55 protein-coding genes, 3 tRNA genes and 2 pseudogenes (1 of these 60 cut by a window edge) are annotated in these 57,671 nt (G+C 35.5%); 28 read left to right on the top strand and 32 right to left on the bottom strand.

Annotated elements, in window-relative coordinates:
- From EKM05_RS06510 to EKM05_RS06405, 22 genes are all read left to right on the top strand, one after another.
- A complete protein-coding gene (locus EKM05_RS06510) occupies positions 1-1,392 on the top strand; it encodes a sigma-54 dependent transcriptional regulator (RefSeq protein ID WP_126554235.1) in 1,392 nt (463 codons plus the stop codon).
- 648 nt (positions 1,393-2,040) lie between these two features.
- Positions 2,041-2,247, top strand: a complete 207-nt coding sequence (gene gvpA / locus EKM05_RS06505; protein WP_126462316.1) for a gas vesicle structural protein GvpA — start codon at positions 2,041-2,043, stop codon at positions 2,245-2,247.
- Between the two features lie 130 nt (positions 2,248-2,377).
- Complete coding sequence (locus EKM05_RS06500) at positions 2,378-3,007, top strand: hypothetical protein (RefSeq protein WP_126462319.1); 630 nt, start codon at positions 2,378-2,380, stop codon at positions 3,005-3,007.
- A gap of 51 nt (positions 3,008-3,058) precedes the next feature.
- Positions 3,059-4,126, top strand: coding sequence for a hypothetical protein (locus EKM05_RS06495; RefSeq protein ID WP_126462322.1), 1,068 nt, complete (start codon positions 3,059-3,061; stop codon positions 4,124-4,126).
- A 75-nt stretch (positions 4,127-4,201) separates the two neighbouring features.
- Complete coding sequence (locus EKM05_RS14380; RefSeq protein ID WP_156063273.1) at positions 4,202-4,519, top strand: hypothetical protein; 318 nt, start codon at positions 4,202-4,204, stop codon at positions 4,517-4,519.
- Between the two features lie 204 nt (positions 4,520-4,723).
- Positions 4,724-5,650, top strand: coding sequence for a gas vesicle protein GvpN (gene gvpN, locus EKM05_RS06485; protein ID WP_233579299.1), 927 nt, complete (start codon positions 4,724-4,726; stop codon positions 5,648-5,650).
- Positions 5,651-5,676: 26 nt separating this feature from the next.
- Positions 5,677-5,991, top strand: coding sequence for a hypothetical protein (locus EKM05_RS06480; protein WP_126554233.1), 315 nt, complete (start codon positions 5,677-5,679; stop codon positions 5,989-5,991).
- Positions 5,992-6,007: 16 nt separating this feature from the next.
- A complete protein-coding gene (locus tag EKM05_RS06475) occupies positions 6,008-6,313 on the top strand; it encodes a gas vesicle protein (RefSeq protein ID WP_126462327.1) in 306 nt (101 codons plus the stop codon).
- Positions 6,314-6,342: 29 nt separating this feature from the next.
- The gene (locus EKM05_RS06470; RefSeq protein ID WP_126462330.1) at positions 6,343-6,861 is read left to right on the top strand and encodes an Hsp20/alpha crystallin family protein; all 519 of its coding nucleotides are present in this window, start codon (positions 6,343-6,345) and stop codon (positions 6,859-6,861) included.
- Positions 6,862-6,865: 4 nt separating this feature from the next.
- The gene (locus EKM05_RS06465) at positions 6,866-7,801 is read left to right on the top strand and encodes an ArsA family ATPase (RefSeq protein ID WP_126462333.1); all 936 of its coding nucleotides are present in this window, start codon (positions 6,866-6,868) and stop codon (positions 7,799-7,801) included.
- Positions 7,802-7,967: 166 nt separating this feature from the next.
- On the top strand, positions 7,968-10,121 hold the full coding sequence (locus tag EKM05_RS06460; protein WP_126554231.1) for a CDC48 family AAA ATPase: 2,154 nt from the start codon (positions 7,968-7,970) through the stop codon (positions 10,119-10,121).
- Positions 10,122-10,242: 121 nt separating this feature from the next.
- Positions 10,243-11,283, top strand: coding sequence for a GvpL/GvpF family gas vesicle protein (locus tag EKM05_RS06455; RefSeq protein ID WP_126554229.1), 1,041 nt, complete (start codon positions 10,243-10,245; stop codon positions 11,281-11,283).
- Position 11,284: 1 nt separating this feature from the next.
- On the top strand, positions 11,285-12,058 hold the full coding sequence (locus EKM05_RS06450) for a GvpL/GvpF family gas vesicle protein (protein ID WP_126462343.1): 774 nt from the start codon (positions 11,285-11,287) through the stop codon (positions 12,056-12,058).
- Positions 12,059-12,125: 67 nt separating this feature from the next.
- Positions 12,126-12,908, top strand: a complete 783-nt coding sequence (locus tag EKM05_RS06445; RefSeq protein WP_126554227.1) for a GvpL/GvpF family gas vesicle protein — start codon at positions 12,126-12,128, stop codon at positions 12,906-12,908.
- A gap of 1 nt (position 12,909) precedes the next feature.
- Positions 12,910-13,137, top strand: coding sequence for a gas vesicle protein GvpG (locus tag EKM05_RS06440; protein WP_126462349.1), 228 nt, complete (start codon positions 12,910-12,912; stop codon positions 13,135-13,137).
- 12 nt (positions 13,138-13,149) lie between these two features.
- The gene (locus tag EKM05_RS06435; RefSeq protein WP_126462352.1) at positions 13,150-13,431 is read left to right on the top strand and encodes a gas vesicle protein GvpO; all 282 of its coding nucleotides are present in this window, start codon (positions 13,150-13,152) and stop codon (positions 13,429-13,431) included.
- A 12-nt stretch (positions 13,432-13,443) separates the two neighbouring features.
- A complete protein-coding gene (locus tag EKM05_RS06430) occupies positions 13,444-14,238 on the top strand; it encodes a GvpL/GvpF family gas vesicle protein (protein WP_126554225.1) in 795 nt (264 codons plus the stop codon).
- The gene (locus tag EKM05_RS06425) at positions 14,238-14,441 is read left to right on the top strand and encodes a gas vesicle protein (RefSeq protein ID WP_126462357.1); all 204 of its coding nucleotides are present in this window, start codon (positions 14,238-14,240) and stop codon (positions 14,439-14,441) included. Before EKM05_RS06430 ends, EKM05_RS06425 begins: the two co-directional genes overlap by 1 nt.
- 2 nt (positions 14,442-14,443) lie before the next feature.
- A complete protein-coding gene (locus EKM05_RS06420; RefSeq protein ID WP_126462360.1) occupies positions 14,444-15,202 on the top strand; it encodes a GvpL/GvpF family gas vesicle protein in 759 nt (252 codons plus the stop codon).
- A 5-nt stretch (positions 15,203-15,207) separates the two neighbouring features.
- Positions 15,208-15,555, top strand: a complete 348-nt coding sequence (locus EKM05_RS06415) for a gas vesicle protein K (RefSeq protein ID WP_231507434.1) — start codon at positions 15,208-15,210, stop codon at positions 15,553-15,555.
- Positions 15,556-15,559: 4 nt separating this feature from the next.
- Positions 15,560-17,365, top strand: a complete 1,806-nt coding sequence (gene dnaK, locus EKM05_RS06410) for a molecular chaperone DnaK (protein WP_126554223.1) — start codon at positions 15,560-15,562, stop codon at positions 17,363-17,365.
- A gap of 12 nt (positions 17,366-17,377) precedes the next feature.
- Positions 17,378-18,070, top strand: coding sequence for a hypothetical protein (locus tag EKM05_RS06405; RefSeq protein ID WP_231507435.1), 693 nt, complete (start codon positions 17,378-17,380; stop codon positions 18,068-18,070).
- Positions 18,071-18,436: 366 nt separating this feature from the next.
- Here EKM05_RS06405 and EKM05_RS06400 read toward each other — a convergent pair whose 3' ends face one another.
- From EKM05_RS06400 to sufB, 16 genes and pseudogenes are all read right to left on the bottom strand, one after another.
- The gene (locus tag EKM05_RS06400; protein WP_126554221.1) at positions 18,437-18,859 is read right to left on the bottom strand and encodes a SufE family protein; all 423 of its coding nucleotides are present in this window, start codon (positions 18,857-18,859) and stop codon (positions 18,437-18,439) included.
- Positions 18,860-18,864: 5 nt separating this feature from the next.
- Positions 18,865-20,121 (bottom strand): aminotransferase class V-fold PLP-dependent enzyme, encoded by a 1,257-nt coding sequence (locus EKM05_RS06395; protein ID WP_126554219.1) that lies wholly within the window; start codon positions 20,119-20,121, stop codon positions 18,865-18,867.
- An 18-nt stretch (positions 20,122-20,139) separates the two neighbouring features.
- Entirely contained in the window at positions 20,140-21,186 is a 1,047-nt protein-coding gene (locus EKM05_RS06390; RefSeq protein WP_126554217.1) for a stage 0 sporulation family protein, read from the bottom strand.
- Between the two features lie 110 nt (positions 21,187-21,296).
- Positions 21,297-21,449 (bottom strand): hypothetical protein, encoded by a 153-nt coding sequence (locus EKM05_RS14490; RefSeq protein WP_197037242.1) that lies wholly within the window; start codon positions 21,447-21,449, stop codon positions 21,297-21,299.
- Positions 21,450-21,470: 21 nt separating this feature from the next.
- Positions 21,471-22,016, bottom strand: a pseudogene (locus EKM05_RS14825) (protein adenylyltransferase SelO family protein).
- Positions 22,017-22,236: 220 nt separating this feature from the next.
- A complete protein-coding gene (locus EKM05_RS06375; RefSeq protein ID WP_126554213.1) occupies positions 22,237-22,458 on the bottom strand; it encodes a CDGSH iron-sulfur domain-containing protein in 222 nt (73 codons plus the stop codon).
- Positions 22,459-22,499: 41 nt separating this feature from the next.
- Complete coding sequence (lipA, locus tag EKM05_RS06370) at positions 22,500-23,369, bottom strand: lipoyl synthase (RefSeq protein ID WP_126554211.1); 870 nt, start codon at positions 23,367-23,369, stop codon at positions 22,500-22,502.
- A gap of 36 nt (positions 23,370-23,405) precedes the next feature.
- The gene (locus EKM05_RS06365) at positions 23,406-24,347 is read right to left on the bottom strand and encodes a WD40 repeat domain-containing protein (RefSeq protein ID WP_126554209.1); all 942 of its coding nucleotides are present in this window, start codon (positions 24,345-24,347) and stop codon (positions 23,406-23,408) included.
- Positions 24,344-24,697, bottom strand: coding sequence for a 4Fe-4S dicluster domain-containing protein (locus tag EKM05_RS06360; RefSeq protein ID WP_126462383.1), 354 nt, complete (start codon positions 24,695-24,697; stop codon positions 24,344-24,346). Before EKM05_RS06360 ends, EKM05_RS06365 begins: the two co-directional genes overlap by 4 nt.
- Positions 24,698-24,735: 38 nt before the next feature.
- Positions 24,736-25,200 (bottom strand): Rrf2 family transcriptional regulator, encoded by a 465-nt coding sequence (locus EKM05_RS06355; protein ID WP_126554207.1) that lies wholly within the window; start codon positions 25,198-25,200, stop codon positions 24,736-24,738.
- Between the two features lie 127 nt (positions 25,201-25,327).
- Positions 25,328-25,879 carry a BrxA/BrxB family bacilliredoxin gene (locus tag EKM05_RS06350; RefSeq protein WP_126554205.1) on the bottom strand — a complete coding sequence of 184 codons (552 nt, stop codon included), beginning with the start codon at positions 25,877-25,879 and terminating at the stop codon, positions 25,328-25,330.
- A gap of 32 nt (positions 25,880-25,911) precedes the next feature.
- A complete protein-coding gene (locus EKM05_RS06345) occupies positions 25,912-26,232 on the bottom strand; it encodes an iron-sulfur cluster assembly protein (protein ID WP_126462392.1) in 321 nt (106 codons plus the stop codon).
- 10 nt (positions 26,233-26,242) lie between these two features.
- Positions 26,243-27,331 carry an Mrp/NBP35 family ATP-binding protein gene (locus EKM05_RS06340; RefSeq protein ID WP_126554203.1) on the bottom strand — a complete coding sequence of 363 codons (1,089 nt, stop codon included), beginning with the start codon at positions 27,329-27,331 and terminating at the stop codon, positions 26,243-26,245.
- 20 nt (positions 27,332-27,351) lie between these two features.
- On the bottom strand, positions 27,352-28,716 hold the full coding sequence (gene sufD / locus EKM05_RS06335) for a Fe-S cluster assembly protein SufD (RefSeq protein WP_126554201.1): 1,365 nt from the start codon (positions 28,714-28,716) through the stop codon (positions 27,352-27,354).
- A gap of 10 nt (positions 28,717-28,726) precedes the next feature.
- Positions 28,727-29,491, bottom strand: coding sequence for a Fe-S cluster assembly ATPase SufC (sufC, locus tag EKM05_RS06330; RefSeq protein WP_126554198.1), 765 nt, complete (start codon positions 29,489-29,491; stop codon positions 28,727-28,729).
- A gap of 26 nt (positions 29,492-29,517) precedes the next feature.
- Positions 29,518-30,969, bottom strand: coding sequence for a Fe-S cluster assembly protein SufB (sufB, locus tag EKM05_RS06325; RefSeq protein ID WP_126554196.1), 1,452 nt, complete (start codon positions 30,967-30,969; stop codon positions 29,518-29,520).
- A gap of 440 nt (positions 30,970-31,409) precedes the next feature.
- Here sufB and EKM05_RS06320 point away from each other — a divergent pair, with 440 nt between their 5' ends.
- Complete coding sequence (locus EKM05_RS06320; RefSeq protein WP_126554194.1) at positions 31,410-32,384, top strand: hypothetical protein; 975 nt, start codon at positions 31,410-31,412, stop codon at positions 32,382-32,384.
- Between the two features lie 147 nt (positions 32,385-32,531).
- Here EKM05_RS06320 and EKM05_RS06315 read toward each other — a convergent pair whose 3' ends face one another.
- The 14 genes and pseudogenes from EKM05_RS06315 to EKM05_RS06255 form a co-directional block, all read right to left on the bottom strand.
- The gene (locus EKM05_RS06315) at positions 32,532-34,943 is read right to left on the bottom strand and encodes an outer membrane beta-barrel protein (RefSeq protein ID WP_126554192.1); all 2,412 of its coding nucleotides are present in this window, start codon (positions 34,941-34,943) and stop codon (positions 32,532-32,534) included.
- Between the two features lie 65 nt (positions 34,944-35,008).
- Entirely contained in the window at positions 35,009-36,277 is a 1,269-nt protein-coding gene (locus EKM05_RS06310; protein ID WP_126554190.1) for a HAMP domain-containing sensor histidine kinase, read from the bottom strand.
- Complete coding sequence (locus EKM05_RS06305; protein WP_126456009.1) at positions 36,270-36,947, bottom strand: response regulator transcription factor; 678 nt, start codon at positions 36,945-36,947, stop codon at positions 36,270-36,272. The genes EKM05_RS06310 and EKM05_RS06305 overlap by 8 nt, the downstream gene beginning before the upstream one ends.
- A 173-nt stretch (positions 36,948-37,120) precedes the next feature.
- The gene (locus EKM05_RS06300; protein ID WP_126554188.1) at positions 37,121-38,248 is read right to left on the bottom strand and encodes an efflux RND transporter periplasmic adaptor subunit; all 1,128 of its coding nucleotides are present in this window, start codon (positions 38,246-38,248) and stop codon (positions 37,121-37,123) included.
- Between the two features lie 182 nt (positions 38,249-38,430).
- The gene (locus EKM05_RS06295) at positions 38,431-42,771 is read right to left on the bottom strand and encodes a CusA/CzcA family heavy metal efflux RND transporter (protein ID WP_126554186.1); all 4,341 of its coding nucleotides are present in this window, start codon (positions 42,769-42,771) and stop codon (positions 38,431-38,433) included.
- 29 nt (positions 42,772-42,800) lie between these two features.
- Positions 42,801-43,424, bottom strand: a complete 624-nt coding sequence (locus EKM05_RS06290; RefSeq protein ID WP_126554183.1) for a hypothetical protein — start codon at positions 43,422-43,424, stop codon at positions 42,801-42,803.
- Positions 43,425-43,434: 10 nt separating this feature from the next.
- On the bottom strand, positions 43,435-44,118 hold the full coding sequence (locus tag EKM05_RS06285) for a HupE/UreJ family protein (protein WP_126554181.1): 684 nt from the start codon (positions 44,116-44,118) through the stop codon (positions 43,435-43,437).
- Between the two features lie 71 nt (positions 44,119-44,189).
- On the bottom strand, positions 44,190-44,405 hold the full coding sequence (locus EKM05_RS06280; protein WP_126554179.1) for a hypothetical protein: 216 nt from the start codon (positions 44,403-44,405) through the stop codon (positions 44,190-44,192).
- A gap of 38 nt (positions 44,406-44,443) precedes the next feature.
- The gene (locus EKM05_RS06275) at positions 44,444-44,872 is read right to left on the bottom strand and encodes a hypothetical protein (protein ID WP_126456021.1); all 429 of its coding nucleotides are present in this window, start codon (positions 44,870-44,872) and stop codon (positions 44,444-44,446) included.
- Between the two features lie 251 nt (positions 44,873-45,123).
- Positions 45,124-45,513 (bottom strand): hypothetical protein, encoded by a 390-nt coding sequence (locus EKM05_RS06270; RefSeq protein WP_126554177.1) that lies wholly within the window; start codon positions 45,511-45,513, stop codon positions 45,124-45,126.
- A gap of 333 nt (positions 45,514-45,846) precedes the next feature.
- Positions 45,847-45,945, bottom strand: a pseudogene (locus tag EKM05_RS14605) (heavy metal-binding domain-containing protein); the annotation flags it as partial.
- A 327-nt stretch (positions 45,946-46,272) separates the two neighbouring features.
- Positions 46,273-46,346: transfer RNA gene (locus EKM05_RS06265), tRNA-Arg, on the bottom strand.
- Positions 46,347-46,367: 21 nt separating this feature from the next.
- Positions 46,368-46,442: transfer RNA gene (locus EKM05_RS06260), tRNA-Pro, on the bottom strand.
- A 14-nt stretch (positions 46,443-46,456) separates the two neighbouring features.
- Positions 46,457-46,540, bottom strand: a tRNA-Ser gene (locus tag EKM05_RS06255).
- A 230-nt stretch (positions 46,541-46,770) separates the two neighbouring features.
- Here EKM05_RS06255 and EKM05_RS06250 point away from each other — a divergent pair.
- On the top strand, positions 46,771-47,949 hold the full coding sequence (locus EKM05_RS06250; RefSeq protein WP_126554175.1) for an acetyl-CoA C-acyltransferase: 1,179 nt from the start codon (positions 46,771-46,773) through the stop codon (positions 47,947-47,949).
- A gap of 71 nt (positions 47,950-48,020) precedes the next feature.
- The gene (locus EKM05_RS06245) at positions 48,021-48,782 is read left to right on the top strand and encodes a C40 family peptidase (protein ID WP_126456224.1); all 762 of its coding nucleotides are present in this window, start codon (positions 48,021-48,023) and stop codon (positions 48,780-48,782) included.
- A gap of 61 nt (positions 48,783-48,843) precedes the next feature.
- Here EKM05_RS06245 and EKM05_RS06240 read toward each other — a convergent pair whose 3' ends face one another.
- Positions 48,844-50,112 (bottom strand): tetratricopeptide repeat protein, encoded by a 1,269-nt coding sequence (locus EKM05_RS06240; RefSeq protein WP_126462443.1) that lies wholly within the window; start codon positions 50,110-50,112, stop codon positions 48,844-48,846.
- 121 nt (positions 50,113-50,233) lie between these two features.
- The gene (gene gyrA / locus EKM05_RS06235; RefSeq protein WP_126462446.1) at positions 50,234-52,855 is read right to left on the bottom strand and encodes a DNA gyrase subunit A; all 2,622 of its coding nucleotides are present in this window, start codon (positions 52,853-52,855) and stop codon (positions 50,234-50,236) included.
- Between the two features lie 256 nt (positions 52,856-53,111).
- On the opposite strand from gyrA, the gene EKM05_RS06230 reads away from it, so the two are divergent.
- From EKM05_RS06230 to EKM05_RS06220, 3 genes are all read left to right on the top strand, one after another.
- Entirely contained in the window at positions 53,112-55,658 is a 2,547-nt protein-coding gene (locus EKM05_RS06230) for an ATP-dependent Clp protease ATP-binding subunit (RefSeq protein WP_126462449.1), read from the top strand.
- A gap of 138 nt (positions 55,659-55,796) precedes the next feature.
- Positions 55,797-57,167: a 30S ribosomal protein S6--L-glutamate ligase gene (rimK, locus tag EKM05_RS06225; protein ID WP_126462452.1), complete on the top strand. Its 1,371-nt coding sequence runs from the start codon at positions 55,797-55,799 to the stop codon at positions 57,165-57,167.
- Between the two features lie 59 nt (positions 57,168-57,226).
- On the top strand, positions 57,227-57,671 hold the 5' portion of the coding sequence (locus tag EKM05_RS06220) for a DUF421 domain-containing protein (protein WP_126462455.1). The gene runs 71 nt beyond the window's last position; only the first 445 of its 516 coding nucleotides appear in the window; its start codon is at positions 57,227-57,229; its stop codon lies off the right edge, out of view.

Here is a 57,671-nt window from a genome sequence, read left to right as displayed (position 1 = left end):
ATGGAAAAAAAAGAGAAAATAAAAATCTTGATCATTGATGATGAGAAGCAATTCACAGAAGAATTGATTGGTTTTTTTCTGGATTCAGACTTTGAATTTTATGAGGCCAACACAGCCGCAGAAGGGAAAAAAGTATTAAAAAATAATAAAATTGATCTTTTAATCCTTGACGTGCGGTTGCCTGGTGTGAATGGGCTTGATATTCTGAAAGAGGTAAAAATCCAATACGCTGAGATGGAAGTCATCGTCATTTCGGCTCATGGCGATATGGATACGGTGATCAAAGCCATGCGATTTGGGGCATTCGATTATTTGCGCAAACCTTTCCGGTTTATTGACATTCAGATTGCGATTGAGCGTACCCGAAAATATCTTCAGATGCAACGAAGGCTGAAGCAGATGGAAGAAAAGAACTCATTAATATCCAAAACCCTCGAAGATAAAATCAACCGACAGTTTATCGGAGTCAGCCCACAGATTTTGAATGTATTTGAACAAGCCATCATCGCCGCAAATTATCCCGATGCTAATGTGCTGATAACCGGCGAAAGTGGAACCGGAAAAGAAAATATTGCCAGAATCATACATTATTCGAGCGAAAAGAAGGATCCTGTTTTTTGTGCCGTTAATAGTAGTGCCATTACAGAATCACTTTTGGAAAGCGAATTTTTTGGCCATAAAAAGGGATCGTTTACCGGTGCCATCTCCGATAAAATGGGTTACTTTGAAGTGTGTAACGGCGGTACCCTATTTCTTGACGAAATCGCAGATATGCCATTAAATCTACAGGCGAAAATTCTGCGTGCCACGGAAGAAAAGGTAATCACCCGGGTGGGGGATACAAACCCGATACATACTGACTTCCGGATTATTTCTGCCACCAATCATGATATTTATAAAAAAGTGGAGCAAAAAAAATTCAGGCTCGATCTGCTTCACCGGCTCAATACACTGCATATACATATTCCGCCCCTTAGGGAAAGGCCAGAAGATATCAAACCTCTGTTGATCCATTATGTTGATGACTATGCAACGAAATTTAAAAAACCAAACATTCATATCTCCAAAGAGGTTTTTGATGCGCTCCTAAAATATGATTTTCCTGGAAATGTCAGAGAATTGAGAAATATGACCGAAAGGGCCCTCATTCTTTGCAAAGGCAACCTGCTCGGGATAAATGACTTCCCTGTAAAATCGCAAAAAACATCCTCATCGGAAGCTCATTCTGATTCAGTCAATCTGAGAACCCACGAAATTAAAATGGTACGTAAAGCTCTACAAAATTGCAAATGCAATCAGACGGCTGCAGCTGATATGCTGGGAATTACCCGTGATGCTCTCTTGCGAAAAATGAAAAAGTACAATATATCTGTTAATAAAAACGAAGAGTAAAAAACGATAACCAACAATTCTTCTGATATAAAAAGTATCGTTCTATTCAGGAGATCTCAGATCAGGTCTGGGAAGGGTCAATGTCATTATCAGATTCGGGAAGGACGGTCAGGTTAGGAATGCTCCTTGACTCAGGAAGTCTCGGACTTACAAATTTACCTATCCGTTTTGTAAGTTGAATTCGTTAACCTTTTTGTGGATAATGTAACTGACGAAGTTAATTGCACTTAACCATTTGTTGAGAGCCTGCCTACCAGATGAAGTTCTCCCATTTCCGCACATGTGTGCGATAATTTCAATTATTATCCATTTTTACTAATCTTTTCGTAAAAAATATATTAATATAATTTATTTTTTTATAAAAAATCACAATTAATTAATGATATTGAAATAATGTCTTGTTTGTTTTTAACTCAACCCCAGTCTTTACTGAAGGTTTGACATTATAATATGCAACAATATATCGTTCCTATTACTTATATAAACACCTATATACCTTAATTACAGCATACTGTACTGTATAATACAATGCAATATTCCTGTTTACTTACTTTTCGGCACACTACTTGTAATACGCTCAGAACAAGAGGTAAGCCGTCTCTCTAATTTGTAAAGCACGGTTTTATTAATAACTTAATTTAATAAAAAATGGCAGTAGAAAAAACAATTGGATCATCTAGCCTCGTAGAGGTTATTGATCGTATCTTGGACAAGGGTGTTGTAGTTGATGCCTGGGTAAGAGTTTCGTTGGTAGGTATTGAGTTACTTGCTATTGAAGCAAGAATCGTTGTTGCCTCAGTTGAAACATACTTAAAGTATGCAGAAGCAATTGGATTAACTGCTAAAGCCGCTTAGGCATTTGTAGTTAAAAAATAGGTGTTCTTGCTAAATCATCCTTACGGATTAATGCTCGGAAGCATGATTTACCAAGAATTTCTATTTCAAACTCATCAATCCCTATTTTTCATCAACCTATTCAACCACAATGAATACTCAACCTGAATTAAATATAGATGGTTTTTTCGACAATATTATAACATCTTATGAAAGCCGGATTCAAAAAATTCAAACTGTCTTTCAATCATCCGAAAATATTACAGAATCATCTTATTCCTTGTTCGGGAATGTCAATAATTCTCTAAACGAACTTACAAAGGAAATAGAGATATTAAATTCCAGACTTAGCGAAACTCTGGCAAAAAATGGCTCCCTGCGAAAAAAAGATTACAATACAATAATGTCGTGTATTTTTGATATAATCGATGAAAAGAGAAGCGAAGCCGAAAGCCAGTTTTTGAATTTTGTTGAAACCCAGAAAGAAACTGCCCAATCGCTTAAGAATGGTCTGTTAGGTCTTAAAGACATTACCTCACCAGATGCGCTGGAAAGAATAAGCATCATCAAAGAGCAGCTTTCTCAAATCCCCAAACTACAGGAAATGAGAAAGGAAAAGGTAATGAAAACATTCTTGAATTTTCAGAAAATACATAACAGTATGATAGAATGCCTTGAAAACTTACTTAAAAAAGGCGATAATATTCTGGTAAAGGATATAAAAAAAGTTAAAGATCAAATAATTAAAGAGAATCAAGGCCTTATGTCAAGTATCCAATAGGGTAAATAACCATAGGGAATTAAATATTCATTAATAATTAAAAAATAAAAAATGAGACTATCATCAGAAATGAAAAATTTAAGCGAAGACATACTTGCTTCATTCAAAAAAAGAAACAAGGAAAATGAAGAGCTTGTAATTGAAGTACAAAAAACCCTTGATGGATTTCAAAAGGATCATCAAGAGATGTCAGTGGCTTTAAATGCCAATGCTGTAGCTTTAAGAGTAAAACTTGAAAAGGACGAACAAAAACGGTTAAAAGATTCAGATATTTCCTTGAAAAAAATTAGTAAAGAAAATAAGAATATGGCAACAGCTCTAAGAGCAGGGTTAAATGAGGGTGAAAAAAATAGAATGAAAGAATTTGTTGCTCTTATGAAAAGTATCAACAATAAGATTTCAGAGATTTTTACTTACACGGATAATTTGCTTGAAACTAACGAAACAGAAAGGCTCAAGGAATTTGCTAGTCTTATGAAAAACATAAATACAGAAGTTTCAGATATTTTTACATATACCCATAGTTTGCTTGAGAAAAGCGAAACGGACAGGCTTGAAGAATTTTCCATCCTTATGAAAGGTATAAATGGAGAGATTTTAAGGATTTTCACATATACTCATAATTTGCTTTCTAACGGCGAAATAGCCAGGCTTAAGGAATTTGATGTAGTAATGAAAGGGATCCAAAATGATGTAAAAAACCTTAAAAAAGCAATTAAAGCGCTACTTGGTGATTATGCGAAAGACAGAGGTGATGCATCAGCATCATGGAAAAAAATGTCGGAAATTCTTACTCAATTACGAAATAAAGTTGTTGCTCAGCCTAAGGAAGTAGCTAAAAAAATTGAAAAAAAAGAAGTTAAAATAGAAACTCCAGTTAAAGAAGTAAAGGTAATTCAGGTTGAAGTTCAGCAAAAAGTGGAAACCAAAGCAGTAATCCCAATAACTTTGGAAGAGAAAGTAACGGATTATATCAACAACCATCCACAAGGTGTAAGAATTTCAGAAATGGAAGAGCCACTGGGAGAAACACGCATGAAGCTTGGGTTTGTAGCTAAAAATTTATTAGATGAGGGGAAAGTTCAAAAAGTTGAAAATATTTACTTCCCGATAAAATAATATCCTGTACTGAGCAAGAGTTGTGGGGCATTTTCTTCAACTCAGCATTTTTAATTTATAATTGATATAAAAACCATGTCAAAAACAATCAGTTGCACCTTTTGTAATGGTCTTGGAAAGGATCCTTATGATTTACTCTCACCAATGTCGGGTTGTCAGGTTTGTAAAGGAACTGGGCAGGTTGAAGTGGAGAATCCTGCAATAGCCTGTGTTTTTTGTTCGGGTACAGGTAAAAATCCGCTGGGAGCCAGAGTCCCTTGTATTGTATGTGGTGGAAAGGGAAGTAATTATTGCCAAAGCAATGCAAAATGTTCGCAATGTAAGGGTACAGGAAAATCAAATGACGGATTGCCTTGTACACGTTGTAAAGGCAAAGGATATGAAGGTAATTAACAATGAACAATACCAGCAACACAATAAGGAAAGGTCTTACGAAAAGATTAGAGGCCATGGCTAAGCATTATGCCCGCAAGGAAGAATTTGTAAAAACAAGGGCAAGAATGATACAAGACATTGAAGAGGCGAGGAACATTTGGAAATTGACTCTGGAACAATTACCTAAACAGGAGTTTTAATCAAATAATAAAGGTGAAAATTATGGAGAATAAAATAATGAACAATGAAACTAACACGGTCCTTGAACCTAAGCCCATGTCGGATTTTGTTGAGACAGCGTACATTAAAGATATTACAGAGCGTAGTCTTACCTACATAAAAGCAGGATTTCCAGTACATTTCAGAGGCCCATCTGGAACTGGAAAAACAACTGTGGCTATGCATTTAGCAAGTAAAATTGGAAGACCAGTAGTCATTATTCATGGCGATGCGGAGTATAAAACATCCGATCTGGTTGGTAGCGAGTCTGGATATAGATTTAAAAAATTAGACGATAGATTTATACATAGTGTTCACAAAGTTGAGGAAGACATGGAAAAAAAATGGGTGAATAATCGTTTAACAATAGCAGTTAAAAATGGTTTCACACTTATTTATGATGAATTTACCCGCTCACGTGCCGAAGCAAATAATATATTACTGCCCATCCTTCAGGAAAAAATGATGAGCACCTCGGCAGGAAAAGAAGAGGATTATTATATGAAAGTACATCCAGAATTTCGTGCCATCTTTACTTCAAATCCTGAAGAATATGCGGGTGTTAACCGGACTCAGGACGCATTGCGCGACAGGATGGTAACCATGGATCTCGATCATTTTGATTACGAAACTGAGTTACAGATTACCAGGGCTAAATCAAACCTTACATTGGACGATGCTGAAAAAATCATAAAGATTGTGAGAGGCTTACGCGAATCTGGGAAAACAGAATTTGACCCAACCGTTCGTGGCTCTATTATGATTGCAAAAACTTTGGCAACCATAAATGCAACTCCTTCTAAAAACAACGAAATGTTTAGATTAATATGTCAGGATATACTTACTTCTGAAACTAGCAGGGTTGGCTCAAAAACCAATCAGGAAAAGGTTAGATTAATTGTTAATGAACTGATCGAAAAAAATTGCTAATTACCCATCAACTAATATAATATATTATGCCAACTTCAAGTGCAGTAAAAGGGATTGGAAGTATCAAAACAATGTACAATACAAAAAAATCAGCCATTTCAAATAATGAAGGTTCTGATTTTTTAAAAATGTATATGCTTGAAAAGGAAAGAACTCGTTTGCGAAGCGAAGAAATATTGATTTCGCGAAGACTTAATATCATTCAAATTAGGCTAAACGAAATTCAAGAGTTTTATAATGGACAATCTATACTGCTCCAAAATCCAGATAGGACAGAAAGCTATCAAACAAACAAAGATGAGGAGAAACCGAATTTTAAAACCATGTCGATAGACTATTAAAAACAATACGCTTATTATGTCACAAACACAACCCACCCATTCAATTAATGCGACTGGCCTTGCTGATATTCTTGAAAGAGTACTCGATAAAGGGATTGTAATAGCAGGTGATATTAAGATACAAATAGCTGATATTGATTTACTTACTATAAAAATCAGACTACTGGTTTGTTCAGTTGACAAGGCCATGGAGATGGGTATCAACTGGTGGCAGGAAGATACTTACCTGTCCACTAAAGCTAGAGAAAAAGAGCTGATGCAACAACATGAAACTTTAGAGGCTCGTCTGGAAAAGCTTGAAGCTATTAGTAAACCATTATAATTTACAGAACCTAATAAATTATCAATAAAATGGAAAACGATAAAAATAAAGGAAAAAGAGACGAAGCTGATTTTGAAATTTTCGGGCTTGGCGGTTTGTTCAAAGGCATCGAAAAATTGGTTGACCTTGCGGGAAAGCTCGAAGAAAAGGCCGGAATAAGTAAGGAAGGGGAGATCAATTTTGATCATATCAAAAAAGGCATGAAAGGCGTTTATGGCTTTACCATCAACACGGCAGGTGGTGGTACCCCAAAAGTGGAAACTTTCGGGAACATAAAAAAAACACCCGAAGGGCCTAAAGTAGATGAAGAGCGGGAACCGATAACAGACATCTTTGATGAAGAGAATGAAATTGTTGTCATTGCCGAAATGCCTGGAATAGAGGAAAATGACCTTATAATCGACTTGAAGGAAGACATTCTTGAAATTTCTGCGATCAGCAAAAGCCGAACATACCGAAAAGAATTACTGCTTCCGGTAAAAGTCATTAAAGAAAATTTAAGTCACAAATTCATCAACGGTATCCTTGAAATCAATATTAAAAAATAAAATCATGGCACTTGAGTGCTTAGAAAACAAGGACTTAAAACTCATTATTTTCGGAGGAAAAGGTGGTGTTGGAAAAAGTGTTTGTGCCATAGCTACTGCCCTGGCATTATCTAAAAATTTTAAAACGCTACTTATATCTACCGATCCGGCTCATTCCGTATCGGATTGTCTCGAACAAGAAATTGGTTTTAAAGTAGTAAATGTTGACGGTACAGCTAACATGTCGGCCCTTGAAGTAGATGCCGACAAAGCACTTTCCAATTTTAAAACAGAACACCGGAATGAGCTGAAAAAACTTTTTGATACCTCTACAAATCTTGACAGCGAGGACATCGATGAAATGCTGGACTTATCAATACCCGGCATTGATGAGATGATGAGTTTTAAAACCATCATTGATTTTATTGAAGAAGGTGGATACGATAAATATGTGGTGGATACAGCACCCACCGGGCATGCATTGCGATTGATTTCATCTCCAAAGTTATTGGATGATTGGATAAAAGTTGCAGCCAGAATGAGATGGAAATACCGCTATATGGTTACCAGTTTTTCGGGGTCCTATCAACAGGATGAGGTGGACGCATTGTTATTCAGCCTGAAAAAAATAGTAAAAAGAATCCAAAACCTGTTGCGGGATAAAACCAAATGTGAATTTATTCCTGTATGTATCCCCGAAGCGATGGCTACCATGGAAACAGACAGACTGCTTGCTGATCTTAGCGCATCCGGAATAATTGCGAGGCAGATTATCGTGAACAATGTAATGGTTTCGGATGATGGTGATTTTTGCAAAAGAGTAAAGGCTAATCAATTACCTTATTTACAAGAGATTAAAAAAACGTTTAGCAATTTAAATATAGTTCAAGTGCCAAAATTTGCTGAAGAAATTAAAGGACTGGAAGCGTTGGATAAATTGAGACAAGTATTGACAAGTTAATAAAGCGGTTGAAGAGTTTATGAAATGTCCCTTTGAAAATTTTGAAGTTTGGAAAACGCCAATGAAACTGGTAAATATCGAGCAAATAAACTTATAAATCAATAAACCTATCAACAAATAAATAACCCAACATATTAACTTTTTCACCAACCTTTTATCAACGAAAATGAAAGACGAAATAATATTACGTGTAAAAGAAGCCCCGGTAAAGGATGTTGGAAGGGCAATTGCTAGGATTGACCCAAAAGACATGAAGTTGATGGGTTTGGAAAGTGGCGATGTGATTGTTATAGAAGGCAAACGTGCCACGCCTGTTAAGATTATGCCTTGTTTTCCAGAAGACAGGGACAAACGTATTATTCAGATTGATGGCATTACCAGAGAAAATGCTCAGGCTGGGATTGATGAAAAAGTGAAGATCATTAAAACTACCTGCCGCCAGGCTTCAAAAATAAAACTCAAACCTGATACAAACTCTGGTTCTTTATTTAAGGCCGATGACGCAAAATATATTGGTTCGCTCATCAATGGTCTTTCGGTAACAAAAGGAGATAAAGTGAGAGCCACCCTTTTTGGTTCCCGTGCGGTTAATTATACCGTAACCGGCACCAACCCTGATGGGGCGGTACTGATACACCCAAATACCACGTTTCAGCTTGAATTGACCAAGCAAGAAGGGGAAAATAAAAGTAAGGTTTCGTACGAAGACATCGGCGGACTTGGAAATCAGGTACAGCGCATTCGGGAGATGATAGAACTGCCCTTGAAGTATCCTGAAATTTTTGAACGTCTTGGTGTTCAGGCTCCCAAAGGTGTATTCCTGTATGGCCCTCCTGGAACAGGGAAAACGCTCATCGTTAGAGCGGTGGCTCATGAAACAGATGCTTATTTTATCAACATCTCCGGTCCGGAGATCATGGGGAAATTTTATGGGGAAAGTGAAGGCCGGATAAGGAAAATTTTTGAAGAGGCTCAGGCACATGCACCATCCATCATTTTTATTGATGAAATTGATGCTATTGCGCCCAAGCGGGAAGATATGGGTGGCGAAAAACAGGTTGAAAAGCGTGTTGTAGCCCAACTATTATCACTTATGGACGGATTGGAATCAAGGGGGAAGGTCATTGTAATTGGCGCAACCAACATTCCTAATTCCATTGATCCGGCATTGAGAAGGCCGGGACGTTTTGATCGCGAAATTTCTATCTCTATTCCCGATAAAATAGGCAGGCTGGAAATTCTTCACATCCATACTAGGGGAATTCCTTTGTCGCTGGATGTAGATATGGAAAAACTAGCAGAAATTACCCATGGTTTTGTGGGTGCTGATTTGGAAGCTTTAGCCAGGGAAGCCGCCATGACTGCTTTGCGGAAAATACTCCCACAAATCGATTTCGAGATGGCCGAAATCCCTTACGAACTTTTGATGTCGCTCGAAGTAACCATGGATAACTTTTTTGACGCGATGAAAGAAGTAGAGCCTTCGGCCATAAGGGAGGTTTTTGTGGAGGTACCCAATGTGAAATGGGATGATGTTGGCGGCCTCGATGAAATAAAAGAGGCTTTAAAGGAAACCGTAGAGTGGCCACTGATATATGACGACCTGTTTAAAAAAGCCGATACCAAACCTCCCAAGGGAATTATCCTTCACGGGAAACCTGGCACAGGTAAAACCTACCTGGCAAAAGCGCTGGCAAGCGAGAGCGGAGTTAATTTTATCTCTGTAAAAGGGCCACAAATTTTAAGCCGCTACATCGGTGAATCGGAAAAAGGGGTAAGAGAATTATTCAGGATGGCAAAACAGGCATCGCCTTGTATCTTGTTTCTGGATGAAATAGATAGCCTAACCCCCAGACGCAGTAGTGACGGTTCAGGTTCCGGGGTAATCGAAAGAGTGATTGGCCAGTTCCTTACCGAAATGGATGGTATTGAAGACCTGAAAGGAGTGATTGTGCTGGCCGCTACCAACAGAATCGATTTAATTGATCCAGCTTTGCTAAGAAGTGGCCGGTTCGATCTGATATTTGAATTGCCGTTCCCAGATGTAAAAACAAGGGAAAAAATATTCGGTATTCATACCCGGAATAAACCACTTGGAAAAAAAGTAAGCCTAAATAAACTGGCCCTGAAAACAGAAAGCCTCACCGGATCAGATATCGAATTTATTTGTCGTAAAGCGGCCATGCTTGCTATTCGCGAATTGATTGATAAAAGCAAAGGAAAATCGAAGGAAGTTACCGGAGAAATCATCATCATGGAGAATCATTTCGAAGAAGCGATCGGGCTGGTATTACAACAAAATTCAACGAAAAAAGGTTGATAGAAAGGTTGATAAGTTAAGGCGTTTATGAAATATTCATTTGAAAATATGGAAGTTTGGCAAACGTCAAGGAAACTAGTTAATATCAACAAATAAACCCATCAACCAATAAACTAATAAAATGACAACAAAAGGAATATACATCTATGGAATAGTGCCGAATTTTTACAGTACGGATATATTTAAATCATTTGAAAATTCAGGGATTTATGCCATCCCCTTCCAAAATATATCTGCCATTGTTTCCGACAGGGAGAGTGCACACATTGATTATTTAGACAGGGAAAGCTTGGGATACTTGCTGGTTCATCATCAAAAAACCATAGAAGAACTCATGGAGAAAGGATTCAACATGCTTATCCCTATGCAGCTCGGTACGATTGTAAACTCAAAGGAAGAGGTTATTAAAATACTTGCAAATGGCCATGATTTAGTTATTGATACCCTAAATAAAATTGAAACCCTGACAGAAATTGACTTAGTGGTTACTTGGGCTGATTTTTCTAATACCCTCATAGAGATTGGAAACCACCCCGAGATCATCGCAATAAGAGATGATATTCTAAAAAAGACAGATACGCTTTCACAAATCGACCAGATAAAAATAGGGATGCTAGTTCAGGAAAAAGTAAAAGAAAAAAACACAAAGGTTGAAACGAATATTTTGGATTCGCTGTCATCAATCAGTCTCGATATAAAATCACATGAGGTGATGAATGACGAAATGGTGGCCAACTCTGCTTTTCTCATTAACAGGAATAAAAAAGAAAAATTTGAACAGATAATTGACCAACTTGATGAAGAATACAAAGGCTTGTTGAACTTCAAATTGGTTGGACCCTTGCCCTGCTATAGTTTTTATACTATTGAAGTTAAAGAATTAGATCAGGAGAATGTGGCACAGGCAAAAATAGAACTTGGCTTAACAATAGAAACTTCTGACTCTGAAATAAAAAGGGCATATCAGGAAAAAGCAAAAGAATTTCATCCCGATGCAAATCAGAATAATCATAATAAGGAAAATTTCAATAGGATTAATAAAGCCTATCATACATTGCTCGAATATTCAGAAGCGGAAAGGCAATCTTCAAAAGAGAGTTTAACCTTTAAGGGAAAACAAAAAGTGAATGAAAATTTGATTTTGATAAAAATAAAGGAATAATATGCAACGTGACGGGAAATATATTTATTGCATCATTGCAACGGATTACGACATCAATCTGGGTCCAATAGGAATAGGCGGACGCGGCGACCTAGTCTCCACTATCAGTTTCGATGGCTTGTGTATGGTGGTGAGTGATCATCCCCTTAACACGGTAGTGGCTAATCCAGAAAACATGCTTGCACACCAAAAGGTTATAGAAGTGGTGATGCAGGAATTTAAGAGCATACTTCCCATTAGGTTTGGCACCATTGCGGCAACTCCTAACGAAATACGAAATCTACTTAACCGGAGATACAACGAATTTATGGAATTGCTCAAACAGTTTGAAAATAAAGTGGAGCTTAATGTGAGAGGAACATGGAAAAACATGCGAATGATATACAAAGAGATCGACAAGGAACACGTTGAGCTACAAAAAATAATGACCGAAATTGAAAAACTACATGATCAGGAAAGGAAGAACATGGAAATTGCAGATGCCGGAAATCTAGTAGCAGATGCACTGATTGAAAAGAAAGTAGAGGAAACTGAAACGATTATCGATGCTTTGCGCAGATCAGCATTCGAGTATAAACATAACAAAACAAATGGTGATGCCATGTTTATGAATACTGCATTCTTGGTGAATAGTGGCAGGGAGATCGAATTTGACCACATAATGGCCGACCTTGGTGCCAGATACGAGGACCGAAGTGATTTTGTATATACAGCTGCCTTACCTATTTATAATTTTATTGACCTGAAAATATTTCCAGAGAAATGGGAATTGTAATAGAAAAACAAAACGCTGATGACGCAGATTAATTAATAAAATAGTAACAACATATCTGAAGGATTTTATGGAAAAAGAAGTTGATATACCGAAAGAAGGAAAATATATTTATGGGATTATCAGGCATTCAGATCCATTAGACTATGGTCCGATTGGTATGGGTAAACGGACGGACCTGGTTTATGGGATAAATTTTAAAGATATTAGTGCTATCGTCAGTAATTCGCCGATCATCGAATACGAAGTCCGAAGAATAAACATGATCACTCACGAAAGAGTACTTGAAGAGGTTATGAAACAATTTACGGTTCTTCCTGTTCGGTTTTCAACTATTTCCGAACATAACGATGACTCTGGTATCCTGAGAATTCTTGAGAAAGATTACAAAAAATTTGATGACTTACTTACTAAAATGGAAGGCAAGAAAGAACTGGGTCTCAAAGTACTGACAAAGGAAGCTGTGATATATGAAAGTATCATTGAAAAATATGACGAAATTAGGTTACTCAGGGGAAAATTGATGAGTCTTCCGGCCGATAAAAGCCATTACCAGCGCATGAAAATAGGCGAAATGGTAGCAGAAGCACTCAAAAAGGAGACGGAAAATTACAAAAATAGCATTCTCGATATTTTAAATCCACTTTCTGTTGATGTAAAAATAAACGATAGCTACGGAGAAATGATGATTATCAATGTTGCCTTTCTTGTTAAAAACTTAGCTGAATCTGCATTTGATAAAGCTGTGAATGATTTAGAGGAGAAATTTGGCCGCTTTATGACCTTCAAATATGTAGGAACATTACCTCTCTATAATTTTGTCACCCTTGTAATAAACACTAAAGGAATATAATATGTTTTTAATCGATAGCATACTGTTAGCACCCCTAAAAGGAGTAGTTTTTATCGCTAATAAAATCAATGAGATTGTTGAGAAGGAAACGTCGGATGAAGGCTCCGTCAAAGAAAAACTGATGCGACTACAGTTGAAATTTGAATTGGATGAAATTGATGAAGAAGAATATGACAGAAGAGAAGATGAATTGTTGAAATTACTGGAAAATATAAGGAAAGATAAATAAGGAGTAAAAAATATGAGCAACATTATTGAAGTTAAAAAAGTAGTGATTAAGTTCCTGAGAGAGAACATCAAAAGTTATGATGTAACGGTCATAAAAATTGAAAAAGTGAAAGAAATCTGGAATGCTGTGGCAGAGGTATATGAAGACGATTCATTTCTAAAATCAATGGATCTTCCGTCAAAAAAAGTGCGGCTTTTCTATGCGGTCAAACTGGATGAAAATCTTGAAATTACATCCTTCGAACGGCATGGTTCCTTGGAAGGAATAGATAGCACTGACGAATATATTAATTAACAAATTTCTGTCATGATAAATGATCTGATATATGTTTATTGCATATCACGTACTCCTCCCCGGCTTATAACGGGCATGGGGTATAGTACAGTGGAATCACTTATGTTCGATGATTTTCACGTGATCGTTAAATATGTTTCCAAAAGTGAATTCTCTGAAGAAAATTTCAAAAAGAATTTATCAGATATTCAGTGGGCGGAATTAAACGCACGGAATCATATCAGGGTAATCAGCATGATTATGGAACAGAGTACTGTGATTCCTTTTAAATTTGGCACCATCTATCATACTAAAGCCAGTTTGGAAACCTTCATTATTGATTATGCTGACTCATTGATTGAAAGCTTCAATCATATCGAGGGAAAGGAAGAATGGTCGATTAAAATTTATTGCGATCGTAAAACACTGTGCGAGCAAATTGACGAATTAAGCGAGGAAGCTGCTGCGCTTGAAAAGCAGATTATGGAAAGTTCGCCTGGGAAAGCCTTTTTGCTGGGAAGAAAAAAAACTGACCTAATCGAAAATGAGATGGACAGGATTTGTAAGAACTACGGACAGAAATATTATGATGAATTTAAAAAACTGAGCGAATCAACCAGCCTCAACAATCTACTCCCGAAAGCGTTTACCGGAAGAGAAGAGACCATGATCCTCAATACCACCTTTCTTGTAAGTAAAAACAAAGTTGCTGATTTTATAAGTACAGTTGAAACATTGAAAAAAAAAGAAGGGGATTCCGGCTTTATTATTGAAGCAACCGGTCCCTGGCCACCATTTAGTTTTATTTCCATTAAAGAAAAACAATAATGCACAATAATGTAATCGACCGGTCTAAAGACATTACCATGCTTGAATTGCTTGACAGAGTATTGAACAAAGGGGTTATCCTCAGTGGGGATATTATAATTTCAGTAGCAGATATCGACCTGGTATATGTAGGAGTGAAATTGCTTCTAAGCTCTGTTGAAACCATGGAGCAGTTAAAGTCTGGAAAGCCAATAATTTTGTAGAAATGAAAAAAATGATTTATTCCATATTATCCGTAAAAAGAAATCCAGAGAAGTTAAATGCTCTGCTGGTTGGGATGAAGGGCATTTCTGGTTCTGACTTATGTGCTGTTTCTTTTGGTGAAATTACTGCTGTAGTAAGCGATGTAAAAAGAGCTGAATTAATTGCAGATAGATCCAATGCTATTGAATATGCAGGTGTGATCGAAAACCTTGCGCAACAATTTACAGTTCTTCCCATGCGATATGGCTCAATAATGGAATCAGCCGAATTAATTAATAAAATGCTCGAAAGAAACTACCATGAATTTCAACAAAATCTCCAGGAAGTTGAAAATAAGTATGAATTTGGGCTAAAGATTTTTTGTGATTCCGAAAAATTAAAATCAGAACTGAAGATAAAATCAGAGGCAGATACCCAAACAACCGAGAATTCTGCGACGGAAATCAAAAATTCAGTTTACAAGGATTATCTGGATAAAAAACTTAAAGAGCACAGGCTTGAGGAATTGATGCTAACTTATGTTAATTCGGTCATTGAAATGATCACTGGATACCTTTTCCGGTTAAACACCGTCAATAAATTCAAAAAAAGGGCAATAACAACAACAGCTATCATTGATGCCGTTTTCTTACTTGATATGGAGCGGAAAGATGGACTAATTCATGTAATTGGGGATTTGCAAAACCAATATCCAAGGCTTAACTTTGTCCTGACTGGACCTTGGCCTCCGTATAATTTTGTTGAAATCGCCATAAAATAATCGGTATGATAAGTGAAAATAAAATACTGTTTAATACCGGATCGCTTGATGAGCTTTCGGAGGAGATCGGGAAACTAACAAACAATGAAGAATCCAGGCTAAAGCTAGGCCCAGACAATGCTGATTCCGGCTTGGCAAAACTGGTACTAACCCTGGTTGAACTCATTCGTAAACTGGTTGAAAAGCAAGCTATGCGCAGAGTTGACGGGGGATCATTGACTGAAGATGAGATTGAACGGCTTGGTGAAACCCTTATGAAACTTGAACTAAAAATGGAAGAGCTGAAAAAGCACTTTAATCTTACCGACAGGGATTTAAACATCAATCTTGGCCCATTAGGCAATTTAATGTAATATAATGAGTAAAATTTTAGGTATAGATTTAGGAACCACAAATTCCTGTATAGCTGTTATGGAAGGTAATGAACCGGTCGTAATCCTTAACAGTGAAGGTAACAGAACAACGCCTTCTGTAGTAGGATTTACTGACAGTGGTGAGCGTAAAGTTGGTGACCCGGCAAAACGTCAGGCCATTATCAATCCAGTAAACACGATTTTTTCCATTAAACGGTTTATTGGTGAATCATACGATCAGGTTGAGAAAGAGATTAGCAGATTGCCATATCAGGTTTCAAAAGGCGAAAATAATACACCCCGTGTAAACATTTCCGGGGAACTGTATTCGGCTCAGGAGATTTCGGCTATGATTCTTCAGAAAATGAAAAAAACAGCTGAAGACTACCTTGGACAAGAGATCAAGGAGGCGGTGATTACCGTTCCTGCCTATTTCAGCGATTCACAGCGGCAGGCAACCAAAGAGGCTGGTGAGATTGCAGGGTTAACAGTCAGACGTATTATTAACGAACCTACAGCGGCAGCTCTTGCCTATGGATTGGATAAAAGGCATACAGATATTAAGGTTGCAGTATATGACCTTGGTGGCGGAACTTTCGATATTTCGATACTCGAACTCGGAAATGGTATTTTTGAAGTGAAATCTACCAACGGGAACACTCACCTTGGTGGCGATGATTTTAATCAGCTGATCATTGACTGGTTGGTTGATGAATTCAGAAAAGACGAAGGTATAGATCTCCTTAGAGATTCTATGGTACTTCTGCGGTTGAAAGAGGCGGCCGAAAACGCAAAGATCGAATTGTCTGGATTGATGGAAACTGAAATTAACCTACCCTATATTATGCTGGTTCAAGGCATACCCAAGCACTTGGTAAAGAAGCTTACCCGTGCCAAATTTGAACAGTTGGTTGATAACCTGTTGCAGTCAACTATTCTATCTTGTCAGCAGGCACTTAAGAATGCCCGATTGAAGGTCTCCGATTTAGATGAAATCATCCTCGTTGGCGGATCAACCAGAATACCTGCTGTTCAAAAAATTGTGCGTGACTTTTTCGAGAAAGAACCTTCCAAAGGTGTTAACCCAGATGAAGTTGTCGCTATTGGCGCTGCCATCCAGGGTGGAGTTCTTGCTGGCGAAGTAAAAGATGTATTGCTACTTGATGTTACACCGCTTTCATTAGGTATCGAAACCCGGGGTGGTGTGATGACACGGCTGATCGAAGCCAATACAACCATTCCTACTCAGCAATCAGAAGTCTTTTCTACGGCTGCTGATAGCCAACCCTCTGTAGAAATACACATATTACAAGGAGAACGGCCAATGGCTAACGATAACAAGAGCATCGGGAGGTTTCATTTTGATGGAATTCCGCCATTCCATAGGGGTATTCCTAAAATCGAAGTTACCTTTGATATTGATGCTAATGGCATTCTTCATGTGACTGCCAAAGATCAGTTAACTGACAAATCGCAGCAGATTCGCATTGAGGCCTCTACCGGACTTTCGCATGAGGATATTCACCGGATGAAGGAGGAAGCCAGGCAACACGCTGTTTCGGATAGAGAGACAAAAGAAAAGGTGGTTCAAAGTAATCAAGCCGACACTCAGATCTTCCAAACGGAAAAACAGTTAAAGGAATTTGGGGATACAATTCCAGGTAACAAAAAGGCTGCTATTGAAAATGCACTTGAAGAGTTGAAATCAGCGATTAAAAACCGAAGTTTTACCGATATTGAACAGGCTATGGAAACTCTGAGTACCGTATGCCAATTGGCTAGTGAAGAGTTGAGTATAGATCAAAGCTAAAAACCTTTCACAATGAAGACACTAATATATGTTCCCATCATTCATACAAGTGCCGACATGGGATCCATGGCAGCCGAGCTAACCCAGAAGGGTATTGATGAATTTGGGAGAGAATTTTGGGAAACACATGTTGATACCGTTAACAAATACTGGGAGATAATAAGCCAATATTGTGATACTATTGGGCTTGGCGGAAAAGTTGTAAAAATATACCAGGATGGAATGGTTGCGGATGGAGAGATCGCAATAAAAATCATGGAAGATAGCATAAAGGCAGGAAGTAAAAACTATGAAATTATTTCAAGACTGGTCAAACGGGGAGCTATTATCGTGCGAACCGAGGATATTTCGATGGTTAAAAAAGAATTGGAAATGCTAAAATTGATACCCTCTTCCGGCCCATTAATCATGAAACTGATCAGGATTATTAGGTTTAAAATTAGCCGATCCAAACTGTTGAATCAACGGGATGAGTATATTGCTGGCAGGATTTCGGCAACACTCGGCCCAAATGAAACGGGTATAATCTTTCTTGGGGCTTATCATAATATTTTAGATAAACTGCCGAAAGATATAAGAATAAATGAACAAAAAGAAATCCATAAAGTAAGGGAATACCAAAAACTCCTTCCGTTCTATGCTATAAAAAAACAACGTTTTGAAGAACTCTCTCAGTACCTCATAAAACCTATAGTGAGCAAGTGACAGCAGGGTATTAACAAAGCCCTTATTTAGTATCTGATGGTGGAGAGAACAAATCAAAATTCTGGGTTTGGCTCTCCACTTTTTTATCAATAGTTATTACATTTATTTGTTATGTTGTATAAATAACCTTTATTTACCCAAGGTTGTTGCACTAAATTGTATGTTGTTCCTGATGTTGGGTTTGAAGCTCCTACCCCATCTTGTCATTCCGTCCACATATTCCAAGTATCTAAAGCTACTCCAACAAAAGGTTATCCTTTTCCCTAAGATGAAAAATATTATACTACACCAATACTTCCTACAAAACTTTTTGTTTCCAATAATTTCAGGATTTAATTCAATTCTTTATTAGGTTAAGAAAGTAGCTCAATCCTTGGCTTTGTAAACCACCGCATCAAGTTTCATTTGCTTTATCATGCTCTCCAATCCTCCGGCACGTTTCATCGAAAGCATGCTTTTAAATCCTATCCTTTCAATAAAATTAAGCGGGGCTTTAATAATTTCATCAGGTGTATGCCCCGAAAGTACATGAATCAACATGGCAACAAGCCCTTTAGCATAATCGGCATTTGCATCTGCATAAAAAATAATTTTACCATCTTTTAATTCACTATATAACCACACATGTGCCTGGCATCCTTTTATCATACGGTTATCCGTTTTCAATGAAACGTCTAATGGTTTTAGATTTTTACCTAAATCAATCAGGTATCCGAATTTATCAAACAGGTCCTCAAACTCCGAGAATTCTTCCACGAGTTCCTGCTCTATATTTTCTATTGTTTTCATCTCTATCATTTTTGGTTTATTCGTTTAATTGATTTCACAATTGCGTTTGCAAAAACATCTATTTCCTCCTTTGTATTATAAAATGAAAAACTTGCACGCACAGTCCCCGGAATTTGATAATGTGCCATTAGTGGTTGCGTACAGTGGTGCCCTGTTCGTACTGCTATTCCCTGCGCATCCAGGAGCATGCCTAAGTCAAGCGGATGGATCCCATCCACAACAAACGAAATTACACTTGCTTTTTCTTTTGCCGTGCCGATAATTCGCAAATTATCAATCGCTGAAAGTTTTTCTGTAGCATACCCAAGCAGTTCGTGTTCATAAGTAGCAATATTTTCAAGACCGAGTACGTTGATGTAGTCCAGTGCCACTGCAAGACCAATTCCTCCTTCTATATTCGGAGTGCCTGCCTCAAATCTTAGCGGAGATTCTGCATATTCTGATTTATCGAATGAAACTGTTTTAATGGTTCCGCCACCTACTTGATAATTCGGGAGTTTATTAAGCCATTCTTCTTTTCCGTAAAGTATTCCTACTCCTGTGGGGGCATAAACTTTGTGCCCGCTAAAACAATAAAAATCAGCATCTAAATCTTGCACATCCACTTTTATATGAGGGATTGATTGGGCTCCATCCACAAGCACAGGAATATTTTTCGAGTGAGCGATAGCAATCATCTCTTTTACGGGATTTACCGTACCAAGTGTGTTTGATACGTGTGTAATGGCGATCAGTTTTGTTTTTGCAGAAAGTAGTTTTTTATATTCGTCCATACACAATTCTCCGCTATCAGTGATTGGGATAACTTTAAGTACTGCATTTTTTTCTTCGCATAGCTGTTGCCATGGGAGAATATTACTGTGATGCTCCATCTCACTCACGACAATCTCGTCGCCAGCATTCACATACTTTTTCCCAAACGCAGTGGCTATAAAGTTGATGCTATCAGTAGTTCCGCTTGTAAAAATTATTTCGTGTTCCTGTTTAGCACCTATATGTTTTTGAACAGTAATTCGGGCATTCTCATATTCATCAGTTACATCCTGACTCATTCGATGAACTCCACGGTGAATGTTAGCGTTCTGCACCGTGTAATATTTTATGAGGGCATCAATCACTTGTTGCGGTTTCTGTGTAGTAGCACCGTTATCAAAATAAATCAATGGCTTATTATTCACCATCCTTGAAAGGATAGGGAAATCTTTTCGGATTTTATGAACATCAAAAAGAATTACTTTTTCAAAGTTTTTTGGCAGTTTCATTTATTCCTTTTTATATGTTTATTTGTTCTTTTTTTTTTCGAATCTTGTTAGACTATCTTGACCTACAACATTTACATAACCCAAGAAGTTATCAATAGCCGGTTCCTCAATTATGATTTCTATCTCTTCCTTTAAATCTTTCAGAATCATGCCTTCTTTAATTAGTGTTTGAATTTCTTTAACCCTTGAGATTTTTATAGGTATTAAATCATCTTCATTCGGGTAACTAAACCACATTATATTTTTTTCAATATCTGTTTTTTGACGGCTGGCGATACCTTTAAGCGTTTTAATTCTATTGAGATCATTATCCTTCAAAGAAGATTTGTTGTTTTCTCGATCTTCTATTAAGCAACATTTGAATTCAGTCCATTGTTTATCTTTATTCCTGCCGTATAATGTAGCCCTAGTATTAAAATCTGTTAACCAGGCAGTATGACAAAACTCTCTTCCACAAGTACCGATACCACCTAAACGGGCGGCTTCCTCGAACAGGCTAATCTGACGCATTACTATTTTGATATGAAACGCTGTAGCCATTACCAGAATTAGTTCCCGGAAATCTACCCGTCCTTCAGCGGTATAATAGAAGGTGGCACTTGACTTATCCCCTTGATAATCAACATCACATATTTTCATCTTCAAGTCCAAATCTTTAGCTAAAATTCGGGCTTTATACATCGTTTCAGATTCCAAACCCTTCGCTGTTTTCCATTTTTCAATATCCGCTGATGTTGCCTTTCTATAGATTTTTTTAATGACTTCTTCCGTCTGGATATTGTGTTTTTTTAATTGCAACCTAACCAGTTCTCCTGTTAATGAAACATGACCTGTATCGTGTCCTCCAATGGTTTCAACAACTACTATATCTGTTTGTTTAAGAGATATATTTTCAGGCTTCAAATAAAAATCTTTACGCCCTCCTTTAAATTTTACTTCAACAATGTTGAATGTTTGTTGATTGGGTGGCAATGGTATATCGGCAAGCCAATCATATATATTTAATTGACTATATCCACTGATTAGGGATGGTACATCATTTTTGTGTTTTGTAGTAGTATCCATAGCTATTGTATAAATTCATATTTGTCAATCTATAATATTTTGTTCCTTTGCTGAACATATTAAACTTTAATTTTTTTATCTAAAAATTAATTCACTCTTACTCAATTACTTTAATAAACCGGCTCAACAATTATCTCTGTTAAAACCGAATTGGCTATAAAACATTCCCGGTGAGCACGGTGGTGCATTGCATTAATTATTGTTTTATCGGGTATATTATCTCCTTTGTTTTTCCAGTTTAAATAAACTTTATGTTCTGACATGTTTTTATGTTTTAAATTATTTTACACTATTTTATTTTTTTGCAAGAACTTAAGATGAACAGGAAACACTATAATTTTCTTTTCTGTAGGCGTTGGTTTTGAATACGATTCATATTCTGGATGTTCGGCAAATGGCGAATACAAAATTTCTAACCATTTTTTTAATTTTTCATTCCCTCCTTTTTCTACCTCCTCAATTATTTCCTGAGCAATATAATTTCTTAATACATACTTTGGATTTACGCGTTTCATTTCCATCTGGCGTTTCATTTCGTCAGATAATTCTCTTTTCAATCTTTGGTCATAAAGTGAAAGCCATAGTATCACTCTTGAGGCAGGAATTCCTAAACCGTACATGGTTTCTGAGCAAAGATATTCTCTGACTGATGAACGAATTACGGCTTTGCCATCTCCCATTCTGGAAAAAGAAGTTTTGCCTGATCCTTTAGTTTGTATTTCCCATCGCTTTCCATCAGAAGTTAAAATTTCGCACTAGGAAATTGCCCTGCCATCGCCTAACTGTCCGGCAAAGCTCCCAAATTGATGACCGGTATAACGGGTAGCAATTCTCTGCTCATTACTAATCTTGATTTAGCCATTTAACCATTTTTGTAAAATGGAATCACTAAGTGAATCAAGACCAAGTTCTTTTTTTAACACCATTACATGAATAAGAGTAGGATCTTTTAATGGGGTAAGCGCAACATGTTCATGCAAAAATGCAGGAAGTTTTTGGAAAGAATTATCAAATTAATAGCAACGTCGAACATGATGTTTGTTTAATATATTATTTTTTTGGAGGCAATCCAAATGCAACAGCCTCATGTTCAAAGTGTCCGTTATGAGCACCATCACAAAAAGGTTTATTTTTAGAAAGACCACAACGGCAAAGTGAAAGCATCTCTCGTCCTGCTAAATCATATACATTCCCATTTTTATCTACAATCTCAAAGTCATTTTCTATTCTCAGGGAACCATTATTGTTTACTGTAATTTTTGTTTTAGTCATAATTATTTTTGTGAGCGTAAATATTAAATCTATTTTATTTATTAAAACAAGTGTCTTTCTGCATGATAAGATGATCTTATTAATGGTCCGCTTTCAACAAAACGAAAACCCTTGTTCATACCTATTTCTTTATACTTTGCAAATATTTCTGGCTTAATAAATTCTATAACGAGTAAATGGTTTTTAGTAGGCTGCATATACTGGCCAATAGTTAATATATCAACACCAACGCTTCTCAAGTCGTCCATAGTTTCATATATTTCTTCTTCTGTTTCACCTAAACCCAACATGATACCTGATTTAGTTTTCATCCCAGCTTCCTTTAATCTTTTGAGAACCTCAAGGCTTCTGTCATACTTTGCCTGTACCCTAACTTCTTTCGTTAATCTGCGTACGGTTTCAAGATTATGTGAAACTATTTCGGGATGCGCATTAATAATTCGTTGGAGATTTTCCCATTTACCCTGAAAATCCCCAATAAGCGTTTCCATGGTAATTCCCGGGCATGCTTTTCTTACTTCATTTACGGTTTCTTCCCATATCATAGAACCACCATCTTTCAAGTCATCTCTATCAACCGAAGTTATTACGGCATGTTTCAACTTCATTAGGCGAATAGATTCGGCCACCATCTTAGGTTCCTCCGGATCAGCAGGCAGAGGTTTACCAGTATTTACATTACAAAATCCGCAGGATCTTGTACAGGTATTCCCCAATATCATAAAGGTAGCCGTTCCATTTCCCCAACATTCACCCATGTTAGGACAACTGCCGCTTTCACATATCGTATGTAGTTTATGTTCGGATACTATTTGTCTTACTTCGGCATATTCTTTTCCTGTGGGTAGTTTTACACGAAGCCAATCTGGCTTTTTAGTATATTTACTTTCTTCTTCAATTATTTCTGACATAATCTAAATTTTAACCAATATTAATTTTTTATTTTATTACATTGGTATTATAATTCCCCATAGCATGATAGTTTTATCATCACCGGTTGAAATCAAATAATTATTAAAATCACTCCATAAAAGTTTATTTACCGAATGGGTATGGCCTCCGTGTTGAGACTTATCTATTCGATAGGGTAGTTCAAAGTTTTCTGCATCCCATATTTTAATTGTTTTATCTCTGCTACCCGTAGCAAAAAACTTTTTATCAGGACTGAAAACGATGCTGTAAATAGCGTAATTATGGGCAGGAATATGATGGATCAACGCATAATCGTTTTCAATATCCCATACATTCAAATAGGCATCTCTAGAACCAGACAAAAGGTATTTCCCGTTTGGATGATAGCGTACTGTATTTACCGAAAAATCATCAAGATGCCCCTTAAGGATTTTCTTTTCTTCATAGGTTTCAAAATCAAAAATTCGAATAGAACCATCACCGCATCCAATAGCTGCTTCTTTCAAAATAATATTAAAATCGATGCTACGGATATTTTTATCACAAAGTTTTAGAGCTGTTATCAATGAGAAATCATTGATTGACCAAACTGAAAGTGTACCGTCACCAGCTAAAACCCAAAAGCATTCTGTTTCTGGTAAATATTGGATATCAAAAATGTATTCCTTATGAAGCTGTAATAGTTTTATTTCCTTATTTTCTTTTAAGTCAATAACATGAATACCTCCTAATGACTGACCGATAAGTAATATATTTCTATCGGGAACATATTTCAATGCCATGGCTTTGGCAGGTAATTTCGCAACAACTTTGTTTTGTTGCTGGTCTTTCATATTCCATTCTACTACAAGGTTATCACTGCTGCCAGAGTAAAAAAGATGAGCTTCATGAGCAAATTCTAATGTGTAAATAGCACCTCCGTGTCCATTAAATTGACCTGTTTTTTCTATTTGTATTTTTGTAAGTGCAGTTATCATATAAGATGCATAAATTCTTTTTTGTGTAGTAATTCTTCTATTGTTTCTCTGTAATCCGGATCATCTACGCAGCAATCTACCGGACAAACTGCGGCACATTGTGGTTCATCATGAAAACCGACACACTCGGTACATTTATCAGTTACGATATAATAAAAATCCATAGAAACAGGCGTATTGGGAGTATCAACATCAACGGTATTACCTGAATTTTGTCCTGTGTAAAAGCCTTTGAGTGCGGTGCCGTCTGCATATCTCCATTCATCACCACCTTCATAAATTGCATTATTGGGGCATTCAGGCTCGCATGCTCCACAATTTATACACTCCTCTGTTATCATTATTGCCATAGTAATGAATTTTAGTAATCAAGATTTAATTTAATAATTTATTTAGCGCTTCCTTCTATAATATTTTGTAACACTCCGGAAACATCTTTTTCATTTTTCATCATGTCTGCCATAGTTACCTTATCTAGTAATTTATCCAGTGTAGCCTGCATCATTGACCATAATGATCGGATGGAGCAGTCTACAGAATTAGTGCATAAGGTCATTATTCCTGAATGACTATCACAGAATTTTTTATCGAACAACTTTCCGCTCAAAGCTTTTAATGTGTCATTTACTGTTATAGCGGCAGCAGGTTTTGCGAGTACATACCCACCCATGTGGCCTCTTGTACTGTTAATTAATCCCTTTATGCGAAGTAGTCGGGTTAATTTAGCAACATAGTTAATAGATAATCCTTCTGCTTCACTTAGCTGACGAATGCTTAGTCCTTTCTCATCTGTGCAACGGGTTATCCTTACCATTATTCTTAATCCATATTCTACCTGAGCTGTTATTTTCATAATTGTATTATTTAATTAGTTTGTGTATTTAATTTACTATTACAGACAAAGTTCGCAAATAAAAAAGTAGCTTACTATTGCAAATTTATTATAAACCATAAACACAAACTAAATAGACACAAACTATTTAGTTTTTATCCTTACCTAAATCAGTATAACAACCGTATTTGCCTTGAGTAATATTTTCAAAATCTTTTGCAGAAATTGACGGCCCTGTATTACTGCATTCGTTGTTAAAAATAGTCACCAATTGGCTGGCAATACTTTCTGCTGTATGTCCGTCAATATCGGAACGTTTAAAAATTGCAACTGGCTCACCATTTCTAAAAAGGGCAATGTGGGGTGAAGAGGTGTGATGATTTGCAAGATATTTATTCCTGTACCAGTCAATTGCATCTTTTTCCATTCCGCCAAACAGCGTGTAAAGCTCATCAGGGATACTACTGTTTTGCAACGCCATCATTACTCCTGGTCGTCCACTACCTGCCGAACAACCGCATACAGAGTTGATTACAACAAGTATCGTTTTGTCATCATTTCTGTCTAATGCCTTATCTACATCTTCAGGGGTTAATAATTCTTTGCAACCTACAGCTGTTAGTTCCTCTCTCATGGGCTGAACATAAACGGCATCATAGCTGGGTTGTTGCGTGATTTTGGTTAAATTAGATTGTTCCATTTTTTTAATGATTAATTTTGTTATTGTTTAATTTACATCATTCCAGTTTCAAATTTAGCCGTCTCGCTCATCATGTCTTTTGACCAAGCGGGATCCCAAGTTACTTCTACATTAGAGCTGCTAACTCCAGGAATATTCCTAATCTTTTCTTCCACTTCTGGAGGAAGTGTTCCCGCTACCGGACATGAAGGGGAGGTTAGTGTCATTATGGTATGCACATTGGCTTCATCATCAATGTTGATTCCATATACCAATCCTAAATCATAAATATTGGTAGGTATTTCTGGGTCGAAACAGGTTGTTAGAACCTCTATGACTTTTATTTCCAATGCTATTTTAGCTGCTATTTCCATTTTTTAATTGTTAGTTGTTAGTCTTTACAGCTTTAATGTCTTTTACGCATTCCATTACTTTTAGGGCTAAGTCTTTAAATATTTTGCTTTCAATCGTATTTTCATTTAATGCTGCTGGCGCTCCAACATCTCCTGCTTCCCGTATTCTTGTTATTAAAGGAATTTGACCCAATAATGGAACATTCATTTCTTCTGATAATTTTTTTGCACCATCCTTTCCAAATATGTACTCTTTTTTATCAGGATTACCTTCCGATATATAGTATGCCATATTTTCAACCAATCCAAGCACCGGAACATTAACCATTGGCATCCTGAACATATCGATACCTTTTCTGGCATCAGCCAAAGCTACTTCTTGTGGTGTACTAACTACAATAGCACCTGTAAGCGGAATTTTATCTACCAGCGTAAGATGAATATCACCTGTGCCTGGCGGAAGATCCACAAGCAGATAATCTAAATTACCCCAATCTGCATCCTGAAATAATTGAATAAGGGCTTTGGAAACCATAGGTCCACGCCATGGAAGTGCCTGCGATGCTTCCGTAAAAAAACCAATAGATAAAACTCCTACTCCATGAGATACAATTGGTTCTATTAGATTTCGACCAGAATCATTTGAAACTTCAGGCTTTCTATTCACTAAGTCAAACATGAGTGGCATTGATGGCCCATAAATATCGGCATCTAATAAGCCCACTTTTGCACCTAATTGGCTTAATCCCACTGCAAGATTGGCGGAAACGGTAGATTTACCTACACCACCTTTCCCGGAGGCAATAGCAATAATATGTTTAACACCAGGCAATATTGTTCTAAGTTCAGGAGCTCTATCCTTAAAACCAGGTAGGGCTTGCATATCTATATCCACCTTAATATCCGTACCTAATGCTTGCAAAAGGCTATCCATACAAGCCTCTTTTACTATCTTTTTACTATTCATAGTAGGGCTGCTAATCTTAACGATAAAGCTGATGATGTTCCCTTCAACATGAATATCATTCACTAATCCTAATTCAACAATACTTCTCTTGAGGTCAGGCTCAACGACGTTAGTCAGTATTTTTAGAATATCCTCTTTAGTTATTTCAGGCATGTCATTTATCAATTTAATAGTTAATTGTTTGTTTCCGTAAATTGCTTAAATTTATCAACAAGAAGCTGTTCTACTTTTCCCCTTACAGGTTCAATTTTAATTAACTCCGTTATTTCTGTTAAAAAAGCTTGTTTTAAAACTGATATAGCTTCTTTTTCAGATAAGCCTCTGGAACGCATATAATATAATGCCTCTTTATTTAATTGTCCAATGGTTGCCCCGTGACTGCATTTAACATCATCCGCAAAAATTTCCAACTGGGGTTTGCTATTCATCGAGGCGGTTTTTGATAATACAAGGCTATGGTTTTTCTGAAAAGCATTTGTTTTTTGAGCATCGGGTCGTACTATTATTTTACCATTAAATACTCCTTTAGCTTTATCTGCAAGAATTCCTTTGTACAATTCGTTGCTGTTACAATTCGGACACGCATGGTCTATAAAAGTTTGGTTGTCTATATGCTGCTTATTTATACCAACATAAAGTCCATAAAAATTAGTCATTGTTCCACTATCCTTTAAAATGGAGCTTAGGTTGTTCCTTACTAATTTTCCGCCCAAATCAACTACATAAGAGCTGTAGGTACTATCACGCATCTGCTCAACTTCTGTATTATTGATAAAAAATGCATTCTCACCTTCATCTTGAATTCTATAATGATCAACAATCGCATTTCTTTTTAGAACCAACTGTGTAACCGTATTCGTGAAATACGTTTGTTGGGAATTAGTGAGATGATGATACGTTTCAATAACCGTTAATTTACTATTTTCTCCGGCTACGATTATTTTTTGCGGACTGATAACTGTTGGCTCTTCTTCTGTATGTGCTATATTTAGTATATGAACAGGGCGATCCAGCACTAATCCATCAGGCACATAAATATAAATTCCATTGTGAGCGAAGGCAGTATTTAATACAACGAAGGAATTCATTTCTTTAATTGCCCATTTCGACAGGTATTCAGAAACCGTTTCTTTTGTAAGCCTATCTTCTCTCAAACTAGAAGGAATATCCTGCACTATGATTTTTTGCGATAATTCATCTTTTGATGAAAGTAATTTATTGTATTTACCGTTCACAAAAACTAGCAGGTATGCATCCAACCCTTCAAAAAGAAAAGGCTTAATATCTTCTGTTGTAATGTCAACCAGTTTTGGCTGCTGGTATGTTGGCTGAAGTAACTCGGCAACATTGGTATATTTCCAATCCTCATTTCTTCTGGTTGGAAAATCTACGTTATTGCCAAATCGTTGAATAGCAACTTTCTGGAGACTATGCATTACATTATTTTTCTGTCCATTTAATGAATTTTCATAAAGACGGAATAGTTCAATAAACTTTCCCCTGTTATCATTTTTATCTGGTGTATTTTGAATTTTCATGCTTATCTTTTTAAGATATTGTTAATGTTGCTACTTCTTCTTTAATCCAGTCGTATCCCTTTTCTTCCAGCTGTAATGCTAAATTTTTGTCGCCCGATTTAACGATTTGTCCATTGTATAACACATGCACAAAATCAGGGATAATGTAATCGAGTAAACGTTGGTAGTGTGTAATTACTATAAAAGCATTGTCCTTTGTTTTTAGTTGATTAACACCATTGGCAACTATTTTAAGCGCATCAATATCAAGCCCTGAATCAGTTTCATCCAACACGGCAAGTCTTGGTTCTAAAACAGCCATTTGTAAAATTTCATTGCGCTTTTTTTCTCCGCCCGAAAATCCCTGATTTAGAGAACGGCTTAAAAAACCATCTTCCATCTCCACCATTTTTGCCTTCTCTTTAATATATTTTAGCATTTCGGTTGCACTCAAATCCGTCTTTTCTTGATGTTTTCTAACAGCATTAATGGTATGTTTAAGAAAGTTTGCAGTGCTTACACCCGGTATTTCTATCGGGTATTGAAATGCCTGAAATATACCTTCCTTGGCACGTTCATCTACTGATAATTCGAGGAGGTCTTTCCCCATATAGGTAATACTACCCTCAGTGATTTCATACCCTTCTCGACCTGCTAAAACGTGTGCCAGCGTACTTTTACCACCACCGTTTGGTCCCATTATAGCGTGTACTTCGCCAGCATTTATTTGAAGGTTAATACCATTCAATATTTTTTTTCCTTCAATTTCTGCGTGTAAATTTTTTATTATTAACATGAGTTCTGTTTTTTTATTTAATTATTTTATCCAACACTACCTTCTAAACTTACAGCAAGCAATTTTTGTGCTTCCACTGCAAATTCCATTGGTAATTCTTTAAACACATCCTTGCAATACCCATTAACAATAAGATTAATGGCATCCTCCATTTTTAATCCTCTTTGCATACAGTAATAAAGTTGATCTTCACCTACTTTAGAAGTTGTGGCTTCGTGTTCAATTTGAGCTGTATCATTGTCAATTTCGAGATAAGGGAAAGTATGCGCACCACATTTATCTCCCATTAATAAGGAATCACATTGTGAAAAATTCTTGGCATTTTCCGCATTTTTTCCTACTTTAACCAAACCTCTGTACGAGTTATTGCTTTGACCTGCTGAGATACCTTTGGAAATAATAGTACTGCTGGTGTTTTTACCAATATGCCACATCTTAGTTCCTGTATCCGCTTGTTGTAAATTATTTGTAACTGCAACAGAATAAAACTCACCCGTTGAATAGTCACCTTTTAAAATGCAACTTGGATATTTCCAAGTAATGGAAGAACCTGCTTCTACTTGTGTCCAACTGATTTTTGACCTTACACCTGCGCACAATCCTCTTTTAGTTACGAAGTTATAAATGCCTCCTTTTCCGTCTTTATCTCCCGGATACCAGTTTTGGATAGTGGAATATTTGATTTGAGCATCGTCAAACGCTATGAGTTCAACCACTGCAGCATGCAATTGATTTTCATCTCTTGTAGGAGCAGTGCATCCTTCCAAATAGCTAACATAACTGCCTGCTTCGGCCACAATTAATGTTCTTTCAAATTGGCCTGATCCCTCGGCATTGATACGGAAGTAAGTTGAAAGTTCCATCGGACACCTAACCCCTTTTGGAATGTAACAAAACGAACCATCTGTGAACACGGCGGAATTAAGTGCAGCATAAAAATTATCAGTAGAAGGAACAACCATTCCTAAATATTTTTTTATTAGTTCAGGATGTTCTTTTACGGCATCACCAAACGAGCAAAAGATAATTCCTAATTTGGATAATTCTTCTTTGAAGGTAGTTATCACAGATACACTGTCAATTACGATATCAACGGCAACACCAGTTAATCGTTTTTGTTCTCCTATTGAAATACCTAATTTCTCAAACGTTTTCAATAATTCAGGATCTGCTTCATCCAAGCTGTTGAGTATTTTTTTTTGTTTTGGAGCAGCATAATAAATGATGTCCTGATAATTTACTGGTGGATATTTCACATTCGGCCATTTGGGTTCTGTCAGGGTCTCCCAATGCCTAAATGCTTCTAAACGCCAGTCAAGTAGCCATTGCGGCTCCTCTTTTTTAAAAGATATTAATCGAATAGTATCTTCATTTAAACCTTTTGGAATAAGTTCAGTATCAATATTACTGGTAAATCCATATTTGTAATCACTCTTGGTGTAATCTTCAAGAGTTTCTGTGGACGCTTCTTTGCTCATGATTTTAGCTATTAAATTTAAATCTTCTCTGCAAAGATAAACGAAGTTATTTATTATGTACTAAAAAGTATAAATTAATTTACACTAAAAAGTATAATAATATTACGTGACTATAAATATGAGTTTATTTGGTTTTTTAGGCAACATAAGAATAGCTACTTTATTTGAATATTCATCCATTTTTTGGTATAAACTATATATATAGAGGAGTGGGATTTGGATTTTAAAATGGATATATTGCAGCCTTACCTATTTTAGGAAAAGCTGGGCTGAAAACTCTGGGTCGTAATAATCAACATTGTTAAAATCTGCATTTAAACGAAGGTTTTACGGTACTGTCCAAAATTTGAGATTTTTCATTCTATATAAATTAGGCAAAGAAAATAATAATTTATGGCTACATTTGGAAAAAAATTAAAACTTAATATTTCTGAATATTGATGACACATACGCTTTTTAATCCTTTTAAGGATTTGAATTTTGACGAACATTTTTGCTTTCTTTCAGGAGCTTTGACAAATGAAAACATGACCGTTTTTCCAGTATGGCTGATGGATCATTTTAAATTAGGTAATGAAAGAATTGAGATGATGGATAAAACCAAATCTTATAATTATTCAGATCTTAAATTACCGTGTTCTTCCGAAGTGAAAACAGCTTTTGAGGAGCTGGATGTAAAAGTTGAGGCTGCGTATAAAAAAGGTTTTGAAAGCATGGCGTCACTCGATCAAGAGTTGCTTTTTCAATGGACAGGCAGAATGGTCTATGGTATGCTATACTACGAAATGCTTTATGAAAGAGACAGGCTGCTAAGGCAAGGTGAAGATTTTGAGATTTCCGTCACTCTCAGGAAACGCTTTGGTTACTTCCATTTAATGCTACAATCCTTAATAGAACCGATTTCCTTCGTTGGAAAAAAACCATGGAGCATCGCCGTATTTCCACTTAAATATTCTGCCGATATTTTTAGCTATCGCAACGATGCAGTTAATTTAATGTTCTCATTTGGAGTCAATGAATTTGGTTTTATTGCATGTTTACAAGATAACGGCGTAATTGGGGAGAAGCAAAAAGAGATTCTCGATAAAATGGAAGGTCATGTTTTACATCCCATCCAGTTTGAAGAGTTGTACGCTAGGTTTCATTATTCAGATTATATATTACAGTACAAACCTGAATACAAAATTGAAAACCAAGACAATGGGATTGCTATAGAAGTTGAAACGGCTGGTAAGCAACCTCATTTCGGATTTTGGGATGAGGATATATATGCCCAATTGCTATCCAATTATTGGCAGGTTTACGGTATTGAAAAAGAGGATATTCTTAAATTTCAAATGCCGCCACTTAGCTTTCTTGAAAATCCGTATACCAAAGATTTTATTAATCCAGAATCTATTGACTTACCATTTTAACGGCTTAACAGCAAAAATTAGTTAGCCAACGCATAACCAATATTTAATGCCATTAAAAGTAAGTTTTCAGCTGTTTCTCTAAAGTAGTTGCACAAATTCTCATTATCTAAAATACAATCGGGATTTCCGGTAATTTTCTTATTTGAGTTAAAATTTATAATTATAACCTAATCGAACTACCTGTGTTTCATTATAGTCAGTGCTGTTATAATTAAAATTCAGACCTTGAATTTGTTTCCTGATTACTAATGTATTTAAAATGTCGGTTGCATTTAGAAAGAATTCTCCTTTGCCATTTTGGACTGATTTTTTAATCCCTAAATCAATTGAAAATCGAGAAGCAATTTTTCCTTGCGGAATAATATCTGGCGCCAAATATATAGCGGTTACTTGAGCATCCACTTTTTTGGATAAGTGCAAGATATTGTTCCATTTAATATTTCCAGAAAAAATGTCTTGCTTCTCTGCCGAAAAAGTATTGGGAATTGGATATTTATTTTCAACAGCAAAAGCATTAATTTGATTGTGATACGCAATTAAGTTGAAGTTAAACGAGTACCATTTTGCAATCTCTTGTGAAAAGATCATTTCAATCCCTGTATTGAAACTTTTATTTGCATTTTGGAAAATAGCATAGATTAAATTGCTATCTGGAACTGTCGATGCTATTCGAGTAATGGTAGCATTTGCAAAACGGTGGTACACTGCCGAATAGAAATATCCTTTTTTTAAGTTCGTTTTATAACCCAGTTCTAACAAATTGGTGAACTGCGGACGAAGTGCAGGATTCCCAACCTTTATTATTTCTGCATCATCGTATTTTGGAAATATTCTAATATCGACTTCATTTGGCCTGTCTACTCTACGATTGTAAAATAATGATATTTTATTGCTGTCATCAATTTTGTATGCCAATCGCACATTTGGAAAAGGTTGGGTATAGTTGTACCCGTCACTTTTATAGGTATTATGATCTGGATTGATATTGTATTGCAAATCGACATATTCTACTCGCAAACCCAGTTCTGCCTCAATTTTATTGTTTTCAAAAATATAATTTCCGTACACGGCCGGAATAATTTCTTTGTAAGTTGCTTGACCGCCAGCACCGCTATCTATGGGAGAATTTGCGCCGGGAAAGAACTGCATATTAGTTGGAATATCCCTTTTTCTGAATTTAAAACCGGTTTCAAATCTTCCGTATTTTAAGGGTTTGATATAATCAATATTAAAGTCGGCTACTTTCTCCTCTGATAACAATTTGAAAGCATCTTTTCCGGTGTAGGTTGGCAAAATATTGTCAAAAAAATATTTTTCATCCTCTCTGTGAAAAGTATAATTTAAACCAATATTTAATAACCGTCCTGCTTCTTTAAACTTGTGCTGGTATGCCGCAGTAGCCATAGCGGTGGTTTTTAATTCATCTTCCAAAAATTGCCAAAGTCGCAATCGTTCCGAATAATTTTCATTAAAAAAGGGCTGATCTCCATTGTCAATGATTTTTTCGGTTCCAAACAGACCAGAAACGGTTAATGAATTTCGGACATTAATATTCCAGTCAATTCCAGTTTTTAAAGTAGTAAAGTGCGTATTCCGATTTCTTTTGGTTTGTTGATTAATAATAGTTCCATCAGTGTAGGTTCGCGTTACAAACTCATTTTTATTGAGTGTTTCTGTATAAAGATAATCACCCTGAAAAAAAGCATTGATTTTGTTTTTACGATAATTAAGTGATAACGTCGGATTAATTTTTGGTGTTAATGAGTATTGCGGACGAATAGTTGGTAAATTTTCTTTTCTTTCCCACAGCGCACCCAATCCAGAGGTAAAACCCACTTTTCCGTTGAATCCCTCTTTTTTGTTTTTCTTGTAAATAATATTGATAATTCCAGCGTTTCCGTTGGCATCGTATTTTGCAGAAGGATTGTTAATGATTTCAATTTTTTCTATCGCAGATGCGGGTATATTATCTAAGCCCGATTGGTTTCCAAACCCTGTTAATGCGGTTTGTTTTCCGTCAATTAAAACGGTGACTTTATCATTGCCTCTAATTTGTACTTTCCCGTCTTGCACGGAAACACCAGGCAAATTTTGCATTGTTTGTAAAACAGAACCACCACTCTGACTGATATTATCTGCCACGGAGAAGGTTTTTTTGTCCATTTTCTGATTAATAAGTTCTTCCTTTGAAACGACCACAACTTCATTTAAAATAGTAGCATTATCTTCCAATTCAATGCTTCCCTCATCTAGAAATTCAGAAAGTGAACCTACATAAATAGGTTGGTTTTTTGTTTTGTATCCATCAAGTGTAAACTCTAGAAAGTAATTTCCAGGAACTACATTCGAAAATGAAAACCTACCCTCTTCATTGGTAACAGTTCCCGTAATCAAAACGTTATCCTTTGTGTTTTTCAAGAGTACATTTACATAAAGCAAAGTCTCTTTTGATGTTTTATCTTTTGTAATTCCGGATAGTGTGACCGCTTTGTTTTGTCCTAATAAATCTGAAATTGATAGTATTAGAAATGATACTAATAATATTGTTTTTATTGGCATATCTTAATTTTTATTCTTTATTTAAACGACAAAATTGCGATTGGAGTTTGAAGAAATATTGAATTTTAGAATTGAATTTCGAAAATGTGTAACTTATCTTTGTAACTATAAATAACTTCCCAATTGTTGTTCTCTACAATTTTATTAATTATTGATAAACCCAAACCGTTCCCTTTCGAGGATGGATTTACTTTAGAAAAACGTTCAAATAATTTATCTGTTTCGAGCGATTTTAATATACCCGTATTGGAAAAAACTAAAGCATTCTTATGCAATACAACATTGATGCTTCCATTAGCAACATTATGATTAATTGCATTCAGAAACAAATTACTGATCAAAACTTCAGATAAAAACAGATTCGTTTTAACAAATGTATTCGATTCTAAAGCAGTATTTATCTTAATATTTTTTGCTAATGCCTGTTCTATAAAAAAATCTAATTGATTTGTGATAACCTCATTCAAAAGAACCTCTTCAGGAATGTTATATTGTTTGTTTTCTATTTTTGATAAAAGCAACAGGTTTTTATTTAATCGGTTTAGCCTTGTTGTTGTATCATTTAATTTATCCAGTATTTCAAATTGTTCTTCCGACACATCGTCTCTTTGCAATAATGTTTCCAATTTTCCTTTAAAAATAGCAATTGGTGTTTGCAATTCGTGTGCCGCGTTCTCAATAAATTCTTTTTGGCTTTTATAAATGCGTGTGTTTTTTTCAATCAATTTATTTATTGCCTGATTGAGTCGATTGAATTCCTCAATAGTATTTACAACTAATTTTGGATGGGAACTTTTATCGATTTCAAATTTCTCAATTTGCTCGAGAGTGTCATAAAATGGTTTCCAAAGCCTAAGAGATAGCCTTTTAGTAATGATAAATAATCCAAATAAAAGAATTAAAATAATGATGGTAAACACCATTAAAATACTGACAATAAAATCCTTATTGTCAACTAGGTTTATTCTGGCAGAAAAAAGGTAGTGTTTATTATTAATTGTAACTGGAGCATTGAGCACCCGATAGGGTTCGTTTTCTTTATCCAAATTATTATAATAACTATTGCTGAATAGTGTGTCTCTAGAAATTATTTTCTGAACTTTCTCTATTTTTATATCCCTATTCCATTTATTCCAAACTGCAACATCCTTGTCTTGTAATTGCGGCGCATACAATAACTCGAATTCCTCTTTTTGAAGTAGCAAGGCTTCATCTGTTTCATGTAGATACAGTAATTGAGTTATATAAAAGAATAATGGCGCTGCTGAAAGCATCACTATTAAAGAAAATAAAACATAATATTTTAGAGTAGTATGTAATAATTTTTTATTCATTGTTCCATTTGTAACCAATTCCGTAAACTGATTTTATGTAATCATTGCTTCCGGCATCGTTTAGCTTTTTTTTCAAATTCTTGATGTGGGCATAAACAAAATCATGATTGTCCAGCATGTCCGCCATATCACCTGAAAGGTGTTCAGCTATGGCACTTTTAGACAAAACCTTGTTTTTATTTCCAATTAAAAACAATAATAAATCAATTTCTTTCTTGGTGCATTCTATTTTCTTCTCTCCAATTTTTACCGATTTTGCTAAAGTATCAATTTCTATTTCATTGAATTCAATTTTATTGTTTCCGTCGTATTTTTTTCTTCTAACCAAGGCCTGAATTCTGACCAACAACTCTGAAAGATGAAAGGGTTTCGTCAAATAATCATCTGCTCCAAGATTGAATCCCTCGATTTTGGTCTCTAACGTTTCTTTAGCCGAAATTATAATAATCCCCTCTGATTTGTTTAGTATTTTCAATTTCTTCAAAATGCTAAATCCATCACCACCCGGAAGCATTAGATCTACTAAAATACAATCATAATCATACATAATAATTTTGTCTAAAGCCGTTTGATACGTGCTTGCGGTTTCGCAATGAATATCATTTGTTTTTAGATAACTTTTTATGCTGTTCGCAATATCGATTTCGTCTTCGATGATTAGAATTTTCATATTGCAAATTAACAATTCAATTTTGAATGAAATTTGAATTTAGGTATTAAATTGTTTTTTCTAAATTTAACTGAGTTATTCACTTATAAAATTCTGACAACTAATGCAGCTACATCAGACAGCGTGGTTGATTTTAAAAATTATTTTCTGTCATTACTGTAAATTTATGTTTTTTATTCTTCTACATTTTTCATTTTCATTAAAAGTGCATAAGCTCCTTTGATAACAATTCTTTCGTCTTTTAAATCGTCTGAAAGAATTTCAGTGAATTCATTTTCTGTAGCTCCTATTGTGACTTCTTTCATTTCAAATTGTTTGTTTTGTTTGGCAACAAAAATATAATTCTTGTTTTCATAATTTACAATAGCATCAGATGGCAGTACATTTGATTGCTGACTTTTTAATTCTATTTCGGCATTCATATACATGCCCGGTAAAAGTGTTTTATCATAATTTATAAAATGGCAGTGTATTTCAGTGCTGTGGTTTTCTGAAAAATCTTTACCTATCAAAATAATTTGGCAAGGATATTTTTTCTCGGGATTGGTATTAGTATAAGCCAATACCGATTGACCAATAGCCAATTTATTGATGTCTTTTTCAAATACGGTTAAGGCCAAATGAATATCCGATGGATTTACAATCTCGAATAAAACATCGCTCGGGTTTACATACTTGCCAATATTTACATTGACCTTAGCTACATAACCACTTATTGGCGAGTATACATTGATGCTTTTTGAAATGTTTTTTGTTGAAACATTATTCGGATTTATCCCTGCAAATTTTAATTTCTCGCCATACGATTGTACCATTACAAATAGTGAGTTGTATTCTGATTGTGCTTGTTGATACACTTTATCGCTGCTGGCTTTGCTTTGGTTGAGTTCTTTTTGCCTTTCAAATTCGGCTTTTGCATACCCAATTTTTGCTTTCGCCAAAAGGTAATCTTCCTGCAGTTGAATGTATTGTTGGTCTTCTACAACGCACAAAACCTGCCCTTTGGTAACATGCATTCCTTCTAACAATTTGGTGTGTTTTAAATAACCGCCCATTGGAACACTAATGGAAACTAAGCTTTGAGGCGGCACATCTATTTTACCATTTAATTTTAAGGTAGATGAAATTTGTTTTTGTGTGATTTTTCCAGTTTCAATACCTGCATTTTTTATTTGTGCATCGGTAAGAGTTGTCGTGTTTTCGATAGTTGGATTAGCTTCGGTTTCGCTTTCCGTTTTCTTGTTTCCACAAGAAGAAAGGAATACTATTGCCAATATTGTAATAATTGTATTTTTAATCATGATAGTATTTTTATTTTGGTATTTGTGAATTTTCGATTCTTTTTCATAATTTAAAATTAAGGTTTTTATTCTTAACTTTTTATGCGGGTAAAGTTAGCAAGTCCAGTCATATGTAATTCGCATATCATCATTGGCGCTTGCGACTCCAATTACGATCATGCTCCTTTCATAATTAAACTATTTTAATTAGTTAAAGCATTGATTTCAATAACAGCGGTGTTTAATTTTTTAACTGCTTCGATGTATCTGCTTTGAATTTCGGTACCTTGATTAATAAGCATTACCCATTCCATATAATTAATGTCACCATTGATAAATTTATCATTAGCAGCTTTAGTTACTAAATCAACATTTTTTAAAGCTTGACTCTCGTAATAGGCGATAGTTTCTTTGTGTTTTTTATATTCCTGGACTAATTCCTGATTCTTGCTTTCCAGTTTTAGTTTTTCATTATTTAAATTATTTTCGGCTATTTGCGTATTTATCTCTAAAGCCTTTTTCCTGTTATTTATTGCTGTATTAAATAATGGAAGCGCCACTCCTAATTGTCCGTAAACACCATTATTACTGTCTTGAAATACAGTATTTGTTTTGAAAGTCTGGTAATAAACACCACCAATTAATTCCGGTAATTTTTTAGATTTTTCAAGTGAAACTTCTGCTTTACTGCTATTCACTTCTTGCTCAAATAATTTCACACTGGGTTGATTGCTAATAGCATTTGTATCTGAATTTTTGATGAAATCCATTTTAAATTTATTTGAAACTGGGACAAAGTCTTTATCCGTATTAAGTAAATACTTGAATTGTGATTGAATTATTTTGTAATCACTTTGTAATTCCAAAAGTTGAATTTTTATTTGTCCAGATTGGTTTTCAGCGGTTGCTTTTTCTAATATATTGCTTTCGCCTTTAACAAAACGAAGTGTTGAGATCCTTAAAAAATCAGAATATATACTATCGCTTTTTAGCAACAGCTTTTCCTTTTCTTTTAAATACAACATTTCGTAAAACACGATTGTTACCTGTCTGGTCAATTGCTTTCTTTGCAAAGCTTCGTTCCATTGTCCTTTTTTGGCTTCTTCTATTAAAAGTTGTTTCTGTCTTTTATAAACGGTTGGGAATTTTATGCTTTGCGAAACACCAATTTTCACATCATTTACAATGCTGTTAAACTGACCATATTCACCTATAATACCCGTGTTGGAAATATCATAACCTGTGTTTTCCATTTTTTGCAAGTACTCTGAATTCAGTTTTTCATTTTTAATTTTGATATTGTTTAAAAGAGCTGTTTCAATCGCGCGCTCTATTGAAATTCTTTCCTGAGCATTGGCACTTTGGAAAGAAAAGAACAATCCCAATACCAGGATAGTCGTAATTGATTTTATCTTTTTGGGTTGTAATTTAATTCCTTTTTCAAACATGATATATAAAATTGGTAAAACAAATAGAGTTAAAAATGTTGCAACCAACAGACCTCCGATGACAACAGTTGCCAATGGTTTTTGTACTTCTGCACCAGAACCATTGCTCAATGCCATGGGTAAAAAACCTAATGATGCTACAAATGCAGTCATTAAAACGGGGCGTAATCGTATTCTAGTTCCTTGCAAAACAATCGCTTTTAAATCGGTTTCCCCCGATTTTCGAATGCTGTTGAATTCTGCAATTAACACCAATCCATTCAGAACCGCTACACCAAATAAGGCTATAAAACCAACTCCGGCACTGATACTAAACGGCATTCCTCGCAATGCTAAAAAGAAAATACCTCCAATTGCCGATAGTGGAATTGCCGAATAAATCAACAGTCCTTGTCTTACGGAATTGAACGCAAAATAGAGCAAAATAAATATTAATAGTAATGAAACTGGAACCGCAATCATCAAACGATTTTTGGCTTCGTTTAAGTTTTCAAAAGCACCGCCATACGTAGGATAGTAACCCGCAGGAAATTTTATTTGAGCTTCGACTTTACCTTGCAGTTCTTTTACAATACTTTGTACATCACGGCCTCGTACATTAAATCCAACTACAATTCTACGTTTGGCATCTTCCCTTTGTATTTGATTCGGTCCTTCGATAATTTCAACTTTAGCTAATTGAGATAAAGGAATTTGCAAACCAGTTGCCGTTGGAATTAATAAATTTTGAACATCTGCCAAATCCTGACGTTTTTCGCCTTCTAAGCGAACTACTAAATCAAATCGTTTTTCACCTTCATAAACAACCCCTGTGCTTTGTCCTGCAAATGCGGTATTTACAACTCGATTAATATCCTGAATGTTTAATCCGTATTGTGCAATGGAAGCTCTGTTGTAGTCAATTACTACTTGTGGCATTCCGGTAACGGTTTCTACATAAAGATCTGAAGTTCCTTCAACTGTATTTACAATTTTACCTAATTTATTGGCGTATAACGCCAACGTATCTAAGTTTTCTCCAAATATTTTACAGACCACATCTTGCCTAGCACCAGTCATCAATTCATTAAAACGCATTTGAACCGGATATTGAAAACCAAAGGAAACTCCAGGAACAGCTTCCAATTCCTTGGCCATTTTTGTTGATAATTCGTCAAAAGTTGTGGCAGAAGTCCATTCACTTTTGTTCTTTAAAATGATCATCATATCGCTTGCATCAATTGGCATTGGATCGGTAGGCACTTCGCTACTTCCTGTTTTGCCTACAATTTTCTCCACTTCGGGAAATTTTTCTATTAATATTTTTGCACCTTGTGAAATAGCTGTCATTGAAGTTTGCAAATTACTTCCCGGCAAAACCCTAGTTTCTACTGCAAAATCTCCTTCTTCTAACGAGGGCATAAATTCACCACCCATAAACGAAAGTGTAATCAGCGCTAAAACAAACAATCCTAATGTTACAGCAATAATTGTTTTTGGAATTCCCAATGCTTTGTTCAAAATGGGTTGATAGAAATTTTCTAATTTTTCCATCATTATATCTGAAAAAGTTTTTTTGTGGGATATATTTTTATTTAAAAATAGAGCGGTCATCATCGGAACATACGTCAACGACAATATAAAAGCACCAAACAGAGCAAATGCAATGGTTTGTGCCATTGGTAAAAACATTTTCCCTTCAATACCGCGCAACGTAAAAATGGGAATGTACACGATCAATATAATCAATTCCCCAAAAACGGAAACATTACGCATTTTTATTGACGTTTTTAGTACGGTGCTGTCCATTTCTTGTTGTGAAATTTGAGCAGTTTTCCTGCTGTGCAAACTAAACAAACACGCTTCAACAATAATAACAGCACCATCTACAATCAATCCAAAATCTAATGCCCCTAAACTCATCAAATTACCGCTCACCCCAAATATGTTCATTAATATGACTGCTATTAACATTGCCAAAGGAATAACTGACGCCACAATTAATCCTGCTCGTATGTTTCCTAAAAAGAAAATAAGAACAAAGAGAACTATTAATGCACCTTCTAATAAATTTTTTTCGACCGTCGAAATAGAATTATTTACCATTTTGGTGCGGTCTAGAAAAGGTTCTAGTATAACACCTTCGGGTAATGTTTTTTCAATTTGTGCAATACGATCCTTAATGTTTTTAATAACCACATTACTGTTGGCTCCTTTTAACATCATTACTACTGCACCCGAAACTTCACCAGATTGAACCTCTTTTTTGTGAAATGTCATTGCTCCGTAACGGATAGCACTACCAATGCGAACTTCAGCTACATCACGAATAAACAAAGGACTACCGCTATTAGTGTTTTTAATAGCAATATCTTTTATGTTTTCGATAGTATTAATTAATCCCTCACTGCGGATGTATAAAACTTTAGGCCCTTTTTCAATGTAAGCACCACCCGTATTTTGATTGTTTTTTTCTAAAGCAGTGAAAACATCTGTAATAGTGATATTATAGGATTGCAATTTATTTGGGTCAACGGCTATTTCAAATTGTTTCAATTTTCCACCAAAACTGCTCACTTCCGCCACACCTTCAACGCTCAATAACTGCCGGCGAACAATCCAATCTTGAATGGTTCTTAACTCCGTGATATCGTATTTTTTTTCATAACCGGGTTTGGTTCGTACCGCATATTGATAAATTTCGCCTAGTCCTGTTGTCACCGGTGCAAGAACTGGATCTCCAATACCGGTGGGAATTTGGTCTTTAACAGCACTTAATCGTTCTGTTACTTGCTGTCTTGCCCAGTACACATCGGTTGCATCATTAAAAACAATGGTAACCACTGATAAACCAAAACGAGAAAAACTACGAATTTCTTTCAGTCCAGGAATATTACTATTGGCTTGTTCTATTGGAAAAGTAATCAGTCTTTCAATATCGGTCGCACCCAGTGATGGCGCTGAAGTAATTACCTGGACTTGATTATCTGTAATATCAGGAACGGCATCAATTGGTAATTTAGTAAATTGATAACTCCCATATCCGATGAGAGCTAAAATAAACAGTCCAATAATGAGTTTGTTTTTGATTGAAAACTCAATAATTTTATTTAGCATAATTTGTTATATTAAGGAATGTTCACTACTTATATTGAATACTGACCTTTTAATTTTATTGTAACTGTAATGGCTGTCTTTTCATTATTTCTGAAAAACCAACCGTGTTTTCCTTCATACGGAGCATAAAAAGTTCCAACCATATTATTGGAATAGGCAAGCGTGTAACTTTCAAAATAAACGTCATTCGTTTCTTTAGCTTGTTTTACTTCCCCGTGAAAATCAAAATAAACAATTCCTTTATTAGTCGTCCATTCGTATTTCATTTTGCCATATTTCAGCATATAAATTTTATATTCAATTCCTTTTCCTGCCGGTACGATTACTTCAACCGTGTCTTCTCTTTCTGCATATTGTTTTTCAGGTGCAGGATTATTTGCTTCGATTGGTCTTTCTACTTCAGGTCCAGAACCTGCTTTTTCCATTTTAATTAATGGGAATGTTTTTCCTGTTATTGTAGCTAAGCCATCATCAGCATCCGCTGGTACATAAAGCTTACTAAACCCGAACAGTTTGCCTGTTCCTATTGGATCCATTCCATATTCGGCAGGTAAAACTGCGCATACTAAAATTAGTACAGAAAGTAGTAACGCGAAGATAACTGCTTTGATAATTTGTTTTTTATTTACTATTTGATGATTTATTTCTGACATTTTTTAATTTTTAAGATGTAAAATAACCCGTTAATTGATATCCTATTAATACAAATCCAGCAGCCATAAGCAGCGTATTTGTTATTGTTGAAAATTTCATAAAGCTGGAATGTCTGCGCCATAAAGTAATCAAGATTAGCACAAAAGTCAATGCTATGAACTGACCTATTTCGACACCAATATTGAATCCAAGCAGATTGGTAAACAATCCTTCTTTTTCAAATTTGAAATCTTGCAATTTGCTGGCAAGCCCGAAACCATGAAATAATCCGAAAATCAAAACAGCTGCTTTTGTATTTGGTTGCGTTCCGAAAAATTTCTTGAAACCACCTAAATTATCAAAACCTTTATACACTATTGACAGTGCGATAATGGCATCAATTAAATACGAATTAATTGATATAGTACTCATAACTCCAAACAATAATGTTGCGCTATGACCAAATGTAAAGAAACTAACATAAAGTAGCACTTCTTTCGGACGATAAAGGAAAAAGATAACACCAACTAAAAAAAGCAGATGATCGTAACCCGTAAGCATGTGTTTTGCACCAATATAGAGAAATGGGCCAAAAGCAACGCCATCATTTCCTGACAAAAAAGTTTGCGTATTTTCATCTACACCATGAGCAAAAACGCCTGTGATGCCGATAAAAAAAAGTATAACAAGAAATATTGTTTTTTTTGAATTCATAATTTTATTTTTCTTTAAAAAACTACTTCTCTCCTGAAATTTTCGCAAGAGAAGCAGCCTGTTAAATTATACTAATGCGTGTGACCATGAGCCGCATCAACTTTATCTTGATCCACTTGATTAATACTGTCCGTACCTACTTGATCCGTAGAATCTGTGATCACTTGAACTTGTTCTACTGTTTCAGTAGATTGACTTTCAGTGTTTTCAGTTTCGTTATTTGCTTTGTTGTTGCAAGAAGTTAACATTCCGATTGCGATAGTCGCTACGATTAAAAAATTTTTCATAATTGTAATTTTAATTGGGTTTATAAAGAATAATAAAATTAATGTTGGTGTCCATGATTAATATCTTGTTCAGAAACTTGGCTATTTTTAAATTTGGAAGAGATTGTTTTTCCATTGACAAGTAATGTGATGGTACAATAAGCATATATGCTTGCTTTAGGAACTTGTACAAATAAAGCATTGTTGGTGTCCAAAGAAACTGGATTCGTTGCTTTTGTTTTATTAAAAAATTCAAAAACAGCCAAGCCAGTAATTTTTTTATTTGAAACCGTTTTTCCTTTCGCATTCAGTACGTAAAAACTAATATTGTTTTCTCTTTCGACCCTTTCAATTTTGTAGTCGCCTGAATTTTGTATTATTCCACCGTGCGGCGTTTTGGATTGATTTTCGTTTACTTGTGCATTAGAAATTGTTGTGCCTGCAATAGTTATCAGTATCGCAACTGCAATGGATTTAATTGTTTTCATTATAGATGTTTTTCGAATTAAATAATATTGATTGTCTTACAGATCGACACTAAAAACGCTAGGAGATTTTTGTGAAGTCTAAAAAGATTTTAGTTATGGAGAACCTAAAACTCTTAAACGTCTAGTTAGTGATGAATGCTAATGTAATTCATACAACGTATCGTTCGCTATACGTAAATAGCAAAGTATATTTTAAAATAGCAATCAGAAATATTTAAAATATAACTAATTACGGTTTAAAATAAAATTAATTAACTCAACTTAGGGGGAAGCCAGATAGAGGTAAAAACGCTGGAAATGTAAAAATCCTGACTGAAAGCTACAGTGCGGTTTAGATAAATAATAGTAGGCTTGCGAAAAGAAAACGCTGTTTGGTTTATAAAAGCAAGAACCGTATTTACATTTGTATTAATTGTCTTGAAAGGTAAATTTTGATGACTATCTTTTTCTTTACTTGAATGTTGATGACTATCATTGTAATGAATAGCTATAAAATCAAGTAATGAAATATTCTGACCAATGTTATCTTCTTGGTGATCTGAAAAGTGTTGTAGTAAGTTCGGCAATTTAAATAACTGTCCAATCTCTGTGTTAGCACACAAAAAAGCAAAAAGGAATGATATGACAACTATTTTTTTCAAGATTGTAAAAGTACTAAATTTTATTGATTGCCAAAAATTTAAAATTGTAAGTAAATCTTGATCTACAGAAATTCCTAGCTAATGTGTCTGATGACACATTATTTTGGTTTTCTTTTTGATTGCAGTATTTATTATAATATTTTGTGTCCAAAAATCAACGAATATATTTGATGCAGTATTAAAAACTCAAGCGAAATGATGGAACACCAGGAGCAACATCACATCATTTTTGGATTCTTAAGCTCCATAAAGTATTGTGTTTTTTGGTGAACCTGTAACTACTTTTGTGGGTACTACTTTATTTTGAACCGTTAGTTGCTAATAGAATTTTTACTCTTTTTTCTCCACTAAATTCATTCCGCATTTGGGACATTTTCCGGGTTTATCCAACGTAACTTCTGGATGCATTGGGCAGCTGTACGTTTTTTGAGTTTCCATTTTTTTTCACTACTAACCGACTAAATAAATTCAAGACAAAGGGCCACTTTTAACAGTAAGCACTTTTTTTCATATCTTTTGGTTACCAAATCAAAAAAAACATTACAGCGGAATTAGCGTAATAAGAAACAACAGCCGAGAAGATACACCGCCCGACGCAATAATAATTGATTTTACAGATTAATCAAAAAAGCCCCGATAAACTAAAATGTTATCGGGGCTTTTTGTCTAGTAAAAAGTTATCAACATGTACAAAAGGCAACTAAACTGGCAACTAGAAATAAAAAACCCTTATAAATCAAACGTTTATAAGGGTTTTTGTGAAGGCAGAAGGATTCGAACCTTCGACCGCCTGCTTAGAAGGCAGGTGCTCTATCCAGCTGAGCTATGCCTCCATTGCTCATGTAAAAAACTAGTCGGGGTGGCAGGATTCGAACCTGCGGCCTCCTGCTCCCAAAGCAGGCGCGATAACCGAGCTACGCTACACCCCGAAAAAAATATAAAGCGGAGGGACAGGGACTCGAACCCTGGCACCGATTGCTCGATGACAGTTTAGCAAACTGCTCCATTACCACTCTGGCACCCCTCCAAGCTCAAAGAAACGTGTCTTGTTTTGCGGTTGCAAATTTAACACATCTTTACGTTCCTCACAACTATTTAGACCTTTTTTTTAAATATTTTTTATCCTAATTCTAAAAAGACTTCACAATCAAACATATAGAATATAAATAAATTTTTAAAAGAGATTATCCCAACATCAAAATACGAAATTGTTTAAAAAAGATTAAATTTGCTACATAAACCAACATTATATAAATCATGAACAAAAGAGTTGTTATCGTTTCTGCCGTTAGAACACCTATCGGTAGTTTTATGGGAGGATTATCTACAGTTACCGCTCCTAGATTAGGTGCTGTAGCTATAAAAGGAGCTTTGGACAAAATAAAATTGGATCCAAATTTAATTGATGAAGTATTTATGGGTAATGTAGTTCAAGCTGGTGTAGGACAAGCTCCTGCTCGCCAAGCTGCACTATATGCTGGTTTACCTAATTCTGTTGCTTGTACTACAGTCAACAAAGTATGTGCCTCTGGAATGAAAGCTGTAATGCTAGGTACTCAAGCCATTTTATGTGGTGATGCTGAAATTGTTGTTGCGGGTGGAATGGAAAACATGAGTTTAATTCCTCACTATATGAATTTGAGAACAGGAACTAAATTTGGTCCAGCAACATTTATTGATGGTTTACAAAAAGATGGACTTGTTGATGCTTACGACAACAACGCAATGGGCGTTTGTGCGGACTTATGTGCTGCTGAATATAATTTTACCCGAGAAGACCAAGACAACGCCGCAATTCAATCCTACGAGCGAAGTGCAAAAGCTTGGGAGACCGGAAAATTTGATAATGAAATTGTCTCTGTAACCGTTCCTCAAAGAAAAGGAGATCCTATTATAATTTCTAAAGACGAAGAGTTTTCTAATGTAAAATTAGACAAAATACCTTCATTAAATCCTGTTTTCACAAAAGACGGTACAGTTACCGCAGCAAACGCTTCTACAATAAACGATGGAGCAGCAGCTGTGATATTAATGAGCGAAGAAAAAGCAATCTCTTTAGGATTGAAACCTCTGGCGTATATAAAAGGGTATGCAGATGCCGCACAAGAACCAAAATGGTTTACAACAAGTCCATCAAAAGCAATTCCTAAAGCATTAGAAAAAGCAGGAATAGCCATTACTGATGTTGATTATTTTGAATTCAATGAAGCTTTTGCTGTAGTTGGCCTAGCCAATGCCAAAATTTTAGGACTAAAGAGCAGCACGATTAATGTGAATGGTGGTGCTGTATCATTAGGACATCCTTTAGGTTGCTCCGGAGTAAGAATTATTGTTACTTTGATCAACGTATTAGAACAAAATAATGGTAAAATTGGAGCTGCTGCAATCTGTAATGGTGGTGGTGGTGCTTCAGCAATTGTTATTGAAAGAGCTTAAAATAATTATAAATTAGGAGTTGTATATTAAAAACATATAACTCCTAATTCTAAACTCATAAATTACCCTAAATGTTCGGAATTTGTAATCTAGCAATGATACCACTTCGGTTTGAACCCAGTGATAAAAGCGAAATTGTTTCTCAAATTTTATTTGGAGAACATTTTGAAATTTTAGAGCAAATGAAACAATGGTCTCGCATCAAAGTACAGTACGACGAGTATGAAGGCTGGATCGATTCTAAACAATTACAGTTGATTTCAGAATCAAATTTTAATCAATTATCCGCAGAAACGATCATATTGAATTCCGATTTAATTGAATATATCACTACTCCAGATAATCAATTAATTCCTATTCCGCTCGGATCCTCGGTTTCATTTATAAATAACAGTGAGATAAACATTTCGAATTTTGAGTTTGATGGAACAAAAACAAGTGGCAAAAAAACAAAAGAGCATTTGATAAAAACTGCCTTTATGTATTTAAACGCTCCTTATCTTTGGGGAGGGAAAACTCCTTTTGGAATTGATTGTTCAGGATTTACTCAAATGGTGTATAAACTGAACGGATATAAATTGCTTCGTGATGCCTCTCAACAATCAAAACAAGGGGAAGCTTTAAGTTTTATAGAAGAAAGTGAACCAGGAGATCTCGCTTTTTTTGATAACGAAGAAGGTAACATAATCCATGTAGGAATAATTATGGATGATAATTACATCATTCATGCCAGTGGAAAAGTACGAATTGACAGGCTTGATCATTTAGGAATATTTAATGCCGAAACCAATAAGCATACACACAAATTAAGAGTCATTAAAAAAATCATATAAAAAAAACCTCTCTCAAAACAGTAATTCGAGAGAGGTTATTTTTAAATTTAAAAATCTAACACTAATTCTTTGCCTTCAATGCCTTGTATTCAGCTGTCATTTCTAAAGCGCTATATACGCCTAAAAGTGTTTTTGAAACATCCTCATTTTTAGGATCTAGTTCAACTGCTTTTGCAAGAAAAGGAATTGTAGCTTTGAATAAATTTTCTCTTTTCTTTTTCAATTCATCATAGCGCTTCATATCCTTAGTAGAAGTTCCTAATTTATTCATTTCATCGATAATTACCTTTTCATCCTCTAACTTCATGGCCGCTAAATTGATGTAAGCATTAATGTATTTAGGATTAATTTCAATAACTTTTAAATAGTACTTTTCAGCGTCTACCTGATTTTTTGCATTAGCACTAAGAACTCCTAAATTAAAAACTAAATCAGCATCATTAGGATTTTTCTCTAATACTTGAGCGATCAGCTTTTTATACATTTCAAAATCTTTTGTTTCTAAATAAAGATTTGCTTCTGTCAAAACCAATGAAGTATCTTCCGGATTTGCTTGTCTTGCATCCGATATTGCTTTTTTAGCCTCTTCAATTTTTCCGTTTTGCACTAAAATTAAAGCTATGTTTTTATAGATCTCTCCTCTTTTAGAAGGAATAGCCTCTGTTCTTGGTTTTTCGTGAGTCCCTATTTTCACTACTCTGTCTCTTTCCGGAGCCGTTGTAAAAAGATCTTCTTCATTAGTGATTTTATTCACCGCAAAAAAACTGGTTCCTTTTCCAGAATAATTTAAGTTTTTCAAATCATCATACAACTTAAGTGCTGTGTCATATTCTGCTGCATTCACATAAGTAGAGGCCGCATAATACAAATTGATAGTGTCTTTTTTATCTAATAAATATGCATCATACAGTTTTTTTGCACTATTTGAATGCTTATTGATTTTTGAATCCGCTATGGCAGCATTAATCAATTTATATTTAATTTCTGTAATTGAAGCTGCAGCTTCTGTAGAAAATTTCAATTTACCGGAAACTTTTTCAGCATCAATTAAATCTTGATATGCTTTTGCCGCAAGCGAAAGATTAGCATCTGCATCCACTTTTTTATTGGCTAAATCCAATAAAGCTTTTCCTTTTACAAAGAAAAATTGTGCTTTCTCCGCCTCTTTAGCATTAGCGATGAGAGATTCGGCTTCCATCAAAATGGTTACTGCTTCTTGAGATTTACCCCCTTTTAATGCTTTTTCAGCGGCTTTAATTTGATCTTTTTGAGCAAAAGTGGCTACTGAAATCACTAACGCTGATGCTAGTACTACATATTTACTTTTCATGGTATTCGATTTTGTTTAATAGTTCTTGTTTAATAGTTCTTTTTTAATCTACACTTATTTAATTTCAAAATTTCCAATCCAATTGGATTGGAAGTTTTGAAACCAGTTATTAGTATTCATACTAAGCTTCGTCATCTGAATCGTCTTCGTCTTCAGTGTCTTCGTCTTCACTTTCAGAATCGTCCTCTTCATCCTCCTCTTCAGCTACACCATCCTCTTCAAGAACTTCAAGAACAGGTTTTACTCTTTCGATAGCTTCCGACTCAATAATATTTCCGTCTTCATCAACAACTACTTCCGCCACATCGTCTTTCATTACTTTAGTGACTGCAGCTATGGAATCGTTTCCTTTTATATTGATCAGTTTTACACCTTGCGTAGCACGTCCCATTACTCTCAAATCCTCTACAGCCATTCTGATAGTCAATCCAGATTTATTAATAATCATTAAATCATCCGCATCAGTAACGGCATTAATAGAAATCAGCTTCCCAGTTTTCTCCGTAATATTCAAGGTTTTTACTCCTTTACCCCCACGATTTGTAATTCTGTATTCGTCAAGGCTAGACCGTTTTCCATAACCGTTTTCAGCAACTACTAATATTTCGCTGCTCATATCGTTTACAGTGACCATGCCAATTACTTCATCCGTATCATCCTTAAGTGTAATTCCGCGAACTCCTGAAGCTGTTCTTCCCATTGGACGGGTTTTAGTTTCTTCAAAACGAACTAATTTACCAGATTTCACAGCTAAAATAATTTGGCTTTGCCCGTTCGTTAATTTTGCTTCTAATAACTCATCCCCTTCTTTAATAGTAATTGCAGCAACTCCATTCACTCTGGGTTTAGAATATTTCTCTAAAGATGTTTTCTTAACCTGCCCTTTTTTAGTCACCATAATAAGGTTGTGACTTTTGATGTAATCTTGATCTTTTAAATCCTGAGTACAAATAAATGCTTTTACTTTATCGTCGCTTTCTATATTTACCAAGTTTTGGATTGCTCTTCCTTTGGCCGTTTTACTTCCTTCTGGTATTTCGTAAACACGCATCCAGAAACATTTCCCTTTTTGGGTAAAGAACATCATATATTGGTGATTCGTAGCCACAAACATGTGCTCTAAGAAATCCTGATCCCGTGTTCCTGCACTTTTCTGTCCAACTCCGCCTCTGTTTTGAGTTTTGTATTCCGTAAGATTTGTACGTTTAATATATCCTGCATGTGAAATCGTGATAACTACATTTTCATCGGCAATTAAATCTTCAATACTTACATCTCCTCCTGAATATTCAATTACAGAACGGCGTTCATCTCCATATTTATCACGAATTTCAGTTAGTTCTTCTTTAATCAAGGCTATTCTTAAGTTTACATCTGCTAATAAAGCTTTTAGATGCTCGATTAACTTCATGATTTCATCGTATTCTGTTCTTAACTTATCTTGTTCAAGACCTGTTAATTGACGCAAACGCATTTCAACAATGGCTCGAGATTGAATATCGGATAAATTGAATCTTTCGATTAGTTTTTCTCTTGCTTCTTCGGTGCTTTTTGAAGCTTTAATTAAAGCAATTACTTCGTCAATATTATCCGAAGCGATAATCAAACCTTCTAAAATATGGGCTCTTGCTTCTGCTTTTTTCAATTCAAATTGCGTTCTGCGAGTCACTACATCATGACGGTGCTCTATAAAATAATGAATCAGATCTTTCAGATTCAACATTTGCGGACGCCCTTTTACAATGGCAATATTGTTTACACTGAAAGAAGACTGTAATTGTGTAAACTTATAAAGTGTATTCAAAACTACGTTTGGCGTAGCATCTCGTTTCAAGATATAAACGATACGCATCCCGTTTCTATCCGATTCATCTCGGATATTCGCAATTCCATCAATTTTTTTATCGTTAACCAAATCAGCCGTACGCTTAATCATATCGGCCTTGTTAACTTGATAAGGAATTTCGGTAACGATAATACATTCTCTTCCGTCCACTTCTTCAAAACCTACTTTGGCACGCATTACAATACGTCCTCTACCTGTTTTGAATGCTTCACGAACGCCTTCATATCCATATATAACACCTCCTGTAGGAAAATCTGGGGCTTTGATATGCGTCATCAACTCATCAATCTCAATATCGCTATTGTCCATGAAAGCCAATGTCCCGTTTATCACCTCAGTCAAGTTATGAGGAGGCATATTAGTGGCCATACCCACTGCAATTCCTGTTGCCCCATTTATTAATAAGGTAGGAACACGTGTTGGCATAACTGTTGGCTCCTCCAGCGTATCGTCAAAATTTAATTTAAAATCAACAGTTTCTTTATCTATATCCGCCAAGATTTCTTCTGAAATTTTACGCATTCTAGCCTCTGTATAACGCATTGCTGCAGGACTATCGCCATCTACTGACCCAAAATTACCCTGGCCATCAATCAATAAGTAACGCATACTCCATTCTTGTGCCATACGAACCATTGCATCATAAACTGAGGTATCACCGTGTGGGTGATACTTACCAAGAACTTCCCCAACAATTCTTGCGGACTTTTTGTGGGCAGATCTAGAATTTACACCCAAATCATGCATTCCAAATAGGACTCTTCGATGTACTGGTTTCAAGCCATCTCTAACATCTGGAAGTGCTCTTGATACAATTACCGACATCGAGTAATCGATGTAGGCCGTTTTCATTTCATCTTCAATGTTAATAGGAATTAACTTTTCTCCTTCAGACATAAGTTGTTATATTAAAAAATTATATTAGTTTCAAAACGTGCCAATATACATCTTTTTGAAATTTTTAAACCTATTTTAAAACACTAATTTCAATGATTTATTAACAAATAAAACTTCGCTTTTAGTTGATAATTTAAGGTAAATTTAACTTTAATATCTTGATAATTTTTGTCACTTAGCTGACACGACTTCATATAGGAATGGTTTTTGTTTTTCTATCACTAATTCACTAAATTTACGATATCAAATATATATTATGGATGATAATTTTTCACCAAGAGTAAAAGACGTTATTACTTACAGCAAAGAAGAAGCTTTGCGACTAGGACATGACTTTATAGGAACAGAACACTTAATGCTGGGAATTCTAAGAGACGGTAACGGAAAAGCAATTCAAATATTGAATAACCTTGACGTCGATTTAGACCATTTACGCAGAAAAGTAGAGATCTTAAGCCCCGCAAGTCCTAGTGTAGAAGTAAATGTTGAGAAGAAAAACCTGCACCTGACACGCCAGGCAGAACGGGCTTTGAAAACCACTTTTCTAGAAGCTAAGGTTTTTCAGAGTTCCTCTATCAGCACCGCACATTTATTGTTATGCATATTAAGAAATGAAAATGATCCAACAACCAAGCTATTGAATAAACTGAAAATTGATTATGATATAGCTAAAGAACAATATCTAAACATGACTCCAAACGAAGAAGAATTTATAGAGAAATTGCCAAGAAACGAATCGTATAATGACGATTCAGGACAAGATGACAGTCTAAAAGAAGGCACCTTTAACAATCCAGCCAACAAATCCAATAAAAAATCGAAAACCCCTGTTTTAGATAATTTTGGAAGGGATTTAACAGAAATGGCCGAAGAAGGAAAACTGGATCCTGTTGTAGGGCGTGAAAAAGAAATCGAACGCGTTTCGCAAATTTTGAGTCGTAGAAAAAAGAACAATCCATTACTAATAGGAGAACCAGGTGTGGGAAAATCAGCCATTGCCGAAGGTCTAGCGTTGCGAATTATTCAGAAAAAAGTATCACGTACTTTATTCAACAAACGTGTTGTTACCTTGGATTTAGCCAGTCTTGTTGCCGGAACAAAATACCGTGGGCAGTTTGAAGAGCGTATGAAAGCAGTGATGAATGAATTGGAAAAAAATGATGATATCATTCTTTTTATAGATGAAATTCACACCATTGTAGGTGCTGGTGGTGCAACTGGATCTCTGGATGCATCCAATATGTTTAAACCGGCATTAGCGCGCGGTGAGATTCAATGTATTGGCGCTACAACATTAGACGAATACAGACAATACATAGAAAAAGATGGTGCATTAGAGAGACGTTTTCAAAAGATAATTGTAGAACCTACATCCGTCACTGAAACGATTACAATTTTGAATAACATCAAAAATAAATATGAAGACCACCATAATGTTACTTATACACAAGAAGCTATTGAGGCTTGTGTAAAATTAACTGACAGGTACATGTCTGAGCGCTTCTTACCGGACAAAGCCATCGATGCTTTAGATGAAGCAGGCTCCAGAGTTCATATTACCAATATTGAAGTTCCCAAACAGATTTTAGATTTAGAGCGTCAATTAGAAGATGTTCGAGAACTGAAGAATGTTGTGGTAAAAAAACAAAAATATGAAGAGGCCGCTAAACTTCGTGATGACGAAAAACGTATTGAAAAAGATTTAGCTATTGCACAAGAACAATGGGAAGAAGATTCAAAAAACAACAGAATAGAAGTTACGGAAGACAATGTAGCCGATGTTGTATCGATGATGACCGGAATACCTGTGAACCGAATAGCACAAACCGAAAGCAATAAATTGGCTAAATTACCAGAACTTATTGAAGGAAAAGTTATTGGACAAAGAGAGGCCGTCATGAAGATTGCACGTTCGATACAACGAAATCGCGCCGGGTTAAAAGACCCAAATCGACCTATTGGATCCTTTATCTTTCTAGGACAAACCGGTGTTGGTAAAACACAACTTGCTAAAGTATTGGCTAAAGAGTTATTCGACTCTGAAGATGCTTTGGTACGCATTGACATGAGTGAATACATGGAGAAATTTGCTATCTCTCGTTTAGTTGGTGCACCTCCGGGATATGTAGGGTATGAAGAAGGCGGTCAACTGACTGAAAAAGTGCGAAGAAAACCCTATTGTGTGGTCTTATTGGATGAGATCGAAAAAGCGCATCCTGATGTTTTCAATATGTTATTACAAGTGCTGGATGACGGATATTTAACGGATAGTTTAGGTCGAAAAATTGATTTCAAAAATACCATAATAATCATGACTTCGAATGTTGGTGCCAGACAATTAAAAGATTTTGGACAAGGAGTCGGCTTTGGAACTGCTGCCAAAGTAGCGCAGGCTGATGATAATTCAAAAAGTATTATTGAAAACGCCTTAAAGAAAACTTTTGCTCCTGAATTCCTTAATAGAATTGATGATGTAATTGTATTCAATGCTTTAGAAAAACATGATATTGATTTAATTATCGAAATCGAATTAAAAAAATTATTCGCCCGTGTTGCCGAATTAGGGTATCAATTGAGTCTTTCTGACAAAGCAAAAGCATTTATAGCTGAGAAAGGTTTCGACAGGCAATTTGGCGCAAGACCACTAAAAAGAGCCATTCAGAAATATGTTGAAGATACCCTTGCAGAAGAAATTATCACTTCGAAAATAACAACCGGAGATGAAATCTTCATGGATATCGAAGAAGGGGCACAAGAATTAACGGTTCAGGTTCATAAAGCCGGCGAAGCCACAAATCCTTAAATAATTCCTTTGAATCTTAACCATAACCCGTTACGTTTTTATAACGTAACGGGTTTTTTCTTTATGATAAAATACACTTTTTTTGAAAACAAATATTTACATTTGGTTTTTATAACATTGATCCATTAAAATTACTTTATGTCTGAAAACAAAGTTATCCTAGGTAGTGAAGAATGGTGCTCATTCCCTGAAATAGGGATTCCAACCATTAAAGCACGTGTTGATTCCGGTGCTAAAACATCTGCGCTACACGCTATAAATATTGCTCCATTTATTAAAGACGAAAGCAATTGGGTGAAATTTGACATTAACCCAATCCAAAATAATTTAAAAACAATAATTCATTGTGAAGCGCCTTTAATTGATAAACGCATCGTTAAAAGTTCAAGTGGCTTTAGAGAACAACGTTATGTAATTCAAACAAATCTACAAATAGGAAGTTCAAAATGGCCTATTGAGATGACATTGACCAATCGAGATTCCATGGGTTTCAGAATGCTTTTAGGCCGTGAAGCCATGAGCGGAAGAGTATTGGTTGATCCGGAGCAAAAATATCTTTTAGGACAACCCACACCCGACAGTCTAAAAGAATTGTATAAAAATTCCGAGAAAGCAAGTTCCGGATTACGCATCGGACTTTTGGCCAGTAATCCTGAATTGTACAGCAACAAGCGTATAATGGAGGCTGGCGAAATGCGTGGTCACGAAATGCACTTTCTGAACATTAAGGAATGTTATATGAAACTGGATGCAAAAACGCCAGAAATTCATTATCGTGGCGGTAAGATACTAAATCAATTTGATGCCATTATACCCAGAATTAGACCTAGCATTACATTTTACGGTTGCGCTTTGACCAGACAATTTGAAGCATTAAAAGTATATTGCTTAAATTCATCGAATGCTATTACGCAATCACGTGATAAATTATACTCTTTGCAATTACTATTGAATCATGGTGTTGAAATTCCTACCACTGGTTTTGCTAATTCCCCTTTGGATACGGATGATTTGATAAAAATGGTGGGCGGTTCTCCACTAATCGTGAAATTACTAGAAGGAACACAAGGAAAAGGAGTCGTGTTGGCAGAAACAAAAAAAGCCGCAGAAAGTGTCATAAATGCTTTCAAAAGCTTAAATGCCAATATATTAGTTCAAGAATTCATCAAAGAAGCCAATGGAAAAGACATTCGTTGTTTTGTAATTGATGGAAAAGTAGTGGCTGCTATTCAGCGTGAAGCAATGCCGGGCGAATTCAGGGCTAACATTCATCTTGGAGGAACAGCATCTATTATAAAAGTAACCGCTGAAGAAAAACGTATTGCCATCAAAGCAACCAAAGCAATGGACCTCAAAGTGGCAGGTGTAGACATTATTCGTTCCGCTAAAGGCCCGTTGTTATTAGAAGTAAATTCATCGCCAGGACTAGAAGGAATTGAAGGAGCTACCAATAAAGATATTGCCGGCGAAATGATCAAAGCAATCGAGAAAAATTTTAAAATAAAATAGCAGTCAGTAGCCGTTTACAGTCTATTGAAAACTTTTAAAATTACTTTAAAACTAAAAAAATGAACGAATATCTTGATATAATTCTTCGAAGTATTTTCGTTTATTTTTTTATGGTTATTGCCTTGAGACTTTTTGGCAAGAAAGAATTGTCTCAACTAAACACTGCTGATGTAATATTAATTCTGCTAATCAGTAACTCTGTTCAAAATGCAATGGTAGGAAACGACACCAGTTTATCGGGAGGTTTAGCTGCGGCAACTGTATTGTTTACCATCAATTTTATTTTAAAAAAATTGATGTTTAAGTACCCAAGATTCAGTGATTTCATGCAAGAAAAACCAGAAATCCTTATACACAACGGCAATTTGGATTTTAAGACTCTTAGCAAATTAAATATCACTTCTGATGAATTAAAAGAAGCCATGCATGAACATGGAGTCGAATATTTTAAAGATGTAAAATTAGCAATCCTAGAAATAGACGGAAATATTAGCATTATATCCG

The sequence above is a fragment of the Flavobacterium sp. GSP27 genome (assembly GCF_003970395.1).
In the GTDB taxonomy this organism is placed as follows: Bacteria; Bacteroidota; Bacteroidia; order Flavobacteriales; family Flavobacteriaceae; genus Flavobacterium.
Note: the sequence above shows the minus strand (reverse complement) of the source record. Positions and strands in the feature narration are given on the sequence as shown.

Coding starts and splice junctions, on each gene's coding strand:
- EKM05_RS06395 (WP_126554219.1), bottom strand. CDS start 20,121: ATGAAACTGCCAAAAAACTTTGAAAAAGTAATTCTTTTTGATGTTCAT.
- EKM05_RS06280 (WP_126554179.1), bottom strand. CDS start 44,405: ATGAAAAATTTTTTAATCGTAGCGACTATCGCAATCGGAATGTTAACT.
- EKM05_RS06315 (WP_126554192.1), bottom strand. CDS start 34,943: ATGCCAATAAAAACAATATTATTAGTATCATTTCTAATACTATCAATT.
- EKM05_RS06460 (WP_126554231.1), top strand. CDS start 7,968: ATGAAAGACGAAATAATATTACGTGTAAAAGAAGCCCCGGTAAAGGAT.
- EKM05_RS14380 (WP_156063273.1), top strand. CDS start 4,202: ATGTCAAAAACAATCAGTTGCACCTTTTGTAATGGTCTTGGAAAGGAT.
- EKM05_RS06365 (WP_126554209.1), bottom strand. CDS start 24,347: ATGATAACTGCACTTACAAAAATACAAATAGAAAAAACAGGTCAATTT.
- EKM05_RS06455 (WP_126554229.1), top strand. CDS start 10,243: ATGACAACAAAAGGAATATACATCTATGGAATAGTGCCGAATTTTTAC.
- EKM05_RS06400 (WP_126554221.1), bottom strand. CDS start 18,859: ATGAAAACAATAGAAAATATAGAGCAGGAACTCGTGGAAGAATTCTCG.
- EKM05_RS06275 (WP_126456021.1), bottom strand. CDS start 44,872: ATGAAAACAATTAAATCCATTGCAGTTGCGATACTGATAACTATTGCA.
- EKM05_RS06320 (WP_126554194.1), top strand. CDS start 31,410: ATGACACATACGCTTTTTAATCCTTTTAAGGATTTGAATTTTGACGAA.
- EKM05_RS06360 (WP_126462383.1), bottom strand. CDS start 24,697: ATGGCAATAATGATAACAGAGGAGTGTATAAATTGTGGAGCATGCGAG.
- EKM05_RS06445 (WP_126554227.1), top strand. CDS start 12,126: ATGGAAAAAGAAGTTGATATACCGAAAGAAGGAAAATATATTTATGGG.
- EKM05_RS06290 (WP_126554183.1), bottom strand. CDS start 43,424: ATGTCAGAAATAAATCATCAAATAGTAAATAAAAAACAAATTATCAAA.
- EKM05_RS06415 (WP_231507434.1), top strand. CDS start 15,208: ATGATAAGTGAAAATAAAATACTGTTTAATACCGGATCGCTTGATGAG.
- EKM05_RS06375 (WP_126554213.1), bottom strand. CDS start 22,458: ATGACTAAAACAAAAATTACAGTAAACAATAATGGTTCCCTGAGAATA.
- EKM05_RS06230 (WP_126462449.1), top strand. CDS start 53,112: ATGGATGATAATTTTTCACCAAGAGTAAAAGACGTTATTACTTACAGC.
- EKM05_RS06475 (WP_126462327.1), top strand. CDS start 6,008: ATGTCACAAACACAACCCACCCATTCAATTAATGCGACTGGCCTTGCT.
- EKM05_RS06345 (WP_126462392.1), bottom strand. CDS start 26,232: ATGGAAATAGCAGCTAAAATAGCATTGGAAATAAAAGTCATAGAGGTT.
- EKM05_RS06300 (WP_126554188.1), bottom strand. CDS start 38,248: ATGATTAAAAATACAATTATTACAATATTGGCAATAGTATTCCTTTCT.
- EKM05_RS06245 (WP_126456224.1), top strand. CDS start 48,021: ATGTTCGGAATTTGTAATCTAGCAATGATACCACTTCGGTTTGAACCC.
- sufD (WP_126554201.1), bottom strand. CDS start 28,716: ATGAAAATTCAAAATACACCAGATAAAAATGATAACAGGGGAAAGTTT.
- EKM05_RS06495 (WP_126462322.1), top strand. CDS start 3,059: ATGAGACTATCATCAGAAATGAAAAATTTAAGCGAAGACATACTTGCT.
- EKM05_RS06480 (WP_126554233.1), top strand. CDS start 5,677: ATGCCAACTTCAAGTGCAGTAAAAGGGATTGGAAGTATCAAAACAATG.
- EKM05_RS06240 (WP_126462443.1), bottom strand. CDS start 50,112: ATGAAAAGTAAATATGTAGTACTAGCATCAGCGTTAGTGATTTCAGTA.
- sufB (WP_126554196.1), bottom strand. CDS start 30,969: ATGAGCAAAGAAGCGTCCACAGAAACTCTTGAAGATTACACCAAGAGT.
- EKM05_RS06440 (WP_126462349.1), top strand. CDS start 12,910: ATGTTTTTAATCGATAGCATACTGTTAGCACCCCTAAAAGGAGTAGTT.
- EKM05_RS06355 (WP_126554207.1), bottom strand. CDS start 25,200: ATGAAAATAACAGCTCAGGTAGAATATGGATTAAGAATAATGGTAAGG.
- gvpA (WP_126462316.1), top strand. CDS start 2,041: ATGGCAGTAGAAAAAACAATTGGATCATCTAGCCTCGTAGAGGTTATT.
- EKM05_RS06340 (WP_126554203.1), bottom strand. CDS start 27,331: ATGCCTGAAATAACTAAAGAGGATATTCTAAAAATACTGACTAACGTC.
- EKM05_RS06510 (WP_126554235.1), top strand. CDS start 1: ATGGAAAAAAAAGAGAAAATAAAAATCTTGATCATTGATGATGAGAAG.
- EKM05_RS06430 (WP_126554225.1), top strand. CDS start 13,444: ATGATAAATGATCTGATATATGTTTATTGCATATCACGTACTCCTCCC.
- rimK (WP_126462452.1), top strand. CDS start 55,797: ATGTCTGAAAACAAAGTTATCCTAGGTAGTGAAGAATGGTGCTCATTC.
- EKM05_RS14490 (WP_197037242.1), bottom strand. CDS start 21,449: ATGTCAGAACATAAAGTTTATTTAAACTGGAAAAACAAAGGAGATAAT.
- EKM05_RS06435 (WP_126462352.1), top strand. CDS start 13,150: ATGAGCAACATTATTGAAGTTAAAAAAGTAGTGATTAAGTTCCTGAGA.
- EKM05_RS06250 (WP_126554175.1), top strand. CDS start 46,771: ATGAACAAAAGAGTTGTTATCGTTTCTGCCGTTAGAACACCTATCGGT.
- EKM05_RS06310 (WP_126554190.1), bottom strand. CDS start 36,277: ATGAATAAAAAATTATTACATACTACTCTAAAATATTATGTTTTATTT.
- EKM05_RS06295 (WP_126554186.1), bottom strand. CDS start 42,771: ATGCTAAATAAAATTATTGAGTTTTCAATCAAAAACAAACTCATTATT.
- EKM05_RS06425 (WP_126462357.1), top strand. CDS start 14,238: ATGCACAATAATGTAATCGACCGGTCTAAAGACATTACCATGCTTGAA.
- EKM05_RS06465 (WP_126462333.1), top strand. CDS start 6,866: ATGGCACTTGAGTGCTTAGAAAACAAGGACTTAAAACTCATTATTTTC.
- EKM05_RS06350 (WP_126554205.1), bottom strand. CDS start 25,879: ATGGAACAATCTAATTTAACCAAAATCACGCAACAACCCAGCTATGAT.
- lipA (WP_126554211.1), bottom strand. CDS start 23,369: ATGTCAGAAATAATTGAAGAAGAAAGTAAATATACTAAAAAGCCAGAT.
- EKM05_RS06500 (WP_126462319.1), top strand. CDS start 2,378: ATGAATACTCAACCTGAATTAAATATAGATGGTTTTTTCGACAATATT.
- EKM05_RS06405 (WP_231507435.1), top strand. CDS start 17,378: ATGAAGACACTAATATATGTTCCCATCATTCATACAAGTGCCGACATG.
- gyrA (WP_126462446.1), bottom strand. CDS start 52,855: ATGTCTGAAGGAGAAAAGTTAATTCCTATTAACATTGAAGATGAAATG.
- EKM05_RS06450 (WP_126462343.1), top strand. CDS start 11,285: ATGCAACGTGACGGGAAATATATTTATTGCATCATTGCAACGGATTAC.
- EKM05_RS06420 (WP_126462360.1), top strand. CDS start 14,444: ATGAAAAAAATGATTTATTCCATATTATCCGTAAAAAGAAATCCAGAG.
- EKM05_RS06305 (WP_126456009.1), bottom strand. CDS start 36,947: ATGAAAATTCTAATCATCGAAGACGAAATCGATATTGCGAACAGCATA.
- dnaK (WP_126554223.1), top strand. CDS start 15,560: ATGAGTAAAATTTTAGGTATAGATTTAGGAACCACAAATTCCTGTATA.
- EKM05_RS06390 (WP_126554217.1), bottom strand. CDS start 21,186: ATGGATACTACTACAAAACACAAAAATGATGTACCATCCCTAATCAGT.
- sufC (WP_126554198.1), bottom strand. CDS start 29,491: ATGTTAATAATAAAAAATTTACACGCAGAAATTGAAGGAAAAAAAATA.
- EKM05_RS06470 (WP_126462330.1), top strand. CDS start 6,343: ATGGAAAACGATAAAAATAAAGGAAAAAGAGACGAAGCTGATTTTGAA.
- EKM05_RS06285 (WP_126554181.1), bottom strand. CDS start 44,118: ATGAATTCAAAAAAAACAATATTTCTTGTTATACTTTTTTTTATCGGC.
- gvpN (WP_233579299.1), top strand. CDS start 4,724: ATGGAGAATAAAATAATGAACAATGAAACTAACACGGTCCTTGAACCT.